This window comes from Psychrobacter urativorans (genome assembly GCF_904846695.1).
GTDB classification, from domain to species: Bacteria; Pseudomonadota; Gammaproteobacteria; order Pseudomonadales; family Moraxellaceae; genus Psychrobacter; species Psychrobacter urativorans.
In genome coordinates this window covers 57,672-111,893 of sequence record NZ_CAJHBR010000010.1, presented here as the reverse complement: position 1 = coordinate 111,893, position 54,222 = coordinate 57,672, and the positions used below count along the sequence as shown (strand labels likewise).

Genomic DNA, 54,222 nt, shown 5'->3' with positions numbered 1-54,222 from the left:
ATGCCTGTGTAACGTTTAAAACCAGCATCACTTTGTTTAAGTAGCTTGTCTATGTTTGGCATGGTCCTAACCAATTGTGATTGTATGAGTTATTATAAAATTCTCTGCTACTTTTGCAAGAGGTCTATTGTCGCTTGGCTATTTTGTTCAATGGTCGAAGGCTCATCGGGATTCGGTACTCCCTCTGCTATTGGGGCACCGCTACTGCTCGCCTTAGGGTTTCCGGCGATGGCCTGCGTTATGGCTGTGCTTATTATTCAATCGACGCCAGTATCATTTGGCGCGGTAGGTACTCCAGTATTACTTGGGGTATGGACAGGAATCAATGATAAAGAAGATATTACTCAAGCTATTGCTCCGCTATCTCCAGAAAACTATCTATTACAAATCACCGCTAATATCGGTCTTATTCATGCGGTAGTAGGCTTTTTAATTCCGCTAATCCTAGTGGCTTTCTTGACCCGATTCTTTGGTGAGAAACGCTCTTTTGTTGAAGGGTTGAAGGTCTGGCCTTTTGCTATTTTTGCCGGCCTTAGCTTTACTATTCCTTACTTCTTAGTAGCCAAATATCTAGGCCCAGAGTTTCCGTCACTCGTTGGTGGTTTTATCGGCTTAATGATCGTATTGCCTGCCGCAAAACGTGGATTTTTGATGCCTAAAGAGATTTTTCATTTTGCGCCACGTGCTAAATGGGACAAAGACTGGTTAGGCTCGTTGCCTGAAGAAAAGTACGATGACACTATTGCCCCGAAGTTTTCTTTGGTCAGAGCGTTTTCTCCTTATCTGGTGGTTATCGGTTTATTAATTATAACGAGAGTAGTAGCGCCGCTAAAAGCGTTCTTAACTGGTGATATGACTACCATCGAATTTAGCAATCTATTTGGTACCACCATATCTAGTAAAATACAGCTGGCCTACTCTCCGGGTACTATTTTAATTATCAGCTCATTACTATGTATTTTATTATTCAAGATGAATGCGCAAGCAGTAAAACGTAGTTGGAGCAATTCAGCCAGAACTATGGTTGACGCTGCACCAGCCCTACTGCTTTCTGTGCCTATGGTACAAGTATTTATTAACTCTGGTTCAGCAGCTGATGTGGTTAATGCCCTACCAGCTATGCCGATACTATTGGCTGAAAGTGCCGCTGGTGCTTTCCAAAATGCATGGCCATTAGTAGCGCCGTGGATTGGGGCAATGGGTGCCTTTATTGCAGGCTCGAATACGGTTAGTAATATGATGTTCTCTTACTTTCAATGGTCTACTGCCAGCCAAATTGGCTTCGATACTAATCTTGCCGCCCAAGTGGTCGCTCTACAAGCCGTAGGCGGAGCAGCTGGTAATATGATTGCCGTGCATAACGTGGTCGCCGCTTGCGCAGTAGTGGGACTCATGGATAAAGAAGGCTACGTTATTCGCAAAACCTTGCTGGCGATGACCTATTACGTCATTCAAGCAGGATTAATTGGCATGGGTATTATCTTTGGTAATATAATATGGTGGATCTTAGCAGTGATTTGGCCAATAGTATTCTTTGGACTAATGGCCATGACTGGTAAAAAAAAGGTGCAGTCCACAGTAGATAGTTAACCTATATCACCTACCTATTGGTCAATTATTAGTTAATTATTAATTATTGATTATTAATAACTGGCAGATCATAAATAGTTAGTAGACCCTTAGAAGTATTCGAGCTGACGCTACCATGATAGTTGTGGTAGCGTCAGCTTTATAGTTAAACAGCTATTAGCACTAGGCACTCATTAAGCTGTTTGTTTGGTAAATAAGGAAAAACCCATGAAAAACTTAAGCAAAATTACTGAGATTGAAGACTTACGCCGCGTAGCAGAGCGCAAGATTCCTCGGATGTTTTATGATTATGTCGATTCAGGCTCATGGACCGAAACTACTTATCGCAATAACGAAACCGACTTTGATCGTATCAAGCTGCGCCAGCGGGTATTAGTTAATATGGAAGGACGTTCGCTGGCCACTGAAATGCTAGGTACGCCAGTTAGTATGCCAGTAGCCATAGCACCGACTGGTTTTACCGGGATGATGTGGGCGGATGGTGAGATTCATGCAGCGCGTGCTGCCGAAAAGTTTGGTGTGCCATTTTCACTATCGACCATGAGTATTTGCTCTATTGAAGATGTAGCAGAAAACACTAGTGCGCCGTTTTGGTTTCAGCTCTATATGATGCGTGATCAGGATTTTATCGCTAACCTGATTCGACGGGCTAAAGCTGCCAACTGCTCTGCCCTGATCCTCACTGCTGACTTACAAGTGCTTGGTCAACGCCACAAAGACATCAAAAACGGTCTGTCTGCGCCACCAAAGCCAACCCTTGCTAACATCTTAAATCTAATGACTAAGCCTGAATGGTGTCTAAATATGCTGGGCACCAAAAGACGCACTTTTGGTAATATCGTTGGTCATGCAAAAAACGTCGAGGATATTTCATCGTTGTCGGCATGGACAGCGGAGCAATTTGATCCAGCACTGAGCTGGGACGATGTGGCGCGTATCAAAGATATGTGGGGTGGCAAGCTGATTATCAAAGGTATTATGGAGCCTGAAGATGCCGTATTAGCCGCTCGCAGTGGTGCCGATGCGCTAGTAGTTTCTAATCATGGTGGTCGTCAATTAGATGGGGCTCCCTCCTCTATCGCTGCGCTTAGTGATATTGTGCAAGCGGTACGTGCGGAGAGTAGTCAGATTGAGATTTGGCTCGATAGCGGTATTCGCTCTGGGCAAGATGTGCTCAAGGCTATGGCCTTAGGCGCTAACGGTACTATGATTGGGCGAGCGTTCTTATATGGCCTCGGCGCTTATGGTGAAGATGGGGTACGCCGAGCACTTGAGCTGATTTATAAGGAGTGTGATACTACGATGGCTTTTTGTGGTCATACTGATATCAATCAGGTCACCGACGACATCTTAGTCAGAGGCTCGTTTGAGCAGCTCAAAACATCGCTACCTTATGTCGCCCCTATGCGCTGGTAGCATCGATAACAGCAGTAATTTTGTTTATAATGCAGATATCTTTTATACTCTACCTATAACTTTTAACTGATATTTAGCACTATGACTATCAAGCAATTATTTAAAACGGCACCGTTAACGACTCTATTGCTAATCAGCTTTATCTGTCTGTATATCCTACAAGTGTTAACTGGTGTCGATGCCAATAGTCCAACGACTGAAGCTTTATTATACTGGGGCGCCAATGCGTTGCCTTTTAGCATGGGCGATCAGCCTTGGCGCTTAGTGAGTAGTGGATTTTTACACATTGGCTTGATGCATCTACTCTTCAATGGTTTTGCCATGTACTTCTTCGGACAGGTTGCGGAGCCGATGTTTGGTTCAAGCAAGTTTCTAGCGCTGTTTTTATTGGCAGTGATAGGGGGTAACTTGCTCAACAATCAGATGACTTGGTTGAGCATTTTAGACGGTACAGGGCAGCCCGGATTATCTGCTGGCGCTTCTGGTGGCATTATGGGTATTGGTGCAGCGCTGCTAATGGCAGCCTTGTTTAAGATATCAGTCAATAACATGGTGCTCAATTTAAAAAGCTTAGTGCTGGTCATGGGTATCAACCTAGTCTACGGCTTTGCAGTACCTGGTATCGATAATGCAGGTCATATTGGTGGCGCTATCACTGGTGCCATTATGGCTTTAGGCTTCGGTATCGCTTATCGTCAGCGTCTCAAAGCTCATCTAGCAGCTATACCAGTAGCGGTCTATCGCACTGAGCCGCCTTCCACTATGTACTCTACTGAGCCAGCTGTTAACAGTACTGATAGCAGTCATTTCAATAAAGACTCAGCACACCTCGATAATACCAATCAAAGTTATACAGTTGACCGGCGCATTTATACCAATAATAATGTCAATAACCCTGTAAACTTAGCTGATAATACTAATATAAACCAAGCCTTTGACCCAGCTGATTTGAATAGCAATATTGGTGCTGATGTTCATTCTGATGCCAGTGATGACCCTCAGATCACGAATAGCTATGCTGCAGTGCTAGCAGCAAAACCCGCTATGCTTTGGCAACTACTGCCTTGGATTATTATGATAATTATAGCTATAGGCTTTAGCTGGTGGTGGCTAGATATTCATAATCAAATATTAAAAGTATTAGCTGCTCAATAAAGTAGTGCTCAGCTTCACCTTATTCTTCATCGCTTATGAGATCCGACTATGTCTAAACTATCTATTATTAATACCCGCACTGTATTGGCATCAACCGCCGCCGTTACTTTGCTAGCTACAGCCGGTATGGCAAATGCTGCCTTGTTTAAAAACATACCTACTGATCCAGACGCTGAGTTAAGCGTTGGCATAAATGTTTTATATACCAACAGTGCTTATGATACTGATAAGAATCAAGTACGAGTATTGCCGGGGGTTTTTTATGATAATAATAGATTTTATGCGCGCGGTGCTCAAGCTGGTGCGTACTTAATCAATGATGGTACCAATCAGCTATCAGCTTATGCACAACTCGATGGTAATTCATTCGATCCTGATGATGCTAGTGGGGCGCTATCGGGTCTTGATGAGCGTAAATTATCAGCAGCGGCCGGCTTAAGCTATCAGCGTCTTACTCCTGTTGGTGGCTTCCGTGCCCAATATGCTGCTGATATCTTAGATCGTAGTGGTGGCAATACTGGTCGTTTATCTTATATTGGTAAAGTTAGCAAGAACAAGCTAACTGTCTATCCAAGCTTTGGTTTTGAATACCATGATGCGGATTATAATAATTATTACTACGGGGTTAGTAACGAAGAGTCAGCACGTACAGGCGTTGATGCTTACGAGTCTAATAGTAGTTTAAACCCTTATATCAACGTCAGCGCTAACTACGACTTTAGTGATAAATGGGCAGGATTTGCTAATCAAAGCGTAAGCTACTTAGCCAATGAGCAATACGACAGCCCGATGGTTGACTCGCGTGTAGACGCAACTTCTACCCTTGGGTTGCTTTATAAGTTTTAGCAATATCAGCTTAAAAGCTAAATTTTAGTATTTGGCGTAGGCTGGGCTTTTAGCCCAGCTTTTTTTTGGGTATGTTTCGATTAAATAAAACAGATTATTTCGATTATAGGGTTTGCCTTGCGCATCAAAAAGCTATTCGACTAAACTATAACTAAGCATACTCAATAGGTTCAATATCGTCTAAAAACTCTAAATTATCTGTTTCAATCAACCGCAACTCGTAAGTAGATTGCATGTTTAACCAAAACTGCGCGCTACCACCAAAATACTTAGCTAATCTGAGCGCGGTATCTGCTGAAACTCCTCTCTTCTCACGTATAATCTCACTAATGCGTGCAGGTGTTACGCCAAGCTTTATTGCCAATGCATTAGCGCTCATATCGAGCGGTACAAGAAAATCTTCTCGTAGTACTTCACCAGGGTGAATGGGACGCATACCATTGTTAATCATCGTATTCTCTCTTCAATCTTAGCGGTTTGTAAACCTAAAAAGTGATGTATGGTGTCGCCCTGCGCAACGATGAGATAAGTATCTCATAGTAATTAGGCATTCAATAAGTTTTAATCATGCTGTAGGTTATGTTAACAATAGTGTAATTTACTCTATATATTGCTCTACTATGTGTATTTCCTAATTAATCTAGTTATAAGGCTTCATAAGTCATTTAATAATTGTGATAATATCGTAATTAATTTGGATAGAAGTAAATACATAAAGCTTACAATCAGTTGTTCGCTAATTATAATTATTTGTAACCAAAGTATTCCAAGTTAACATATAAGTTAATATACTATGTCACTACACTATAAACATTTTGAAGTAACTGGTCACCCTAAATCTACATATACTTTTGTAGTCACCGAGAATTCGTGGCATGTTTACTTATTGTGCTCATCTTCAGATTTGCGAACTTGCTATATCTATAATGATGCAATTAGTCTTGAAAAAACTTACAAAAGTAAATATAAAAATATGATGAGAGTTCTTGGTCAAAATTGTGAGTCAGGCAAACCACTAAATATATTTTATAATGATAAAGAATGCCACCCTATTTTAACAATTAAAATAGATGGTAATGAAGAAAAAATTTGGCGTATTAGACAAGGTGAACTACGGCTATGCTTCGTTTACTTACCACCTAAAAAACGTTTAATACTCTTAAGGCTATTCGTAAAAAACGATGATACGCTAAAGAAAAAAGAAAAGAGTTCTTTGAAGTTGTTAGCAGAACAAGTGATAACTGATAACACTCAAACATTTGCACTAAGGATAATCCCATGAACGAAATAATTAGCATACAAGATCCAGAAGATTTTTTTTGTGACCTTTTTGATTTTAGTGAAGAAGATCCAGTTGATATCAAAAAAACATCCATTGCTTCTAATTTTTGCGCATTGATTCATCATTCTGGTGTAAGTCGTGTTGAATTAGCAGAAAAATTAGCTTGGAAACCTAGTAGAATATCAAAAGTATTGAACGGCTCTCAAAACCTTACTATCAAAACAATGGTTGAGCTCGCAGTAGCACTAGATTATGATTTTGACATTCACTTTCATAAGATTAATGAACACCGCAGCTTACAGCCATGGGAAGATAATCTGTTAATACATTTCTTAAATGAAATAGAAGTGAAAATGATAGACATACCTATGGATATACATAGATTTAAGAGTATACACAGTGACTCTAAAAGTTATCAGGTTCAAACTTTAATTAGTGAAGATTTTAATAAATTTGAGACTAAATCATTGTTAATCGAAGTTTATTGATACAAAGGATAAAAGTTATGAAGAAAAATGAAGGCTCTCAAAGTGTAGCTTATTCAGTAAGCCACCAAAATCTTTTCTGTGAACACTTAGTCCGATTTGCACTAGGTCCTACTATATCTAGATTAGAATTTGGTAGTGTTAATGGACTTGATACTAAAGACATAGCTATTGAATTAAGCCTTAGAATTCCAACTCCTAGTTTACTAAATGCTATACCAGCTTTATATCGTGATTTGGAAGAAGATAGTTTTAAAGAACAGCTAGTTAATGATTTAAAAGGAATTATCGAGCAGCTGGAAAAAGATTAAGTCAGCTATTATATTGGGTGTCGCAAGTCACGTCTAATTTACAATTTATTGATAGTCTAGAGTGCAGTTTAGCCCTGATTGCAGCGGTTATCCTTGTCTGATCACTGGGTTGCGGGGGCTTGGCTAGTGGTGGTCGCTCGAATGTTGGAACGCCTCTCGCCTTAGCCACCGCCCCAGTGGACAGGCAAGATATAAGCGAAAAGCAGGATTAGCTCCAAAATTTAAGACCAAAAAAAAGACCTTGCCATATAACATGACAGGGTCTTTTTATTAAGTAGGTTTATAAATTCGTGGGTTACCACCCAAGCTACAGACTCAATAAAATCTAAGCATTACTTTTCAAATACGCTAACATAGTGTCTGCATCTGATACTTCAAACGGGTCTATTGGGCAGTTGTCGCCAAAATCATCTTCCTTAAACACTTTTTTAATTGCTTTATTGTCGACAAGCATCGAATAGCGCCATGAGCGCATACCAAAGCCAAGATTACTCTTATCAACCAGCATACCCATTTTACGAGTGAACTCACCATTGCCATCAGGCAGTAAGAAAACATTTTCGCGGTTTTGCTTGAGGCCCCATTGGTACATGACAAAGGCATCATTGACAGAAATACAAACTATTTCATCTATGCCTAACGCCTTAAACTCATTATAAAGTTCTTCATAACGAGGGAGATGGCTGGTTGAACACGTTGGCGTAAAGGCCCCTGGTAGCGAAAATACAACCACTTTTTTATTGGCAAATAACTCATCTGTGGTTAGATCATACCAAGTGAATGGGTTGTCTCCTCCAATAGAGTCATCACGAACACGAGTTTTGAAGGTCATATTAGGTACATGGGTAATCATTATTTACTCCGATTTAGGTTATTGTCTTTTTTTTCAAAATTTTGCATGTGTATGATAATAGCTATAGTAATCCATAAGCAATCTTTGAGCTTATATCCACTATATAATATATAAAACTCGCTTTAAAAATATCAACCAAAAAAAGACCTTGCCACATCCTGATATAAAGGGCGACAAGGTCTCTTTATTAAGCCAAAAAAACTTTAGATTAAGAAGGATGCACCATATCCGCAGGCGTCACCCACTCATCGAACTGAGCTTCAGTTAGCAGCTCTAGCTCAACGGCTACTTGCTTAAGAGTTTTGTTTTCTTTATAAGCTGTCTTAGCGATTTTAGCAGCGTTTTCATAGCCGACATGACGGTTAAGCGCCGTAACTAGCATCAATGAGTTATGCAAGAAATCATCGATTTTGTCTTTTACTGGCTCAATACCAACTGCACAATTATCGTTAAAGCTGTTGCAAGCATCGCCTAATAGCTGGATAGACTGCAATAAGTTATAAGCGATTACTGGTTTAAAAACGTTCAACTCAAAGTTGCCCGATGCGCCGGCCATATTGATAACGGTATCATTACCCATCACTTGCGCCACCACCATAGTCATAGCTTCTGACTGAGTTGGGTTGACTTTGCCTGGCATGATAGAAGAGCCTGGCTCGTTTTCAGGGATAGTTAACTCGCCAAGACCACAACGAGGACCAGAGGCTAACCAACGTACATCATTAGCAATTTTATTGAGACTAGCGGCTAAAGTCTTCAGCGCACCAGAAGCGAATACTTCTGCATCACGAGCAGCTAAAGCTTCAAACTTATTCGGTGAGGTAACAAAAGGCAAGTTAGTCAATGTGGCTAATTGCTCAGCGGCTTTTACCGCATAGTCAGGATGCGCGTTAAGACCAGTACCGACCGCTGTACCGCCTAATGGCAATTCATATAAGCCTTGTAAAGCATTATCAACACGAATTAGCGAGTGATCCAACTGGCTGACATAGCCGCTAAACTCTTGGCCTAAAGTTAAAGGCGTAGCATCTTGTAAATGGGTACGACCAATCTTCACAATGCTATCGAATTCTTTGGCTTTATGATCTAAAGTATCGCGTAATGACTTAATAGCTGGAATCAATAAGCTATTGATTTGACGAGCTGCAGCGACACGAATAGCCGTTGGGAAACTGTCATTGGTTGATTGTGCATGGTTGACGTGATCGTTAGGGTGGATAGGCTGATAGCTACCACGCTCAGAACCAGCGATTTCGTTAGCACGGTTAGCCAATACTTCGTTCATGTTCATGTTTGACTGCGTACCAGAGCCGGTCTGCCAAACAACTAACGGGAACTGATCTTGCAGGCCACCGTTAATGACTTCGTCAGCAGCTTGGATAATCAAATCACGCTTATCAGTATCAATACGCTCAAGGCTAGCATTAGTAATCGCCGCAGCTTTCTTAACTAGCGCCATCGCTTCTATCATCGCACGTGGCAAAGTCTCGCCACCGATTTTAAAGTTCTCACGGCTACGTTGGGTTTGCGCGCCCCAATAGGCATCAACGGGCACTTCTACGTTGCCCATAGTATCTTTTTCAGTACGCGTTGCCTGATTCTGTGTCGACATAACTGCCCTCTTCGATAATTCGTTAGTGGATGGTTTGACGGTATAAAGTGCAACACCCGCTGCACAAAAAGGAAAATAGGATGTAAAGCGTCATTATGATAGCATGACTTATCATAAATTTCCTCAAGACCACTAGTTAATGAGTATAAGGGGCTTGGATGTCTAATAAGCAAATATCGATAACCAGAAAGTCCAGCCAAAGCGCTGAAATTAAAGGGGTAGCTGATAACCCAGCAAGCCCTAGACTTGACCTTAATTCAAATGTGGCTGAAAATATGATAATCGCTATCACTGATAATGATAGTGGCTCTATCAATAGCGTCCAGCAGAATGATTGCGCAAATACCTTAACCCACCCACCTCGAAGACATTTCACTCGCCAGCGTCGGCTATTAACCACCAATCAACGACAGCATTTCGCGCGTGATGCCAGCCTGCATTTAATCAAACTACAGCAGCGCTTGCCTGCCAATGCGCAAATCGGCTTATACTATGATGGCTTTGGTGAGCTGCCAACTCAGCCGCTATTGGACTGGTGTTTACGTTTAAACTATCAGCCTTATTTGCCTGTGGTCGGCTCGCTTGGTCACAATGATAAGCGACTGCGTTTTGTACCGATTTATCATAACAAGTTAATAAACGTCCCAACTCGTATCCATAGTTTAGGTATGAAACAAAACCATCATCGTCGTCTGCTATGGGCCAGTGAACTGGACTTGATAGTCTGTCCATTGACTGCGGTCGATACTCAAGGTAATCGAATGGGGATGGGCGGTGGCTTTTATGATACGACGCTGAGCAAAAGCTATCAGTCCGGTTATAAGAAACCATTAAAAATAGGCTGGTGCTATGACTTTCAAGTAGTCGAGCAGCTAGTCAGGCAATCTTGGGACGTGCCGTTAGATGGCCTAATAACGCCAAGTGGTATAAGGTGGTTTCGATGACAAATGACTCAAAAAGTGATGATAAGAAGGATGTTAATTTAAGCTCTAGCGCTGATAACGTGACCCAGTATTTGCAAGCACTACAAGGCCATGATAGTGCTCGTGAGCAGTTGTACTACAGTCAAGAACAGTCATTTAGTTCTGCTGAGTTAGCGGGCGTTATTAATGAGCAGCGCTTGGCTAAGTTACTGGCGCAGAGTGATGATTTTTTGCATAGCTTAACTGTTGAGATTGAGGATTTTGATCAGGACTCTGACAAGGATAACCATTAACAAATTGAACACTTTGTAGGGTGCGTTCCATGCACCGATAGTTAATCGTAACTCTATTTTTGCTTCACACCGCCCACCCTATGCAACGGCTTCAACCTATTTTGTAGTCTACTTATCAACATTTCAAATAACGATTTTGCATAATGATGTGCTGGGTTAAAACCCAGCCTACGCAAAACGGTACTGAACCTTGCACCGCAAAACTTATAACACCTACAACACCATCGCTGCGATCCAACCAAACGCTAATAATGGAATATTATAATGTAGGAAGGTTGGCACTACGCTGTCTCTAATATGGTCATGCTGACCATCGACGTTAAGACCAGAGGTCGGTCCAAGAGTTGAGTCTGACGCTGGCGAACCGGCATCACCCAATGCTCCTGCGGTACCAACGATGGCCACCGTAGCTAGCGGTGAAAAGCCCAGCGAGATACATAGCGGCACATAAATAGCGGCTAATATAGGAATAGTCGAGAACGAGGAGCCAATACCCATAGTCACAATAAGACCAAGCGCTAACATAACAAAAGCGGCTACCGCTTTGTTACCAGCAAATAATGAAGTAGCACCATCGACTAACGGCTGAATCTGCTCAGTAGCTTTCATGACTTCAGCGAAGCCTTGCGCGGTGATCATAATAAAGCCAATCATCGCCATCAGCTTGATACCATCATTAAACACCGTATCCGCATCTCGCCATTTAACCACCCCAGTGGCCATGAATACCCCGAAGCCAAACATCGAACCGAGTAGCAACGAATCGGTATACAGCTGCACCACAAAGGCTGTGACAATCGCTGCTAGCGCTACTAACGTTTTTAACTTGCTTTGTGCTTGTGCCGCAGCGGCTGTTGTACTTAGGGCATCGCCCTCTACTACTGCGTTGTTTATCGCATCATGAGCTTGTTTATCAACTGCTAGCTGCTGATACTCGCGGGGTTTACGGTAGCTTATAAATACGGCAACCAGCAGACCAGTAAACATACCTAGCGCTGGAATAGCCATCGCTTTGGTCACTGAAATATTACTAACGTCAATCCCAGCTTCACCAACGTTTTTGAGCATAATCTGGTTAAGATAGATATCGCCAAACCCATAAGGGATAAACATATAAGTAGTGACTAAGCCAAAGGTGATTAGACAAGCAATCAGTCGTCTATCAATATGCATGCGGTTAAAAGCTAGTAATAGCGGTGGTACTAATAAGGGGATAAAGGCAATATGAATAGGGATTAAGTTTTGGCTAAAGCAGCTCATCATCACTAGACCGGCGAATAGCATATACTTAATCATGCCACTAGTACCGCCAGCATCAATACGCTTGATAACTGAGCCTGCCAGCGACTGTGGCAGCCCTGAATGAGCAATCGCTACCGCAAAGGCCCCCAGTAGCGCATAAGATAACGCAATTTGGGCTCCATTACGGATACCTTCTTGAAAGGCATTTAGGGTATCAGTCACCCCAAGACCTGCTATCAAGCCGCCAGCCATCGCGCCGATGATCAAACTCAATACCACGTGTACTCGCGCTAATGATAGCCCTAGCATAATAACGACTGCTAGTAGTACCGCATTGATGGTCATGTTCTTGCCCCTTGCTTTTTGACGGCTATAATCGATTCAATCGAAAAAAAATAGTGAAATTGTCCTGTGAAGATGATTTTTCAAGCTCTTTGAGGCCAGCGCCGTGGCTGTAATACAACCACAGTCGCTAGAACAATTCATGGTCATAGTTATGAATGACACTTTTTTGTTTTCAATAGACTATAGCTTATTGGATTATCTACTTTTTTGTTTAGTCACTGATTTATGACGGGCGTTATTTTACCTTATTTTTCTCTCAAAGCCCATTTATAGAACCAGCTAGGCAGCACACAGTAATGACCTGCACTATTTTGAGGTTAGTAGTTTAACAAGCCTTGCAATTTTTTATGGGGACACCATTTATCTAAACATGAACCCAACTTGACTGAACAAGTCTGGTTAACAAGGAAATAAAACAAATGACTGACTATACTATTGATAAAGACAACATTGATATCGATGTGTCGACTACTGTAGAAGATGATAAGCAAGAGGCTGTGCAAGAAGACCAGCTAGATGATCCTACAACGGCGCCAGTAGAAAATTATTTGCCTTTGCTGGCCCTGCGTGATGTAGTGGTTTATCCACATATGCAGATTGCGCTGTTCGTTGGTCGCGCACCATCGGTCAAAGCAGTTGAGTTAGCACAAGCAGAATATGGTAATAAAGTATTAGTAGTCGCCCAAAAAGATTCGCTTACTGAAGATATTGATCAAGATAATCTCTATCAATATGGTACGGTTTGCCGCATCGTCAGCACTATGCCACATGACAGCGATGAAGACTGCATTAAGGTATTGATCGAAGGTCAGTATCGTGCGCGCGTCGATAGTATAGAAGAGCACGATGATATTTTGATGGCTACTTTTGAGCAGGCTGATGTCGATATAGAAATGGATGACAGCCAACAGAAAAACACCATCAAAGCTTTGACTAGCCTGTTTGAGAGTTATGCGGATGCGCGTTTGCGTAATGCTCGCGAGCTGACTCGCGTGGCTAAGCGTATCGATGACTTGCTTGAGCTAGTGTATTTCATCTCTACCCGCGTATCGATGGACTTAGACGTCAAACAGTCTTTCTTAGAGAACAACGATATCAAGACTCATATCAATACTTTAACTGAGTACTTAGTCAAACAAAGCGCTGAACAAAATATCGAACAAGATATCCAAGATGCTGTACGTCAGCAAATGGAAGACAATCAGCGCGAGTACTTTTTAAATGAGAAAATGAAAGCTATTAAAAATGAGCTTTCAGATATGAATGACGGAGCGTTTGATAGCGAAGATGACGTTAGTGATCTAGAAAAACGTTTAGAAGATGCGGACTTACCAGAAGATGTACGCAAAAAAGCCGATCAAGAGCTGAAAAAGCTGAAGATGATGCCGCCAGCATCGAGTGAATCCTCAGTAGTACGTAACTATATCGAATGGATTTTAGACACGCCGTGGAATGCCACTAGTAAAGTCTCTATCAATTTAGAAAAAGCTAAAACGGTGCTAGATGAAGATCATTATGGTCTAAAAGATGTCAAAGATCGTATCTTAGAGTATTTAGCCGTACAGTCACGAGTGAAAAAGCTCCGTGGTCCGATTCTTTGTCTTGTCGGCCCTCCAGGGGTTGGTAAAACTTCATTAGGCGAGTCAATCGCTCGTGCTACTGGTCGCAAGTTTGTGCGTATGGCTTTGGGCGGCGTGCGTGATGAAGCTGAAATCCGTGGTCATCGTCGTACTTATATCGGTGCTATGCCGGGTAAAATCGTGCAATCGCTAGCTAAGGTAGAAGTCAAAAACCCGCTATTCTTATTAGATGAAGTCGATAAGATGGCACAAGACTTCCGTGGTGATCCAGCATCAGCATTGCTAGAAGTATTAGATCCTTCACAGAACGACAAGTTTAATGACCATTATTTAGATATGGACTTAGACTTATCACAAGTGATGTTTATTTGTACGGCCAACAGTATGGATATTCCAGCAGCACTTCTTGACCGTATGGAAGTCATCCGTCTGCCAGGTTATACCGAAGAAGAAAAAGTCAATATCGCTCAAAAGTATCTAGTGCCTAAAGCTATTAAGCAAAACGGTCTCAAAGAAGGCGAGATTGAGATTGTAGAAGCAGCATTGCATAGCATCGTTCAGCGCTATACACGTGAAGCCGGCGTACGTAACCTTGAGCGTGAAGTTAATAAAATCTGTCGTAAAGTAGTGCGTAGCTCGGTTGAGAGTCATGGCGCCCGTGCACCGAAAAAAGATGAGCGTAAGCTGATCGTCGTTGATGATAACAACATTGATGATTACCTTGGTGTGCATCAGTATGACTTTGGTCTTGCTGAAGAAGAGCCTGAAGTTGGCCGTGTTACTGGACTGGCTTGGACGAGTGTCGGTGGTGAGTTGCTGACCATTGAAGCCGCTGCGATGAAAGGTAAAGGCGAGCTTATATTTACCGGCTCTTTAGGGGATGTGATGAAAGAATCCATCCGTGCTGCTATGAGTGTGGTTCGTGCTCGCGGTGATAGCTTAGGTATCGATTATGAGACCTTTAAAACCACTGATATCCACGTTCATATGCCAGAGGGTGCGACGCCAAAAGATGGTCCATCTGCTGGTGGGGCTCTTACTACAGCTCTAGTATCGGCTATTACAGGCATTCCTATCCGTCCTGATATTGCTATGACAGGTGAGATTACTTTGCGTGGTAAGATCTTACGTATCGGTGGTCTTAAAGAGAAGCTATTAGCTGCGCATCGTGGTGGTATCAAGCACGTGTTGATTCCAGCAACTAACGAGCGCGACTTGGAAGATATTCCTGATAACGTCAAAGCAGGCCTGACCATTCAGCCTGTAGCAACGATTGATGAAGTATTAAAAGCGGCATTAGTTAGCATGCCCAAACCGCTTAAGCCAGCTAAAGTGACGGTAGATAAAGCTACCAGTAAAGCACTACATAGCTAATAGCAGTAGCTTTAAAAAATCATAAGCTAAAAAGCCGCTCACTATCATAGTGGGCGGCTTTTTTATGGGTGCTGATATTTTAAAGTCAGTTTTAAAGCAAACATAGCAATTTTAAAGTAAACATAGCGGTTTTAAAATAAACATAACCCTTTGATTAAGAGCAATTCTAAGTGCAATGCGTTATTTAATAGTTACCGTAATATAATAAGGCTTCGGCGTATTACTTTCACGTGCCTGGTTACGTGGCTGTAGCACTCGAATAGTATGTTCGCCTGTTTTATCAAGCTTTACTGGGTCTAGGCTCAAATCTGGAGAGTCAGTGCCGTACAGCACAGGATATAAGTCGCTGCTACCCACTATAGTCGCACTCACGCTTTGGCCTTTTTTGGCATAGAACTGGTACTCGCAGTATTGATCCCCTTTCACTACCCCTGCTCGGCTAACATCATAACTGCCTTTGGCTATACGTAATTCTTTTACCCCACAATCTGCAGTATAGTGTAAATCACCGCTTTGCACTGCAGCTGAAGCAGCCGTTATTCCCGTGCTCATAATGCCTAAAGCTAATGCTGCTGAACCGGCCAAACTAATTAGAGTACGCATATTACTTCCTTCTATTTATTAATATCTATTAGCCATTACTAATGCTAATTATCGCTGTCATAATTATTTTTTAGAGTAACAACATCTAAATCTGACTAGCTATTTTGCCGCATTGAATACCCACTAACCATTTTATTTCGTCACCTTATGTTAAGCATTTAGTAAGCTATTGCATCTAAACCATTATGGCACTTTACATATATTAACGCTTTGTTGCGCTTTTGATAAATATCTAACCCTATAGCTTGGTTATACTCCTTAGGATGAGAGTGCGAAATATTGAATGATTTATAATATATTTCTAATTTAATGTTCACTCAGTTATAAGTAAAAACCTTATAAAATAATTTCTATTTTCTATTCTATTATTGGAGCTAACGATGAATAAGTTAATGATGACAAGCGCTTTACTATGTGGTTCAGTATTAGCAATGACGGGCTGCCAAACGGTAAAAGATCAATTAAAAACCGGTAATCCTCTTAGCCAACCAGTACTTAAATCAGCCATTATGACTACTGATGGCAGTAACAAAGAGATTGGGCAAGTCTTCTTACGTCCTGTTGAGGGCGGTGTGCAAGTCTATGGTAAATTGATCGGTCTGCAGCCAGGCGCAACAGTTGCTCTGCATATTCATGAGACCGGTAGCTGTAGCACTATGGGTAAAGATGCAGGCGGTCACTTTAATCCTGACAAATTCTCGCACTCAAACCCGGACGATGTAGCAGGTCATGCAGGCGATTTACCGAATGTGACCGCTGATGAGAAAGGCGTTGCACCTATTAACTATGTCAATAAGAAAATCTCTGCAGCCCAAGCAGGTAAATATAGTGTTAATCGTCTAGCCTTTATTATTCATAGCGGTGCTGATGACTATACTAGCCAGCCTGCAGGCGCCTCAGGTGACCGTATTGGCTGTGGTATTATTGTGGCTAACTAATCGACAAGACTAAATATACTTAATCATAAAAAAACCTCTTAGATTATCTAAGAGGTTTTTTTATTGATAGCTTATTAAGTAAATGAGGGCTCTACTCCTCTACCCACTCACCCTTACGCCAGAATAATCCCCAACGTGAGGCTTTGCCATTTTTTTCTGAGCCAATATATTGCTCTTTTTTCTTGCGTGACCAGCGCAGAATAGTTGGGTTACCCTCAGGATCTTCGTCCGGCCCTTCGAACAGATATTGGAACTTATCTTCCATCTTATCTTTAATCTCACGCAGTTCCGCCAATTTTGGTGGTCGGGTTTCGCGTACTTTAGGGAACTTAGAAGCCGCTAGGAACATGCCTGCTGCTCCTTCACGCAAGATAAAGTGATCCTCATGCTTAATCGACTTGAGCTCTGGCATGTCGATAGGATCCATACGTGGCGGTGCCGGCTCACCGGTCTTAAGCACCTTACGCGTATTATCACAATTTTGACAAGCAAAGTAAGGTCCAAAGCGGCCAGTTTTAAGTTCCATTTGGCCATCGCACTTATTACAATCAATCGTTGGCGAGTCTGAGCCTGGAACTTCAAACTTACCTTCTTCTAGTACATAGCCGTCACAATCGGGATTATTACCACAAACATGAAGCTTTAGGCCACCATCAACGATATAGCCGTTCATAGCCGTGGCACATTTCGGGCAACGTTTTTTCTCCATTAAATCTCTGACTTCAGCCGCTTCATCGTTGCCTTCTGGATCATCCAAATTGGCAAAAGCTTCAACTGGCATCAAGTTTTTGGTGCCTTTACAACGCTCTTTAGGCGGTAAGTTATAGCCAGTACAGCCTAAAAATACGCCCGTGGAGCCAGTGCGCAGTTGCATCGGACGATCACATAAATCGCAATGGACATCGGGTACATCAGTGGGGTCATTGGGACGCATACCATCAGCATCTTTGGCATGTTCGACTTTCTTTTTAAAGTCGCCATAGAAGTTATCAAGTACATCTTTCCAATCACGCTCTCCATCTGCCACATGATCAAGCTTATCTTCGAGCGCTGCGGTAAAAGTATAATCCATCAAGTCTGGAAAACTGGCTATCAGTCTATCAGTGACAATATCGCCCATTTTTTCAGCGAATAGACGCTTATTCTCAAGTTTGACATAGCCTCGATCTTGAATAGTGGAGATGATAGAGGCGTAAGTAGAAGGTCGACCGATGCCTTTTTTCTCCAGCTCTTTAACCAGACTCGCTTCCGTAAAACGAGGTGCCGGCTTAGTGAAGTGTTGGCTTGGATCAAGCTGGTCTAAGATTAATATATCGCCTGTTTTGACATCAGGTAGTAATGTATCATCCGCTTTGGCTGGAGATAACACTCGCGTATAGCCATCGAAAACCATAGTACGACCACGAGCTTTTAGCTCAACATCTGCTGCTGCCACGAACAAGTTGACAGATAGATACTTCGCTGCTGTCATCTGACAAGCCACAAACTGTCGCCAAATTAGCTCATAGAGTCGAATAGCATCGCGCTCCACGCCTTTGAGCTGAGTGGATTTCATATTGACGTTAGAAGGACGAATCGCCTCATGCGCTTCTTGGGCGTTTTGCTTATTGCCATAAAAGTTAGGCTTTTCAGGCACATATTTAGCGCCATAGCTGTCTTCGATATAGCTACGTGCTGCAGCTAACGCATCACCCGATAAGAAGGTTGAGTCAGTACGCATATAAGTGATATGACCTGCTTCATAGAGACGCTGTGCCAAAATCATAGTCTTTTTGACGGAGAATCCTAAGCGAGTACTAGCGGCTTGCTGCAAAGTTGAAGTGATAAATGGGGCACTTGGTCGTGACTGAGTTGGTTTCTCTTCGCGCTCTTTGACTATGTAATCGGCCGTATTTAGCACGGCCAATACTTTATCGGTCTGTTCTTTATTAACCAGCTTTAGCGTCTTACCGGCTTGCTTAGTAGCTTCTAAACGTATAGCTACTTGCTCAGCGTTTTTCTTAGCATCGGCTATATGAGTGTCAGCGTGAATCTGCCAATATTCCTCAGGAATAAAAGCACGAATCTCGTGCTCACGCTCAACCACTAGACGCATAGCTACTGACTGTACTCGCCCTGCTGATAGACCACGAGCAACCTTTTGCCAAAGAATAGGCGAGACCATAAAGCCCACTACGCGATCTAGAAAACGTCGTGCTTGTTGCGCATTGACGCGATCGATATCGAGTTTTGAGGGTTGCTTAAAAGCATTTTGAATAGCATTTTTGGTAATTTCGTTGAATACTACACGCTCATACTTACTATCAGCGCCGCCGATGACTTCTTTGAGATGCCAAGCGATAGCCTCTCCTTCCCTATCCATATCCGTTGCTAGATAGATCTTGTCAGCGTCTTTGGCTAAGGCTTTTAGCTCTTTGATAACCTTGGTTTTATTCGGTAATACTTCATAGACTGCCGCCCAATCATGTTCAGGATCAACGCCCATCCGTCGCACTAGTGCTTGCTGGGTTTTTTCTTCTTTTGATAAGGTTTCATCTTTATTAGTAGCAGCTTTTTTTGCGCCTTTACTAGCCCCTACTGGTAAGTCACGGATGTGGCCAATACTTGAGCGGACAATAAAGTCATCGCCCAAATACTTATTAATCGTTTTTGCCTTAGCTGGTGATTCGACAATGACCAAAGACTTACTTTTATTAGGATTTTTGCTAGTTTTAGTCACAGTTTTAGCAGCCGCTTTAGTAGCAGTAGATGAGGTAGCGCTTTTTTTGGTTGCGGTTTTGGCCATATTTGACTACACCATAATATAGGGAATAAAAGGAGGTATAAGTTAGTAGCTAAGCATTTTTAATTAAGCATTTTTGACTGCACTTGGTATCAACTAAACGTTTGTACCGTTAAATATCTGATCAGGCAAGCACTACAGCTACTCACAAAAAGGTAATAAACCATAGAACAGTCCAGTAATCATTGCTAAATAATGAACCAATAGCTACGATATAATTACCAAACAGCAATAAACTTAGCAAGACGTTACACTTCTATACGTCAAGCTGTCAACTGTAAATAATACAACTTTAGCTAAAAACACTTAGCTGAGCATACTCTATCTGAATAAAATGGGAGTCAATAAATAATCTGATCTATGGTTAGAGCCTGTTCAACTTTCAAAACTAGAAACTACTGATAGCTAATAGCTTTTGTTTATAAACTAGTCAAGTTAGTTACTGCGTCATCATTATTTATAGCTGGGTTATTTGTAGCACTGCTTGACAGAATTTGCATCTGCAACGCCCACTTCTCAAGCTGAGCTTTTAGCGCTAACAAGTCAGGCTCAATAGCAGCTGCTTTATAGCTCGGGTTAGTCATAGGGCGCACATAGGCGATATCTTCCCAATAAATAACGACGCTATTAGCTTTAATCAGCAATGCTTTAACAAACGGCTCAATGGTATCTGGTAACGCCAGCGCCGTCTTATCTAAGTTAAAATTCGCTTCTGGCTTCGGCTTTTTTGACCTGTTGGACGGTTGAAAAATTGTATACGTATTCAACTCACTAGCGGGTTGATTACTCAGCGCATCAGTACTAGTATCTGGACGCCACTGACCATCGATAGCGTGATAGCGCGTTAGCGGCAGCTGTAAGTTATCTAGCACCACACCATACTGCCCTAACATACCTCGGCCATACTCATTGTCTTTGCCCCTGACCCAATCCGGACAAGCAACTAACTTAGGGTTGAGCTGCAAACGTCGCGCAGTCATACGCAGCTTATCCAAACGCTGATCAATAGCGCTGGGTTTGAGCGCCATCATACTCCCTAATACGAAGAGTACAATAGCAATGGCAATCCACATTCCCATGATAACTTAGCCTTTTGACGGATTAGGGTGAACTAAAACAACAACATATCGATACTAGCGACGGTTATAGAAACTTATTTATTTAGCTATTTTCTGATAGCACTATAGCTATTAGTACTCGTGATAACTATTAATACTCGCTATAGCTACAGAAACTTAGTCTATTACAAATACTAAGGTAGCTATTAATGTAAGCACTGACACAAGCACTGATTTGGCTATTAATGCCGCCACCAACCTCACTAGTTATATAAAAAACCCTTATCTATAGCTACCCATAATGAGTACGAACTAATAGAAATCAAGCTCTACTTGAAGTTCACTCAGCCACTAGAAGCTCTATAGTACTGATCTTTAAAATAATTAAGCTATTTTTTTGACTACTATATCAATAGCTTAACAACACAACTATCCAAGCTAATAACTACTATAATAACAATATACAAAAAGTTGCTTTGATAAAAAAATGCTATGATAAACGATAATTTCAAAGCTGCGGAGGTTTATTATGTCTTATTTTCTTACTATAGTAGCTACCCTAAAGCCCCTATTGACTCAATATGCAGCCTCTACTATCACCAAATCAAATGTGGCCTTAGTAATAGCGAGTGCTGGCCTGTTGTCTTTGTCAGGCTGCGCCACTACCCAAAGCTTAACTCCACAGCAATGTCAGGCCAGCAATTGGCAGCAAGTAGGCTATGCCGATGGGGTCAACGGTCGCTCGGGGGCTTACTTCGGTCACTATACTAATAGCTGCGCTAATGTGGCCGGCGCCACTCCTGATCGCATCTTATGGGAACAAGGTCGTCAGCGAGGGTTAAAGCAATACTGTACTGAGCTGAATGCCTATAAGATAGGCCGTGAAGGCTATAGCTGGCAACCTGTTTGTCCACTCGAGGGCATCGATAAGCTAGAAGAGGCTTATGCGCAAGGACGCTACTATTACATTCGTCAACGTGACCTAGATTATTTGCGTTCACCTTACCCTTTCGGTTACGGTAATCGTCTAGGTTATAGTCGCTATGGGTATGCGCCATTTGGTTATGGCTGGTAACACTTTATACAAATATCGGTAAATAAGATAAAGAAAGCCTCGCAAGGTGAACCCAGCGAGGTTGGAGAAGATTGCTATTATTTTATTTATTTTTCTTATTATCCTAGCTATATTTTTACTAATTGCGCTACTAATATATATCACTGGGCTGTTTTTCTGACTGCTGCTAACTGCTCATTTAGCTTAGTGTAGTGAGTATGCTGTAGTGGGCATGATGTAGTAAGCACACTAAGCTTAGTGCAATAAATATAAGACAAGTTTAGTTTGACTTAGGATCTCACTGCTCTAAAAGTTAGTTGCTGGCTTTCAATACCAATGCTGACTTAGTAGGTTTCAAACCTAATAATTAAAAACCAACCGCCATCATCTACTATTCATTCACAAAAGCTATCTTAGTCAGACCCGCCTGACTAGCGGCGGCCAATACTTGCGCGACGCTATCGTACTTACTTTGCTTGTCAGCGCGCAGTTGCAGCGAAGGGTCTTTACCGGTATTCGCCTCTTGCTGTAGCCGAACCTGTAACTCTGCCATACTAATCGGATCACTGTCCCAAAATATACCAGCATCTTTGTCTATGCTAATTTGAATAGCTTCTGCTGGTTGCTCATTCAATGCCGCATTAGTCTTAGGTAAGTCTAAAGGTACTGTTGGATTCAGTACGGTAGCAGTCAATAAGAAGATAATCATCAACACTAGCATAACGTCAATCAGCGGAATGAGGTTCATCTCATTCATACTCTGTACGTCATCATTACCTAGTTGAAAGGCCATAATTTTCTCGATATATTCTTAATGTAATCTCAATTAATTTTCAGTTATTACTTCTGCTGCTATGAGCTAGAAGCATTGCGATACTGATTATTGGTTTCTACTGTTTGTGCAGGAGCTGACTTTACTGCTGTTTCAGTACGTATAGAATGAGGCGTAGAAGGTATAGTGACTCCAACAACTGATTCAGAAAGTAAATCATGAGCTCTATCATTAGCATGATACATAATGCGGCGATTGACACGTACTGCAAGGTTATAAAACACTACTGCTGGGATAGCCACGGCAATACCTAAACCTGTCATAATGAGTGCTTCGCCAATCGGCCCTGCTACTTGTCCCAATCCTGCTTGACCCGTCGCACCGATATTGTGCAGCGCATGGAAGATACCCCATACTGTACCGAACAGACCGATGAATGGGGCAATCGCCACAGTAGTACCTAAGATAGGCAAGCCGCGCTCACTATTATAACGATAACGACCGATATATTTTAGCAGTGCTTGCTCAATCACCAATCGACGTGTTGCAGCATCAGCCCCAGCTAATTCAGGATGTTTTGCTTGGATCTTTTGAGTCAAATCATCAGCAACGCTTATCGACATCTTACGGCTTTGAATCACTCGCACGATACCTGTTACCCAAGAGATGACAGATAAAGCTAGTAATAAGAAAAATAGACTCTTAGTAACTATATCACTGTATTGCCAGTAGTTTGCAAAGTCCATTTCAGACCCCTTAGTTGTGTTTTATAGACGTTATTGATTATTGATTATTAAGGCATTTTATAAGTAACTGATAAAGTCACGTTACCAACTCTTGGCATACCATCTTTAGTAAAAGGTTTAAATTTCCCTTTGCCTGCTTGTTGTACTGCGGTTTTATCTAACAAAGCATTGCCCGAGGAACTCGCCACTTTTACGCTTTCGATGCCACCTTGTTTGTTGACACGGAATAATAGTCCTACGGTAAAGCTATCCCCTGATCTAGCGCCTCTTTCAGCACGAGAAGGAAAACTAAAGTTAGGCGGCGATCCTGCCCAATCGGCGTTACCAGCAGTAAAGCTCATAGGCTCGTTGTTAGCGGCCTCAATTTTAGCCTGAGCTTTTGCAGCTGCCTTAGCATCTGCTATATCTTTTGCTCTTTTACTATCAGCAGCTGCCTTAGCATCAGCTATATCTTGTGCTCGTTTACTATCAGCAACTGCTTTAGCATCAGCTATATCTTGTGCTCGTTTACTATCAGCAACTGCCTTGGCATCAGCTATATCTTGTGCTCTTTTACTATCAGCAACTGCCTTAGCATCTGCTATATCTTGTGCTCGTTTAGCATCGGCGCTTGCTGTAGATATCCTACTCTTAGTAACGATATCTAACGGTTGTTCATTGACTGGCTTTGCAGCAGCAGGCGCTTGTTTTGCCGTCTTAGCTATAGGCAGCTTAGGCTCATTGGGTTCAGTCTTTTCTTGGGTTACCGGTGCTATTATTACTTTTTTGCTAGCAGGTTTGATTTTCTCGATAGCTTTTTTAACAACTTGTGGCTTAGCAGCAGCGACAGGTTTGACTTTAGGCTGAGCTTTAACCTGTAATACGGGCTCTGGTTGCGCTATTTCTATGCTGTCAATCTTTAGTGGTTCAATTTCGACAGGTGGCGGTAGTAGCTGTATTTCGATAGGAGGCAAAGCTTTGGGTGGCACAGTAATAGGCGTAGGTGGATTTATCATCACCAATGCCATAGCGGTTAACAGGTGTAGTATTACTACTATGCCGATAGCAGCCACTATCAGCTTGAGCGATGATGTATTGGGATTTGTTGAGGCCATAACACCTTAACCATTAACTAAATTACAGTGAATTAAAAATAGCATAGTAATACAAACGATAACCATTATCAATAAATATAATAAGTTTATTGACTGCTGCTGTTAGCTGCTATTTACTACTACTCTCCTACTGTTTTAAGAGGCTATAGCGGTCTATAGCTAGTCTGTTAATAATAACCATTATCGTTTTTGTTGATAAGTATTCTTATTTGCTTTATCATTACTCCTTAATAAGTGATTATCTAGCTAAGGTTTTATAGTAAATAAACCGCCTCTATAATGAACTTTAACGCTATTAATTTTAGTGCTATTAACTTTAGCATTATTAACCTTAGTCCTATTAAACTTAGTACTATTAACTTTAGTATCATCGAGCATTGTTTTAGCGCCCTTCTCTATAGCGCTAAGCAGGCTCTTTTTTCTTTTTACTCTGACCAGTAGCTTGTTAGATGCTGATCATAAACCACGATATACCGAGTTCCTTATGTCTGTTATTACTGCCTACAATCCCAATACTACCGCCAAAAAACCTCTATCTAAACGCCCTCTATTAGCCGCTATGACCACGGCACTGATGCTTAGTATCAGTTTAGCGGGATGCTCATCAGCGGATACGACTCAGGACGACACTAAAAAAGAAAATAATAGTGCTGATGCGAGCTCGAATAGTACTACTAATGATGCGGTTGCCGTGACTACTATCGATGTTGATACCGTTAAAGGCAAAGTAAGCCTGCCAATTAATCCTTCGCCTATCGTGGTCTATGACATGACCTTGATGCAAGATTTGGCCGCGCTAGAAGTAGCAATCGATGGTAAGCCGAGTGGTCTACACTTGGATAATCTACAATCAAAAGTCCAGCCAGACCCCAAAGAGATGGGTACGGTCTTTGAGCCTGATTTAGAAGCGTTGAATGCCATGCAGCCGCAAGCTATCTTAATTGGCTCGCGTATGGCGGAAAAATATAATGAGCTATCGAGTATTGCGCCAACCTTAGATATGAGTATTGATACTGCCAACATCTATCAATCAAGCAAACAACGCTTACATGATTTGGGTGCTCTATTTGGTAAAAGCGATCAAGCCCTAAAACTACAGCAAAATATCGATGGCCTTATCAAGCAAACACAAACCTTAAGTAAAGATAAAGGTACTGGCTTAGTAGTTATGGTCAACGGTAATAAACTATCCGTTTATGGCGATAAGTCGCGCTTTGGCTTTATTCATAGTGTCCTTGGCGTGCCTATGGCTGACAATCAAATAGCTGATGCCCGTCATGGCCAGCCCGTATCTTTTGAATATTTACAAAAAGTGAATCCTGACTGGTTATTTGTAATAGATCGTAGCGCTGCTATTGGCGAGGATAGCGTAGGTGCCAAAGCCGTACTAGATAATCCTTTAGTCGCTCAAACAACGGCATGGAGCAAGAATCAAGTGGTCTATTTAAGCCCAGATTCTTACTTAGCATTCGGTGGTTATAACCAATGGATGCAAGATTTGACAGCTATTAAAACGGCTTTTACTAGTACTAAGTAGTGGTGAGTTGCGCGAAAAAATGTCTTTTCCAACGTAAATTAATAGCCATCCAAATCCATGCTGTGGGCCATAAATAGCTATGTCATTATTCTCTACTCGTCATAATAGTAAGCTTAACAATACTACTGGCTTGAGTGCCACCTCCTCGTGGCGTTCGGGTTACGATAATAGTAACGGTCAAAAACGTAAAGCGGCCTTGCCACCTTGGGCAATAAATAGCGCTAGTTTTTTGATAATGACCTTATTGATATTACTGAGTCTGTCTATCGGTGTCGCAGACTTTTCGTGGTCAGGCATACTAAAAAGCCTAATCAATCATAATGCTAATGCCGACAGCTCCCTGATGCTCGTTAGCCGTCTGCCACGTACTATCGCTATTATTCTAACTGGTATAGCAATGGCCGTGGCTGGCATGATTATTCAAGTGGTACTAAAAAACCGTTTTGTCGAGCCTTCTATGGTTGGCGCCACTCAAAGCGCTGCCCTCGGACTATTAATAGTCAGTTTACTGTTTCCCGCCAGCGCCCTTATTGTCAAGATGAGTGTAGCGACCATCGCTGCGGTCATTGGCATGATGATATTTATGCTGCTGATTCAACGCATTCCCCCTACTGACTTTTTGATGATTCCCCTTATTGGTATTGTATTTGGCGGCATCATCGATGCAGCCACCACTTTTATTGCTTATCAGACTGAGACTTTGCAGATGCTCAGCGTTTGGCAATTTGGTGATTTTTCTAGTGTGCTAGCTGGTCGTTACGAGCTGTTATGGCTGACGGGTGGTCTATGTGTCATTGCTTATATCATTGCCGATAAGCTCACTATCGTAGGCTTAGGTGATAATATCGCCTTGAACTTGGGGATCAGTAAGCGCCAAGTGACTTGGATCGGTGTGGCTATGGTAGCGATGATGAGCGCTGTAGTAGTAGTCACCGTTGGGGTAATTCCATTTATTGGTCTAGTGGTGCCTAATATCGTCAGCCGCATCATGGGTGATAAATTACGTCGTAGCTTGCCAGCCGTAGCTTTGCTTGGAGCATCAGCAGTATTGCTCTGCGATATCATCGGCCGATCTATCCGCTATCCATTCGAAGTACCAGTGGCGACTGTGTTTGGAGTAGTAGGTACCTTAGTGTTTTTATGGTTACTGTTACGTGCCCCTAGCGAATCGTAGCTTGCCTATAGACAACTAAAAACTCAGACTACTAATGCTAAAGAAAACCCTTATATTTATTATTTTTTATAACTAGGGTCTGTTTTAGCTTGTTGTATCAACGGTCAGTATAAAGGCGTCGAGATTTGGGCCAACTATACTGACTATATTTACCATCCCCATTTATAAGATTAGCGTATGCCTTCTCCTTCTAATGCTAGCGATATAGATACCGACAGTGATGCCGCTGCTGCTTATGTCGTTAATGCTGCTACCGATGCTAATATCAATACTAGTTTTTCTCGCCAGCTCTCCCTTTTATGGCAGAGGCTAAGGGCGCATCCTTGTTTGCTCGCAACTGTAGTATTAATGATTTCAGCACTATTATTCTTAACCGTTAATGTGCATGGCCATTGGGACTTTGCCTTACCCCTACGTAGCAAAAAACTACTAGCGTTGATGGTCGTCGGTTACGCTATTGGCGTTTCTACCTTACTTTTTCAGACCTTAACTCATAACCCTATTTTGACACCGTCATTATTAGGTTTTGACTCGCTATACGTATTGCTACAGAGCTTACTAGTGTTTTTCTTAGGAGCGATCAGCTTTACTAGTCTTAATCCAGTAGCGAAGTTCGGCCTTGAGATTGGCTTGATGTTTGGTGCTTCGCTATTATTATTCCGCTTGCTATTCTCTAACACTAATCAGGATTTAACCCGCTTAATCTTAGTAGGGGTTATTTTTGGGGTATTATTTCGCAGCTTGTCCTCATTGATAGCGCGATTGATTAATCCCGACGATTTTGTGGTGGTGCAATCAGCCAGCTATGCACAGTTTAATACCGTCAACCCGCAATTATTAACTATTAGCATTCTGCTCTGTGTGCTTACTGGAATAGCGATTTGGCGCTGGCGGTATCAGTGTGATGTGCTGATGTTAGGTAAGCCGCAAGCTATCAACTTAGGTATCAATTATCAGCGCTTAGCCTTTAGGCTATTGACTGTCATCTCGATACTAGTAGCAACTGCTACCGCATTAGTCGGTCCGGTGACCTTTTTTGGATTGTTAGTTTGCGCTTTGACCAATAGAATCGCCAGCAATATGTCTCATAGTCAGCGCCTGATATTGGTTAGTTTAGTGGCTATGATCTGCTTAGTGCTTGGTCAAACTATCTTTGAGCAACTGCTCGGTATGGCTGGGGTACTATCGGTAGTGATTGAGTTGGCTGGTGGCGTAGTGTTTTTATTATTGATATTTATCAACCATCGTCGCTAATTAGCGTCGTGTTAACACTAAGCTACTATTCTTGTGGTTGTCAGCATCGTTGACAGTGTTATTAACACTATTTAAGACCTCTAAAATTTATCTTTGAGCAAGAGCTATTATGATTAATATCACCGGCGTATCGCATCACATTGGTAAGCAGCAAATCCTACACGATATAAGCTTAGCACTGCCACCCTCGCAGGTTATTGCTTTGATTGGTCCTAATGGCGCGGGTAAATCAACGCTATTTTCGGTGATGGCACGCTTACAACCTTTGCAGTCTGGACGAGTGAGCTTTGCGCTGGCTGACGAAGTACGTGATATCGTCAGTTGTGATGCCCGTAAATTAGCCACTACGGTAGCGATGCTAGGTCAAGACAATCAAGTTCAAGGACGGTTGCGGGTGCATGAATTATTGATGTTCGGGCGCTATCCTTATCATCAAGGCCGACCAACAGCGCATGATCAACAAAAAGTCGATGAGATTATTGAGCGCTTCGAGCTTGAGCCGTTAGCTAGTAGGTTTTTGTCCACTCTATCAGGGGGTCAACGACAACGAGTACTGATTGCGATGATTGTCTGTCAAGATACCCCTTATCTACTGCTCGATGAGCCGCTTAATAATCTGGATATGTACCATGCTGGACGTCTAATGCGCGAGCTACGTGAGTTGAGTCATAGTCAGCAAAAAACTGTAGTTATCGTCCTGCATGATATCAATCAAGCCGCCCAGTTCGCTGACACTGTAGTGACAATGAAAGAGGGGCAAGTAATGGCGGTGGGTAGTCCTATAGACGTCATTACTCAAGCAACGATGAAACAGCTATATAATGTCGATGTTACGGTACTCAGTCATCAAGGGCGTCCTGTAATCATCGATACGGTTTAATTTTGATAGTTCCATATTTAAATTATCTCAGCTTTGCCAAAGATTTTAAGCGTTGTTGCCGCCCTTTCCACCATAAATACACGCCAGTACCAGACAGTACTGCTACCGCCAAACCAATCAATGCTAAGAATATTTGATAAAGCAAATGACCTATACCGTGACTAATATGTCCCATATGTAAGGTAGATAACCATTGGTCAGCCTTATTACCAAATGAGGCATTCTGATAAGCAAAGTTAACGCGCTCGATACTGCCATCTATTGTATTGACGGTAATTGAGGACGCGCCACTTTTTTTACCGATATCTTTATCAGTTTTAAAGCGCAGTTGCCATTGATTGTCTTCTTCTACCCAACGAATACCGAGTAATTGTGTGACCTTTAGACCATTTTTTTGTGCGGCGATATTCGCTTGCTGACTTAAATAATCAATGCTGTTGGCTTTATTAACCACCTCAGCACCCCTGTCATTAGCTGATAGCTGAAGCCCTGTCAAAGCTTGTTTGTCTAATTTACCAGCTCGATTGGGTTTATTATCCTTACCTTCTGCGCCTTTAGATTCTTTGCCTTCAAGTCCTACCACGACTTGCATTACAGGCTTATAAATCTGCTTTAAATTAAAACCCACACTTGACCAGGCAATCACAAACAACATCAGCCACAACCACAAGCCAAACGCATGATGCACATCATAGTTCAGCTTAAAGGTATTGGTTTTGGTACGGATTTTCCATGCCGGTAGCCAGCGCTTTAATGCAGGAGCACGTTTTTTAGCAGATCCTTGAGGTGATAGATGATTTTTTTTAATGGCGCGTGGAAAGGTTAAATAAAAGCCAATAAAGCAATTAATCGTCCAAACTAATGACACAATACCTAATATCAGCTTGCCAATATCACCAAGCAATAACTCACGGTGCAACCAAAACACTTTCCACATAGTATTGTGCCATGCCCATTGGTCTTTATCACGTGCCCCAATGATATCTGCAGTGTAAGGATTGATATAGACTTCTTGGAACAAGGGTTTAGGTACTCCCTTTATATCCCCCTTATCTCTATCAACCTCGAAGACCACGGCTCGGTTAGGCTCAACAGCTATAGGCATAGTTGAAAAGCTATATTCTGGATAGCGAGTAATCACCTTGTCATGAAGGCTAGCAATAGAAAATGGCGGTGTCTGAGTTTTGTCAACATGCGCCAAACGCTGATTAAAGATATCATCTAATTCATGGTGAAATGCTAGTAGCGAGCCTGTAATAGCGGCAATAATTAAAAAACCCGCTATAGCAAGTCCGGTATAACGGTGAATCCATAGACAAGTTTGGCGGGTGTTAAATGAAATCATTGGTTATTATTCTTTATTGGTTTTAGAAGTAAAGACGAGGCCTAGAACAGATCAAAAAGCATATCGCGATATAAAAAAAGCCAGCTCTCATTTATAAGTAGCTGGCCTTTTTATTTATCAACTCGTTGTTCTACAAGCCGTTATTTATCCGTCAGTAGTGATTTAGAACTGATAGCTTAAAGAGGCTTTAATGTTACGACCTTGTTCAAAGTCAGTAACAGTATCATCAGCGGTATTTAAGCGCGATGAGTGGCTAGCGTAAGCTTCATCAAAGAGGTTATATACCCCAACCGTTGCTTTTACATTCTCAAGTTGACGTGGTGTATAATTCATATATACATCGTGAACATCATAATTCGGCTTAGTATTTTGCTTATTGTCTGTGATTGATGCAACATAAGTACTGCGCCAGCCTAAACCAACCACATCATTTGGTTCATAGTTCAAGTTCACCATGAAACGATCGCCCGAGTTAGAATTACTGCCCGTTACGGATGGAATACTATCGCCTGTTTTGTCACCTTTACTACGCGCACGGGTATAGCCCAGACCCATACTAAAGTTATTCATTTTGTAATCAGCAGCAAGCTCGACCCCTTTAATTTTAAAGTCTTCATCTTTATTTACTGCACCTTGACAAGCACCACCAGATTGTCCAGTTGCACAGTTTAAGCCAACACGAGTACCGCCCGAACGTACAAACTCAATAAAGTTTTCAATATTGGTTTCAAAGTACTTACCACTAAGTTGCAGCGCATCGCCCGCTACGCTTAGGTCGCGCAACGTTTTGGCGATACCAATCTCAGCATTAGAGCCTTCTTCTGCCTTTAAGTTATTATTGACATAAGTATTGCCACCGTCCGAATTAAAAATGGCTTGGCTCAAATCAGGACCATTAAATAACTGCGTGTAGCTGGCAAATACTTGGGTCATTGGCGCAATTTCATAGCTGGCAGCTAATGCACCGACGACATTGTTATAAGTTTTGCCGGCAGATACAAACTCAGGAGATTCATAGCGGTCATAACGGACCCCAGGCGTTAAGGTTAGTTTGCCATTTTGCCATTGGTCTTCTAAATATACAGAGGTATTTTTTGCCGAATCACTGCCACTTTTAATAAAGTCCCGCGACATCTCTGATTCTTTTTTATAGTGCTCAACCCCCGCAATCAGCTTGTGCGTGCCGACATTAGTGTCGATAATACTAGTGTTTTGAACTTTCCCACCAATAGTTTTAACCTGCGCATCAAACTCAAATCCTGGATTGGTAACATAGTCAGAATCACGTAAAATACGAGTTTTGGTTTGATAAACGTTAGCATCAACATCAACTAACTGGCTTGCCGGATTATAAGTATAATCTAGCCCATAGGTATCACGTTTGACATTTTGCGGTATTGGAGCGTCATTGCGACTAGGAAAATCTGGGCGGAATGGGAAAGTCCCTTTCTTTTCAGTACTGCTAAAGCTTGCGCCTAAGCGATGATCCTCTGCAATCGAAACCCCTGCTTTTAATAAAATGTTTTCACCCTTACTATCTTCAAACAGCTCACGACCGTTACCATCCTCACCCGAATTGGCATCGCGCTTACCATAATAAGCGAGTAAATCAATATTATCGGTTGGTGCGCCATAGACAGTCGCTGACGTTAATAACTCATCATTATTACTGGCATATCCAGCGTGCAATTTGGCACCAATTTTTTGACCCGGTTTTAGCAGATCTACCGCATCGACAGTCTTAAAAGCAACAGCACCACCTAATGCATCGTTACCAAGCGTCACTGAATTATTACCCACCGCCACTTCAGACTGCTTTAATAAATCAGGGTCGATGGTCACATCGCCCATATGATAAAACAAAGTACCTTCTTGTCGAGCGCCATCAATCGTTACTTTCAAATTGGTATCGTCAAGCCCGCGCACACGGATACGCTGATTGACCGTTGAGGTGCCGCCCACAGTAACCCCTGGGATGACATTCAAAAAGTCACTTAAGTGATCGGCTTGCTGTGCTGGCGTATAGTCCTCGGTATAGACAGAATCTTCTTGTACCTTTCCTCGTACTGAGCTGTTTGCAGTCACAGTAATTGTCTGTAAAGAAGTGCTGGGCTCTACTTCTGCATTGGCCATTTGTGACCCTAATACTGCGGCTATACCTATAGATAATACGCTTAAACGACTGGAAAATAATACGGCACTCATAGTTGACTCACTCAATATAATTATTAATAAAATGGGCGCTATTTTTGATAGCGACTTTAGTCTTCGAGTAAAAATAAGGGCATTCGAGTACGAATAAGTGTTTTTGATGACACTTACTTCAAGCTCTAAAATGTCTTTAAGCAGATGATAAGGTTAAAAAGAAACTTAATGATAATTATTAACATTTACATAATGCGCAGTATAATAACCAATGATTAACCATTAAGCAATATACAGATAAAAAGTTTTTTACAGCTGATTGTAGGCTTAGAATCAGATTTACCAATTATTGTTTGTCAATAAGTTAAGGGTATTCATAAACTCTATTGTCAATCGCTCAGCAACAATGATCTTGGTGCATGTATCGTTAGTTATTGTTTTTAAAGCATAAAAATTTTCTATCTAATTATTTAGTAATTTTATTATTACTATAAACAACGATTTTTAGCTTTACTTTCAAAAAATACTTTATATTTAATAAAAAAAATCATTGCAAAGGCTTACCTTTTCCCTATACCCTAGAGAGGACTGACTAAATAGTCAGGTTTATTAATAACTCATTAGCAATATTAATAATCAATTGTCGACTAATTTATTAACTAGCACAAGGACGAGTGCGACTCTTTGCTGCTGTCATAAGGTCAAAAATTGTATATGACAGATTAGATATTCAAATAGAACTCAATATTTAGTAATACCCATTGTTTGTTTATTCAGAACTTTAGTGAAGATAGGACTGCGAACTTACTTTAAAAGGAAACTACTATGAGTGATGTTCAAGGAAATCCCGATCTACTGTATGGACTGCACGACCGTCCTGCACCATTAAAAGCATTTTTAGGCGCTGTGCAGCACGTATTAGCCGCATTTGTAGGTGTTATTACGCCCTCCCTAATCATTGGTGGCGCTCTAGGACTGGGTGAGCATATCCCCTATCTTATTAGTATGGCCCTAATGGTATCTGGGGTTGCAACCTTTATCCAAACTCGTAGAATTGGTCCTGTTGGGTCAGGATTAATGGCGTTACAAGGTACTAGCTTTGGCTTCTTAGCGGCAGTACTTGCGGCGGGTTTTGTGGTAAAAAATCGCGGTGGTAGTCCTGAGGAGATTCTATCCGTAATCTTTGGGGTTACCTTCTTAGGTGCCTTTGTCGAGATATTTTTAAGTCAGTTCATCACTAAGCTTAGATCTTTGATGAGCCCTATCGTCACGGGTTGCGTCATCGTTACTATTGGTCTGTCATTGACCAAAGTAGGACTAACCGATCTCGCAGGCGGTGTTGGTGCTGAAGACTTTGGTAGCATCGCAAACCTAATGTTAGGCGGCGGCGTATTGGTCAGCGTAGTACTGATCAGTATTGTTAATAACAAAGTGATTCGCTCAAGCGCCATCTTTATTGGTCTGATGTTAGGCTTAGTAGTAGCGGCATTTATGGGTCGTATTGACTTTTCCTTAGTCTCACAAGCACCGCTATTGACTGTACCAATCCCATTCAAATTTGGTTTTAGTTTTGATTGGCAAGCCTTTATTCCTATTGCCTTTATGTATATCATTACTAGTATTGAGACTTCAGGTGACTTGACTGCAACGTCGATGATCTCAGGAGAACCTATCAAAGGTCCTCTCTACGAAAAACGCATTAAAGGTGGGGTATTAGGTGATGGTGTCAACTCTGCCATTGCTGGCATCTTTAATAGTTTCCCAGTAACTACTTTTAGTCAGAACAACGGCGTAATCCAAATGACGGGTATTGCCAGCCGCTATGTTGGCTTCTATGTTGCCGGTATTCTATTCTTTATGGGTCTATTCCCTATTCTAGGCGCTATCTTTACTCAGTTGCCAAAACCTGTTGTAGGCGGTGTAACCCTATTGATGTTTGCAACTGTAGCGACTGCTGGTATTCGTATTTTATCAACAGTAAACTTTACTCATCGCAATATCTTGATTATCGCCACCTCACTAGGTCTTGGCTTAGGAGTTGCTTTTGTACCTGATGTATTTGCCCAAATGCCACAAATGTTCCGCAATATCTTTGGCTCAGCAGTTACTATGTCAGGGGTAATAGCTATTGTGCTCGATACGATTTTACCGAAGAACTTCGGTGTGGAATATGATGATAAAGAGCAGAGATTACAAGATGATATAGAGCCTCTTAGAAAGAATGTCTCTTAAGCTACTTCATTACAGTATATTAGTTAATCAATACAAGGCGTAGTAAAGTAACTTTGCTGCGCCTTAGTTCTCATTTAAGCCAACTGCGCTCTAGGCAAGTTGCAGCCCCTGTTCATTAGGCTGATTAATTATCCTGTTAGTAAGGCCCTTACCCTTAACTTAACAGCTAGCATCAGTACAAGCTTGCCAATTGATAGTTATAACAAAGCTGATAAGGCCCTTACCCTTAACTTAACAGCTAGCATCAGTACAAGCTTGCCAATTGATAGTTATAACAAAGCTGATTAGGATGAATTAATTTTATAGGTCGGTATATAGACAGATACCCTAGTTGGAACTGTTATAAAATAAAAATAACCAAAAATGTCCAGTAGTATTTAAAACCGTTAAGGAGATGATCAGTAATAGCTGCTGACAGCCACTTAGCTAAGCTAGTCACTACCTTATTATATTCTATTCATCTAACTTTATTCGATGCCACAACCGCGCAAAATAAACGGCACTAAGAAGTCGGCAGCACGCGCTTCATCTTCTTTATCATAGGCATCTTTTTGTAGTAGACCAATGATTTCTGTTTCAAATTCGGCATAACGTTGTGTAGTGGCCCAAATAAGTATCAGCAGTTGTAAGGGGTCAGCAATACCAATTTTGCCTTGTTCATGCCAAGTGGTCATAACTTGAGCTTTATCAAGCGCCCACTCTTTCATCGTCGTTGACATAAAGTCATGTAAGTGCGGTGCACCACCGATTACTTCGACTGCGAACAGTTTATGACGATTAGGATGAGCAAAGGCTTGATGCAATTTAGTACGTACAAACTTTTCTATTACTGTTTTAGGATCACTATCTACAGTCATAGTCACTAAGCCTGTGTTCCATTCTTCAATGATGGAGCGCAGTACTACTTTATATAGATTTCTTTTATTTTTGAAGTAATAGTGAATATTGGCTTTGGGTAGCCCAGCGCGATCAGCGATACCTTGCATAGTAGCACCACGGTAGCTTTGCAAGACGAACTCTTCTTCAGCAGCGCTTAATATAATGGCTTGATTATGCGCACGAATATCGTGTTGGCTGCGATGAGCAGTTGCTTCCGCTGCGACTATATTTTTGCTTTGATTAGTTTGAGTCATAACAGTCATAACTTAATTTATTTGAACAAATTGGATAGAAAATACATTATCTTCCGTCTCTAAGCTGTATTTATATAAGGAAATGCAAAAAATACAAGTTTTTATGGCAGATAAGGCGACAAATAGAAATTTTTTGTATAAAATAGTTGACCAAATGGTCAGGTTTTAGCACAATAGATAATGTTAAACCAAATACCAATTAATTAATATAACTTTAATAGCTGATTTGTTTGTTTAGATCTCCCTTGCTCGATACTATGAATGAGCTTTTATATCGCCCCAAATAAATTACAAGAAAAGGAAGTCACTATGAGCTTAACTCTAGCCCAATTCAATGAACTGCCAAATGAAGACGCCACGGCAACCCTTCTAACTTGCTGTACTAGTAGCGCTTGGGCACAACGCTTAGCTGCTGCGCGTCCCTTTGCAGACATCGACGCTATGCTTGAGGCCAACGATGCTGCTTGGAATGAAGCGCAAGCTAGCGAAGCCAATCTTATAGAAGCTTTTGATGGGCATCCACAAATCGGTAACGTCAACTCACTAAAAGAAAAATATCGCAATACTCAAGACAGTGCTGCTCACGAACAATCAGGTGCAACAGATGCTGAAGACCAAGTCCTAGAAGACTTAGCTCAAGGCAATCAAGACTACCTTGATAAGTTTGGCTTTATTTTCATCGTCTTCGCTACCGGCAAAAGCGCTCAGCAAATGCTAGATCTATTGTTAGCTCGTCTGCCTAATGATCGCGATGCTGAATTAGCTAATGCCGCTGCTGAACAAAATAAAATTACTCGTCTGCGCATCCAAAAACTATTTGGCATCGCTTAACTCATTAGATAATAGATATCATAACGGCAGTCGCTACTTGCACAATACCTGAGTGGTGACAACGTTTATACCAATCAACTTAAAGCAAAGGAAATATTATGTCTGCAACCTTATCATCACATATTCTAGATACTCACCTCGGTAAGCCTGCTGCTGATATCGCAGTAACTCTACATCGCATTCAAGATGGCGGCAAAGCAACATTACTAGCTAATGGCACTACTAACAATGATGGTCGTGTTACTCCAGACAGCTGGCAGTTTGATAGTGCAGTAGACAGCGCTGAGCAAAACTTGAGTAATGGTCGCTATACTTTGACTTTTGATACTCAGTCTTATTTCGATGCGCAAAAACTAACCGCTTTTTATCCCCAAGTTATTATTGATTTTGTAGTCAGTGATGCTAGCCATTATCATGTCCCACTATTACTTAGTGCCCATGGTTATGGTACTTATCGCGGTTCGTAATTTAGAAATTTAATTTAAAAACTAATCGTGTTATAGCACTCAGACACGGTTTTAGCCATCAAATAATATCATTATAGACAGCTAATACGGGTGACTTTTATTATTACTCTTTGTTATAAATAGCAAAGAGTAATAATAAAAAATTATTTATCTTATGACATTTATGCATCAATAGACATAGATTAGTAGATATCTAAAATGGCATGGAAACGCTTGTAATTTTATTCAAGTGAGAAAAGTCATTATAAGTTGCCAAGACCTAGCAATACAAAAGGACACTTGCCTCATGGGCGCATATCTTCTCGATTGGTTAGCTTTATTCTTCCGCTGGTTTCACGTCATCGCTGGTGTGGCATGGATTGGTGCGTCATTTTACTTCGTATGGCTAGATATGAGTTTGCAAAAGCCACCAGAATGGAAAGCCAAAAAAGGTATTTCAGGTGATTTATGGGCAGTACATGGCGGTGGTTTCTACGAAATCGCTAAGTACAAGCTTGACCCTGAAGAGATGCCAAAGACTCTACATTGGTTTAAATGGGAAGCCTACACCACTTGGTTGACCGGTGCGGCGATGTTGTCTATCGTTTATTATGCCAACGCAACAGCCTACTTAGTCGATCCAAGTAAAGTCGATTACGGCAGTAATATTGGTGCTATTGCTACTAGTATTTTATTCTTAATCGGTACCTACGCTATTTATGAAGTGATTGTACGTAGTCGTATCGGCAAAAATAAGATGACTTTTAGTATCACCATCTTTATCTTAATGATTATTGCAACTTGGGGTTCTTACCAGCTGTTCAGTGATCGTGCCTCGTTCATCCACGTTGGTGCCATTTTAGGTACTATCATGGCGGGTAACGTATTCTTTGGTATTATGCCGGCTCAGCGCGCACTAGTAGATTGTGTACGTCGTGGCGTAAAACCAGGTCCAGAAGTACAAGATTTAGCATTAATGGCTAGAAACCGCTCATTGATGAACAACTATTTTACCTTACCCCTAATCTTCACCATGATTAGTAATCACTATCCAATGATGTATTCATTTGGAGATGGCAAAGGGTGGTTGGTTTTAGTATTCGTTGGTGTTATCACGGCAACTGCTCGTCATTACTTTAACCAAAAGCATTTGGGTCATAGTGAGCCAAAATACTTAGTTATTCCTGCAATAGCTACGTTAGCCTTGATTTTCTGGATGCGCCCAGCACCTATTGAGCCTTTACCAGTTCCACCAGTAGCGGCAGCGCAGCCAGTAGCTGACGCAGCTCCTGCTGCTGGTACTGCAGTTGCTCCTGCTGCGGCGGCAGGTACAGCAGTTGCTCCTGATGCTGCAGCGGTACCAGTTGCTGCTTCGGCTGATGATGCCGTCATTGGGATTGTGCAAGCAAAATGTAGCGTTTGCCATATGGCACAACCAACGCAAGCCGGGTTCAATGCCCCACCAGCAGGTATTATCATTCAGACTCCTGCTGATATGAAGACTTATCAAGCTAAGATTGTCACTGCAGTGCAAACTGGTTATATGCCATTAGGTAATATCACTAAGTTAACTGATGAAGAGCGTGCACAAATCGTAGCTTATACTTCAGGACTTTAATTTTAAATTGTAAAGCTTGATGACCATTCTATGTAAAATAATAGCCAGTCCATGACTGGCTATTATTTTGTCCTGATATGAGTGGCTTGATTACAGCGGTTAGCGCTTTTTTTGTTCGCGCCTCGTGGCTGTCGTTCATCAGTAAGCTTGCGATTATCATTTTTATCAAGACTATTAGTACTATCTTGTCTATTAGTACTATTCTGTCTATTACCACTGTCTTAATGCCAATGCTGAGCAAACTTTAAAGGTATAGTTTCTTGCTAGGAGCAGCTCTAGAAGTTATTATTTATTGGCTAGTAATGCGTCAATAGGCCGTTACTCCTAACTCAGTACCAATGTAGCAGTGCTTGGAATTTAAACTGATAAATACCTACAAACTACCGTATAAAGGTACTGATAACTGCTTTTTACTAAATATTATCGATATTAATGGATAATTATCTTGACCAAATGATCAGATAGACATACAGTAAAGCAATGTTGTTATATAACCTCTGTCAAAATAAATATGACTGGTTAAGGTTAGCCTTTAAAAGCAAATAAACCATACCTATTGGTATTTAAAATGCTATTATTTTAGGCTACCTATTGTTGCAAGCCACTACTTATTTCTAGCAAATAACTAATGCGTCCAGTTTGATCCTGTTATAACGACTCACCTCGTTACTATCTGAAAAACTCAGTTTTACCGCAGCTCTCGAAGCTGACTCTAGATCTGTCAGATACTATCTACAGCCTAACCGAACGACATCTAAAACTTATTCAGTTATACCTACGCTTTTATTATTGAGTAAACATTTTTCAAGTCATAACCTTGAATATTAAGTGCCAACTCGTCAATTAAATCGCGCACCTAGAAATACCAATACCTACAATCAGCATGCTGATATCTTAAGTATAGTAAGCTTTACCCTAGTAGGTTAAATCTTCATAAGCAGAGTTCTACGCACTCCAGTGTTGTCGACTCATTATGATAAATAACCCTACGCATTAAATTGATTTAATAACTACTCTGTTTTTATAAAGGAATATTGATAATGACTCAGAAAATCACCAGCGACTTTGATCAAGCTGCTTATCCTCGTGACCTAAAAGGCTATGGTGATAATCCACCAAATGCTAATTGGCCGGGTGGGGCAAAAATAGCCGTGCAGTTTGTACTAAATATCGAAGAAGGCGCTGAAAACAGTGTACTTCATGGTGATGGTCAATCAGAGCGCTTTTTATCTGATGTACTAGGTACCCCAGAATTTAGCAATCGCCATCAGTCTATTGAGTCAGCATTTGAATATGGAAGTCGGGTTGGCGTTTGGCGTGTGCTAGATGTGTTTAAAGAGTTTGGCTTGCCTATTACTACCTTTACTTGTGCCGCTGCAGCTGAAAAGACTCCACATATCATCGAGCGTGTTCTAGAAGACGGACATGAAGTAGCTAGTCATGGTTTGCGCTGGATTACTTATCAATATATGTATCGTGAAACTGAGCGTGAACATGTACGCGCTGCCACTAAAATATTTGACCGGATGCTTGGCGGACAGCCATTAGGCTGGTACACTGGTCGTGATAGCCCTAACACTCGTGAGCTAGTCGCTGAACATGGCGGTTATATCTATGATTCTGACTCTTACGCTGATGAGCTCCCTTACTGGCTGAATGTCAAAGTACAAGACGGCACGAGCCTAATTCGCAAGCCGCATCTAGTTATCCCTTACACCCTTGAAACCAACGATATGCGTTTTGCTTCAAGTCCAGGATTCACTAACGCTGAACCTTTCTATCAGTACCTAAAAGATAGCTTTGATACCCTATATGAAGAAGGCGCTACTAAGCCTAAAATGCTGACGATCGGTCTACATTGCCGTATTATTGGTCGTGCTGGTCGTATCACTGCGCTCAAACAATTTTTGAAGTATATCACTAGCAAGCCTGACGTTTGGGTATGCCGCCGCGACGAAATCGCTAAGCATTGGTATGAAAATCATCCTGCAACTGCTGATAACACCGCTAACTGGATGTAAGCTCTGAAGCGTATCATCGCAGTAATAAGCACCTACGTAGTAGCTATCACGTAAGCCAACTGCTGATATGCTCAAGGTGGTTTATACCTCACTGATTCAACTGCTTAAATACTCTATCTTGTGTCCAATATTTGCTTAGTATGAATAAGCAAATATTGTTAACACTCTGCCTGATGGTTTAATAAAATGATCAGCAAACTGCGGATAAACTACCTAACTTAGCGATCGTTCAATACTGCAAAAAGCTTACAAATAAAAAAATAATATCGTTATTGACCACTGACGGTCTATAACCTAATAAACCATATCATTAGAAAAGGCTACGTTATGAAAACAACGATAATTGCTAAACCTCTAACCAAAGCGGCATTTGCACCTTATGGTTCAGTTATTGAACCTTACGATGACCAAGAAAAATGCCCTGAAAACAGTTGGGATATCAATCGCGGCTACGCTTGTCGTCATAACGCCATCTCAAAAGTTGGTCATGACGGTGGCGAAGTTGGTTTTAGTATTTTCCGTACCAAAAAACGTGACTGCCCTATTACCTTATCAGTGATGGAATACCATCCGTTTGGTACGCAAGCCTTCTTTTCTATGAATGGCACAGACTATCTAGTTGTGGTAGCCAAAGCTGGCGATGCGCCTAAATCAGCGGATGATTTAGAAGTATTTTATGCCCGTTCATATCAAGGTGTACAGTATGATGCCAATGTTTGGCATCATCCGCTACTGGCGCTAAAAGCGGATTGTGATTTCTTAGTAGTCGATCGTATCAATGGCGATGGTAATAATTGTCATGAATTTGAGATTGACGATTGGGAAGTTTGCGTTGATGTCTCTACTGAGGAAGCTAAGTCAAATAGAGCAAAGGCTAATGCTGTTTAGAAGTTATATAAATAGTATTTTGATTGTGCTTTAATTTGACTGTACTCTAATTTTATTGTGCTCTAATTTTACTGTGCTCTAATTTTACTGTGCTCTAAAAAGCTCACTAGTAGCAGACATAGCAACAATCGATATAAAAAAATATTAAATAAAATTCTCTAGAATAATTATTAAGATTTTTAGAGAAACAACACTCTGTTTTAACGAAGACAACAAGGAAATTCAATCATGTCAACTAAAAGTACTTATTACGCCCCTACAGGCGGCTTGCCTCCTCAAACACAGTTACTATCTGACCGTGCTATCTTCACTGAAAGCTATGCGATCATTCCAAAACGTGTACTAACTGACATCGTCATTAGCTATTTACCTTTTTGGACAGGTATGCGCATGTGGGTGCTTGCACGTCCACTTTCAGGTTTCTCTGAAACCTTTTCACAGTATATCGTCGAAGTAGCACCAAATGGCGGCTCAGAAAAGCCAGAGCTAGATGCCAATGCTGAAGGTGTAGTATTCATCGTTGAAGGCGAAATGGATATCACTATAGAAGGTGAAGCGCATCATCTTGAGTCTGGTGGTTATGCATTTTTACCACCTGGCTGCAAATGGACGCTAAAAAACAATAGCGACAAGCATGTTAAGTTTCATTGGATCCGCAAAGCTTATCAACATTGTGAAGGTATTGACGTTCCTGAAGCTTTTGTTACTAGCGATCATGATGTTGAAGCTATTGAAATGCCAGGTACTGATGGCGTATGGACCACCACTAGATTTACTGAGCAGTCGGACATGCGTCACGATATGCATGTAAACATTGTGACTTTCCAGCCAGGTGGCGTGATTCCATTTGATGAAACTCATGTTATGGAACATGGTTTGTATGTACTAGAAGGTAAAGCGGTATATCACTTAAACGGTGAATGGGTTGAAGTTGAAGCGGGCGACTTTATGTGGCTACGCGCATTCTGCCCACAATCTTGTTACGCTGGTGGACCTGGTCCATTCAGATACTTGCTATATAAAGACGTCAATAGACATATGCCGTTTATTCGTCCAGTAAAATAAGCAGGATAAAGGCATAATCGTTCATTCGAATAGGTCATTGATTACTTTTTAAAGTACAACCAAAACCTTTAATAATAAAGCCAGCTAATTGCAATTAGCTGGCTTTTTTGCGTTTAGTTGCCTCATAATGTTAATAAATATAGAACAACAGCGATGCTCATTAAAAATCAAATCTCTATACAAGCCAAACGTCTGAGTATGGCATTGTCCTTGCTAGTACTGTCTTCATTGAGTACCGCAGTTGCGCCTTTAGAAAGTAATTCTGTTATGGGGTTGGATATACAAGGTCAACGCTTAAACCTTTATGATGGCTGCCCAGAAGTTTATGTCAGTTGTGATAGTATGCTATTGGTTGCACCAGATTTGGCAAGTATGACTTTTGCGGCACCAGCAGAAAAAGGGCTTAATAGAGTGCCTTATAACATAAAGCTTTATCACGCCAAAACCATGTATAGCACCTGCAAAGATAGTGTGACGCCTTGTAGCTTTCAAGGTTATAGCTTTGATGGTGAAGATATTAATGGCTTTATAAATCCAACAAGCCACGAAATCACTACTCATAGTAATTGGACGGATGACAGTCGAACCCTTCTCAATTCAATAAGCGTCCAATTAGGGATTATTTAGAATATTAAAACTAACGGTCTATTATCAGTAGTTCCGCAAAGACAGTCTGTTTTAAGTGGTCTGTTAATTGGTTAATGAGTCTGATTAGGTAGTTCCATTGAGGTATACCGTAACTTCGCATTGAAGGTACTAGCTTAAAAGCGAAGGTATTAAGTTCAGTCATTATCTATAATTCACTCAAACTATAATAATTATCACATCCTATCTGCTTTCCATTGTCACAACTTTTTTTAAACCATTCTTTTGCGTTGATACTGTTACTCTTTACACCTTCCCCTTTAAGATACATAAGACCAAGATTATATTGTGCATTTGCATTATTTTGCTCAGCAGCCTTTGTAAACCAATCTACTGCCTTAACATAATTTTTTTCTAATCCCTCGCCTAAGTAGTATATAAGACCAATGCTATATTGTGCATCTGCATTATTTTGCTCGGCAGCTTTTATATACCATTTCATTGCCATATTAGGATTTTGCGGTACACCAATTCCCTCTACATAATGATAGCCAAGATTAAGTTGTGCTGGTCCATAATCCTGTTCAGCAGCTTTTGCGAACCACTCTATCGCTTTGGTGTAATCTTGCTCGACTCCCTTACCCTCATTGTACATAAGCGCCAGATCATATTGAGATAATGCAAAACCTTGTTCAGCCGCTTTTAGACGCCACTTCGCTGACTCATTATAATTTTGCTGCACACCTTTACCTTTGCTGTACATGTTTCCTAAGTTATGTTGAGATTCCATGAAACCTTGCTCAGCAGCCTTTGTAAACCACTCTACCGCTTTAGTATAATCTTGCTCGACTCCCTTACCTTGTTCATACATAACACCAAGATTGTGCTGTGCTAAAGCATTACCTATTTCAGCTAGTTCTTGTAAGTCTTCAGCGTCATGGCTTTCCTCTTCAGCCATTAATTGGGCTTGATAGACACTTTGTTCATCAACATGTGAATCCCTTTGACAACTCATCAATGATATAGATAAGAAGGTAATGATTATAGATAATGAGATTTTAAATAAGGTCATTTGATATATTCACTCAGGAGGTTTTATTTATTGAGATTATCATCTAAGTTAGAATTGTAGGGTCTATCTACCACAACATTCTTTATTGTAATACGTTCGATGCCTGTATAGCGCACCGATCACAGATAGAATATGTATGTTAAGTACACCATCAAGTACACTGTGGTTATCACAATAATTCAAAACCTCAATACCAGTAGCCTACAGCTTAGCGTTCAAGTCCTCACTAGGGAACCATGCTTATTGCCACAACAGGCGTTATAGTAAGATATTTTAGAACAAAAAAGCCACTGTATCAGTTGCGCTAAAATAGCGATACCTTGAGACAAATATGTTTAACAGATACTAGGGCGTATTGAACATAGATTCATATCCAACTCAAACGATGAAGACCTATATAAGAAGTCTTAGGCTGATAAAAATGAGAAATGAGCCAAAAAAAATCATCAGCTGATTCACTAATGACTTTTTATGACTGAACCCGTTAAATACTTTAGTACTATTACTGCTCAATACGCTGCAAAAACGCTTGAGTTCGTGGGTGCTTCGATAGCTCGAACATTTGCTCAGCGCTGCCCTCTTCTACCACATAGCCATCTTCAATCAATACCACATGATCGGCGACATCGCGAGCGAACTTGATCTCGTGAGTGACCACAACCATCGTCCAGCCCTCTGATGCTAATTGCTTCATAGTCTCTAGCACATCTTGCACTAGCTCTGGATCTAAAGCCGAGGTTGGCTCATCAAATAATAATAGCGAAGGCTCAATAGCGAGTGCCCGTGCAATACCAACACGCTGCTGTTGTCCCCCTGATAGCTGAAACGGATAGAGATCAGCTTTGTCTGATAGTCCCACTTTTTCTAGTAGCGCTAATGCTTGCGTATGAGCTTGTGCTTTACTCGTCCCTTGTACTACTGTCGGTCCTAAAGTTAGATTTTGGATTGCCGTCTTATGTGGGAATAAGTTATAAGACTGAAATACCATACCAGACTTACGTTGCAGCGCTAGCAAGGACTTCTTACTAGGCTTAGCGCCAAAATCTACTGTTAGGCTGCCATCATCAAAAGCTATTATTCCTTGATCAGGAGTCTCTAGCGCATTGATACAACGTAAAAAAGTAGTTTTACCAGAACCTGATGGTCCTAATATCACTACTACTTTACCTTTATGAATAGTCAAATCAATGCCTTTGAGCACTTGATTGCTGCCAAAGGCTTTGTGAATATTGGTGATTTGAATCATAAGGGTTCCTGTCAGCTTAGCAGATCTAAAAACATTGGCTCATTATTTAAAATCAATAGTGCTTAATTCTAAAGGTGGTAATAGTGACTTGCAAAATTGCAGTTATTTAGCAACATAGCGATCAAGACGAGTCTCAAGCTTACCTTGAATAAAGGTCAGTATCAGACAAATACCCCAATAAATGACTGCCGCTTCAGTATAAACCAACATAAACTCATAATTACGGGCAGTAATTATTTGTGCTTGTTTAAACAGCTCAGTGACTAATACTAATGAGGCCAAAGAAGTATCTTTTACTAAACTAATAAAAGTATTAGATAATGGTGGTACTGATACTCGTAATGCTTGCGGTAAAATAACGTGACGAAAAGTCTGTAAATAAGTCAGACCCACTGTCGAACCCGCTTCCCATTGACCTTTGGGGATGGATAAGATCGATGCCCGCACCGTCTCTGAGGCATAAGCGCCAATATTGAGTGAAAAGGCGATAATAGCAGAAGGGAAAGGATCGAGTTTGACCCCTACGCTCGGTAGCCCGTAAAAGATAATAAATAGCTGCACTAGCATCGGCGTGCCACGAATAGCAGAGACATAAATACGTGCTATGCGATAAGCAATGCGGTGCATCCAGCTAGTGCGCGGTACGATACGAATCAGCGCCACACTGAGTGCAATAGCCATACCTATTGCAAAAGATATCAACGCCAGCGGTATCGAATAATAGATACCGCCCTTAAGCATTGGCCAAAACGACGTGATGACAATTTGTGCCCGATCGGGAGTCATAAATGGCAGCAATGCCAGTAAATCAGCCAATACTGAAAGGATAGACGCTATCATTAGTCCTGCTTACTTATATCAGCACCAAAGAATTGCTGGCTTAATTTGGTCAAAGTACCATCCTTTTGTAAGGCACTCATTGCTTCATCGATTTTTGCCACTACTGCGTCATCACCCTTACGCAAGATTAGGCCTGAGCCACGTAACTCACTGGCAGGTGCCGTCAATTTAATCTCAAGACCACTGTCTGGAAAGTTTTTAAGATAGTCGAGTACTGCTAGATTATCGTTCATAGTAAAGTCAGCGCGGTCTTGTTTGACCAACTGCACGGCTTGTGCCATACCATCAACAGGCACAATTTCAGCCTGATAACGTTCTGCCAGCTCACCATAGTTACTAGATAGCGATTGCGCCGTGCGCAGACCTTTTAAACTCTCCCAAGAGCTATAGCGATTATCATCAGTAGGTGCTAGTACTACGGCACCTGACCAGCTATAAGCCATTGCTTTATCATACTTAGCTTTACGCTCAGGAGTGGTTAGACTGACTTGGTTGGCTACCATATCGAACCGCTTGGAATCTAGTCCTGCCAGCATCGCATCCCACTGAGTTTCTTTAAACTCAACGCTAACTCCTAGCTTATCAGCAACTGCTCGCGATACTTCAACATCATAACCGGTAAGCTTGCCACTGACATCGTGATAACTGAACGGCGGATAAGTGCCTTCCGTACCAATGTTAATCGTACCACCGCTATTGATGCGTTGTAGCAGCTCGGATTCACCATTGTTAGCAGCATCAGTGCTAGCTTCATTAGTAGTAGACTGACCACAAGCGCTTAATAATAGTGTACTGACCGCCAGGGTTAATAGGGCACGACGTTTCATAGGATGTCCTTTTATCATTATTGAGGCATTCGGTTGCCCGATTTGAGGGTCTAAAAAGTATTTTTCAATATCAGCGGCAAATATATTCAATTTTATTGCTAATAACTGTCCTCATAGTAACGTGATTAACACGACAATAACGTACAAAAACAGTGAACGTGGATGATTTATTAGTCTTTGCGCTTATAGCTATAATTAGCTGTGACTGGTAAATATAAGCAATAAAAAAGCACTTATTAACTGAATTAATAAGTGCTTTCATAGCTGATAACCAACTGTTGAGCTTAGTGCTGTTAACTGTCTTTGCAACTTAGTGTTGGTTACTACTAACGGTTATTAATACTTATTTTTTAGTTTTCTTAGCGAATACCGAACCTGTATTAGCATCTACGTTTAGCTCAATGATTTGATTGCCTTTAAGGATTTCAACTTCGTAATAAGAGGTATGATCTTTATAATCACTATCCTTCTTAAACTCGATTTCCATGACTCGACCTCTGGTGTTTTTCTCTGCAATATTCATAGCATCTATAATATGAACTTTTGCTTTGCGCTGAGTCTGGTAGTCTTCAATATCACCACTATCTGAACTTTCAGTTTCTGTTTTAATAATCTTGCTAGTGGTAGCATCGACCTTGATCTCGTACTTAGTACTATCGCTCTTGAACTCTATCTCGTACACCCCTGCTTGCGCATTATCGTCATCATCATCGAACTCTGCACTAACTAGAGTACCTGCGGCTTGGGCGCTGGCTATAGTGATGGCTTGTTTTAAGCTTATTTTAGTTGCTTGGGCAGCGCTTACTTCACTCGATAGACTGCTAGCATTAGCCGCAGTGCTCAAGGCACCAGCAGTTAGTGCCAATATTAAGCCCGTGGCTAATGCAGTGTCCTTAAGGTTTTTGCGTGTGCTTATCATCAATAATCTCCTTAACTTAGTTAGTAGTGGTACAACGCTTGGTCTATTTATTTATCATAATAAACTTATGTAATATCTCTTAATAAGCAAAACAGTAGCGTAATGTACTGGCATTGTTAATCGAGGCTTATATGACCATTTGGGCTAGCTATAAAACCACAACTTCACTCCATAAGCGTTACAATATCATCGTTATTATTTAAGTTCATAATGCAAAGTTCATACTGCAAAGCTCATAGCGCAAATCTCATACCCTAGGATTGCCTGCTAGTTTTTCCCTACTTTTCTATCAACTCTTATTAGGTTGCTGCTGTATTTATGCTCAATAATTCTTTACCTAGTTCAGCGAATGACTCATTAGATTATTCGCCAGACGCTTGTAGTGTTGCCAAACCTAACACGGCTAACCTTGACTCTATAAGCCTAGCACAAACCGCTTTTGACAGCTTACCGTCAGTGATACAACAAGCGCTATTTTATCAAAAACGTATAGTATGTATGGCTAATAACCCATCTATCACTAGCGATAGCCTTGATAAATTGCTGCAAACAACTGACATCCTAGTGCTGTTTAATGACTTCATTCATGCTGATTATCTTATTACTAATCCGTTAGCTCGCCAGCTGCCAAAATTACTATTCTTTCGTCAAAACGGCGATAGCCTTCTGCACTTTGGTATGCCACCTAGAAGTAATAATGTGCTTGCTATCGATGAAATGGCCAAACTCGCACCGTTAGGTCTATTGTTTAGTAATCAGTGCTATCAATTTCCAACGCCGAGCGACGACCCCAAGCCTGCTGACGATCCTATAACCGCAAGTCGAACTTTGATTATTCCTCCGTCATTGACCCAGTTGCTGCATAGCTCAAAACATTGCCGCGTATTATCAGAATGGCATCCAGTAGTCGCTGACTATCCGAACTTTACCGCTATCCACTCTTCTGCACCTTCGTCAGGGTTCTTATTGTATCGGCTGTTGTTGGCTGCCCGCCAGCATGTCCAGCAGCTGCAAACCTCAGTAGCACCCTTACAGATTATGATGCTTGGCTTCAATGATGAAGATAAGACCGGATATTTTTGGTCAGGACATAATTGGGCGTTCGAACGTCAAGAGATGGCTAATGCTCCGGCAGAGGTGCAGCTTAGTCGTCAGTATTAGAGCCAATGTTATTTATATCAGCACTAGCCAAGTAAAAATAGTAAATCGACTATACATACGGCGCATCAGGATAATGTGCGGCATTTATTTCCGATTTGCTGGGCTTACGGCTCACACTAATAGCGGTTTGCTGCTCAGTGTGCCAATTGATTAAATCCATCTCAGCAAATGCCGCTAACCAGCCCCCCATTGGCCACTGTTGCCATTTGTCATAAAAAATATTGGCATTGATAACAATACTGGATAAATGATTTAACGGTGGTCGATAAACACTGTGCTGCTGATGATAAATCACATCATTGGTCAAATAAAAATCAACACCTAAGGCGCGTGCGCTAAAAGAAAAATCGGTATCTTCAGCGCCGTAGCCCAAATAATCATTATCAAAACCACCGATAGCCTCAAACTGCTTATAGCTAATAGCTAAGCATAAACTCCAAAAGGCACCATAATCTTGGGTTTGCTCAATTGCTGTGGCGTCGCTATCAAGCTCAGGCGCAGCAAAGTTATAGCGATAAGGATTATAAACTGAGAGCTTATCTAAGCTAGTGCTAAGTAACTGACCCCGTTGTAGTTGTAAGCTCTCATCATTCGTTAACGGACGAGTCAAATATCTTGGCTGCCCCATTAGTAGTGCGTTAGGATAAATTCGCAGCTTATTATGTAACTGCTCTATAAAAGTAGACGCTACGATACAATCCACATCCAAGAATATCAACCCATCATGACTGGCTCTAGCAGCGCCTAAATTACGATTACGACCAATATCAAAACCAGTATCAGAGGTTTTATTTATGGTTGATGACTCAGGATTTTGGGCTAAAGCATCCCAATCAGTGGTAGCTATTTGCACAATATTTAGAGGGTATTGGGCAAGCCGTTCGGGGTCTGCATCATCATTGACGATAATCACTTCACTAGGTCTAACGCTACCTTGCGATAAACTACTAAGTAGATTGTACAAATGGCCGTTACGACCATAGCAAGTAGTAATAACGCTTATAGGAATAATAGTAGTGTGAATGCTAGTCATAGTAAGCTCGCTTATAGGTACAGCTATAGATTTAGGGGGCTGCCGTGCTTATTGCTATAGTAACTGATGCTTATCAGGTATCAGGGGTCAGGTATCAGGGGTCAGTTGCAGCTGCGGCAGTAGCCATTGTTGAAACCACTGTTTATTACCACTATAAGCCACTAAGCTGTCCATAAAGGCTTGGGCAGTTGTCTGATTATCAACTACCTTAGATATAGAGTGCTTGTTTAACGGTACCTCTACTGTTAACGGCGCCTGCAATGAAGCGGTACTTCGAACTCGCCCTGCTGCTAGCGGCGTTATAAATTGCTGCCAACTTAGCGCCCGTCCTGCTGCTATTAATGCCTCTGCCATCACTTCTTGCTCCCGATGCGGCCTAGGGTCTGGTAGGACTACTAACGGGGTATCATAGCGATAGACTTGAGCAATAGCATTCAGTCCACACGCCATCAACAGCCAATCACTGTGAGCAATAAAAGGCGTGACATCGTCGACCTCAGTAGCAATATCTACGTATTGACGCACCTCATCACTAATAGGTCCTAAAGATATGATTAATGCTCCTGGTAGAGCTTGTCGTAATGCAGGCAGTTTTGCATCGATAGCTTGATGGCCGCCATAGCCTTTTATGACCGTTACTATTAAAGGCTGATTCTGTTGCTTGCTGTCGCCTACACTAGCGCTGTCTATCAAGCTTTTAACTTCTGCTTGCTCAGTAGCTAAAGCTAAATCAGCTAGCCGTTGCAAAAAAGCTTTATACGTCAGCGGATCACTGTTAGTAGCCGATACAAAATCTAAGTATAAAGTTTTATTGGTTACCCAAGCTGGGGTCATAGCCGCCTCTAACGCTCTCGGGTAAGGAGCTAGTAACCCAATAGCACCCGTAAAAGCACTTATGTGTGCAGTATCGTCGCGCTCACCCGGTAATCTCACATATAGATACGGCACACTACAAGCACGGCATAGCATCGCTACTTCTGCGCTAACATCGATAATCATCAACTCAATCTGACGCTGTTGAATAGTCGCCAAAATCTGCCAGCTACGCTTTTGGATATCGCTATTACCTACTGGAGAATAATGCAAAGCTGCTGGTTGCCAGTACTGCCCTGCCCGTCCTGCCAGCACATCCTCTGCTAGCTCATCCTCTGGGTTTAAGCGAATGATTTGGGCCTCAGTTAAAGTAGTAAAGCGATAAGCATCAATGGGTAAACTAGTAAATACGGTTAGTTGCTGTTGCCATTCAATTGGCAATAATGCTGCCAGTTTATCCGCTTGCCGACAGTGCCCTGAACCATGATGATGAGCATAATAGCCAATACGCATAGCCTTACCCCTCAGCGCTGATTTTTTGCACAGTAGTGCTATTAGTATCGAGAGTCGAATCAGCTACTAGCACTGATCTATATAATTTCAAATATCCTGCAACCATAGCAGCTACCGAACAGAACTGTTCAGCGCGATGGCGACAGGCTTGCCTTGATATGGCTTTTATATCAGTAAAAGCTTGTATAAATGCCAGCTCGTCCATTTTATCAACGATAATTCCAGTCTCCGCAGTAATAATCTCTGCACTAGCGCCAGCATTGAAACCAATCACTGGCGTACCGCAAGCCAAGCTTTCAGCTAAGGTCAAGCCATAAGGTTCATCCCAAGTACTAGTAAACAATAAGGCGATGGCTTGGCATAAATAATCATTGATCTCAGCTTTGCTAAGATGTCCTACGTACTCAAATAATTTTGGCGTACCGTTAGCCTTGCTGTGTTTGTCATCTGCTGCAAACATCGGTGCCACTTGCTGCTCAAAATACTCTAGATTGCTTTTTGGCCCAGCGATCACTAAGCGCTTACCAGCCGCTTGACAGTATTGCATCGATAAATGAGTGCCTTTTTCAGGACAAATACGACCGAACCAAAAATATACCTCATCATTAATAGGCTGTAGATTCGCTGTAAAAGACTGCACATCGATGCCGTTATAGACCACATGCGAGGGCACAAACTCAGCGAATAATTGCTGCTGATGGCTACTAATAGCCGTGAACTGGGTAGAGGTGCCTTGTCTTAAGGTTAATAATGCTAAGCGTAGCTGAGGAAATATTGGGGTATGAAAAGTGGTAAAGCTGCGTGCACCAAAAGCCTGCCCTAGGGTCATTGGGATATGATGTAAGCTATGGTTATGAACAATATCAATCTCACCCCGCTCATCACGAACGATAATGTCATGCATGGCACGCTGATAAGCTAAGTACTGATAGAGCTCCTCACGGCTCATGCCCACTGAGTCATGCTCATTATCATAAACCAAAGCCTCAAACTCCTCACGAGTGAGGAACGGTATTAATGTCGCTTGAGTCTGGCTTTGGGCATGGGCGTAAAGCAATACCTCGTGACCTTGCGCTGTCAACTCATCGCATATTAACTGAGTAATCATCTCAAGACCGCCAGCATAGGGCTGGGCAATCGGATATAAACAATGGGCTATGATAGCTATTCGTAAGGTGGAGCGCCCATCGGAGTACTGCTGATCATTGAGGGCAGTAAAATGCTCATAAGCGCTAATAGCTGAGGTAATATCTGACATAAAACATCCAAAATAAATGAGGTGAAAACCGCTAGAATATAATCAATACTGTTAGGAATTTACGCTATGGTTATTACTTGTCTTGGCAGCATTTAACGGCTGCTTGATAACTAAACAATCAGCAGCTTGCTCATCTTCATCATTAATAGATATTAAACTAAGAGCTGAATGCTGCTGACTACCAGCTAACGAGTCATTAACCGTGCTTATACCAGACTTTATAATTGGGTTAATGATGAGTTGAGACACTGGCTTAGTAATGCATTTAACTTCAGGATTTTTGTAAGCGTAATTGGTTAGCATCACTTTTGCCGCCCAAATCTTTAGTAGACAAACACTAAGCGCACAAGCAAATAACAACGGCGAATATAATGCTGAGAATGGCGATACTATAAAAGCCGTTATCAGGTTTAGCACTAACAATAGTTTGGGAAGGGCGAAGATATTTTCTAACAAAAGCGCGCGCGGGTTACGCTCTATAGTTAGCTTAGGAGTACAAATAAAAGGCTTGTTACGTCCCCAAAGTACGGGCAACCAAGACAAAGCTCCCAGCTCCCAAAAATTAAGATGTAACACCCAAACTCTTAAGCGTTGACTAGCGCTAGTACTAGCCATAGCTGGGTTCAATTGCCTATTTAAAGGCGACTCGTCATGCCAATAAGCCCATAGACGTCTAGTTAAATAAATCCCATAGCTGGCATAGACTAAGTAAAGGGGCGCTAAAACTAAATTAGTATCAAACCGGCTTTGAGTCACTACTGCTACCAATAACAACAGCAAAGTAATAGCTTGTAGCAGTATAAAAATACCCGTAGCATTTATCCAAGCACTTAACTGCGAAAAATGCGCTCTTCTATAAGCTAGGCGTTGAGTAAAAGTGTCGCTATCAGTATTAGTGAGCACTGATAGAGTTGGCTTTGATGACCGCTGGGTTAATGCCTTTAGTACAGGCGCTGACGCTATATCAGCATAGCCTTTTAGCACTTGCGCATTACCATAGATCCAACGTCGTCGTTGATTCATCAAATCACT

Annotated in this window: 47 protein-coding genes (1 of these 47 cut by a window edge); 25 read left to right on the top strand and 22 right to left on the bottom strand. The window is 41.5% G+C overall.

The features are described from left to right. Positions 1-84: 84 nt before the first annotated feature. From JMY09_RS08510 to JMY09_RS08495, 4 genes are all read left to right on the top strand, one after another. Positions 85-1,590 carry an L-lactate permease gene (locus JMY09_RS08510; RefSeq protein WP_227677241.1) on the top strand — a complete coding sequence of 502 codons (1,506 nt, stop codon included), beginning with the start codon at positions 85-87 and terminating at the stop codon, positions 1,588-1,590. 207 nt (positions 1,591-1,797) lie between these two features. Next, on the top strand, positions 1,798-3,006 hold the full coding sequence (locus JMY09_RS08505) for an alpha-hydroxy acid oxidase (RefSeq protein WP_201623166.1): 1,209 nt from the start codon (positions 1,798-1,800) through the stop codon (positions 3,004-3,006). Positions 3,007-3,087: 81 nt separating this feature from the next. Next, the gene (locus JMY09_RS08500) at positions 3,088-4,161 is read left to right on the top strand and encodes a rhomboid family intramembrane serine protease (protein WP_201623165.1); all 1,074 of its coding nucleotides are present in this window, start codon (positions 3,088-3,090) and stop codon (positions 4,159-4,161) included. A 48-nt stretch (positions 4,162-4,209) separates the two neighbouring features. Beyond that, entirely contained in the window at positions 4,210-5,007 is a 798-nt protein-coding gene (locus JMY09_RS08495) for a MipA/OmpV family protein (RefSeq protein WP_201623164.1), read from the top strand. 151 nt (positions 5,008-5,158) lie between these two features. On the opposite strand, the gene JMY09_RS08490 is transcribed toward JMY09_RS08495, so the two are convergent. Next, entirely contained in the window at positions 5,159-5,458 is a 300-nt protein-coding gene (locus tag JMY09_RS08490) for a HigA family addiction module antitoxin (protein WP_201623163.1), read from the bottom strand. Between the two features lie 342 nt (positions 5,459-5,800). Between JMY09_RS08490 and JMY09_RS08485 the strand changes: the two genes are divergently transcribed. From JMY09_RS08485 to JMY09_RS08475, 3 genes are read left to right on the top strand one after another with little or no spacing between them, the layout of a single operon-like run. Then, positions 5,801-6,289 carry a hypothetical protein gene (locus JMY09_RS08485; RefSeq protein WP_201623162.1) on the top strand — a complete coding sequence of 163 codons (489 nt, stop codon included), beginning with the start codon at positions 5,801-5,803 and terminating at the stop codon, positions 6,287-6,289. After that, entirely contained in the window at positions 6,286-6,777 is a 492-nt protein-coding gene (locus tag JMY09_RS08480; RefSeq protein ID WP_201623161.1) for a helix-turn-helix domain-containing protein, read from the top strand. Before JMY09_RS08485 ends, JMY09_RS08480 begins: the two co-directional genes overlap by 4 nt. A 17-nt stretch (positions 6,778-6,794) precedes the next feature. After that, the gene (locus JMY09_RS08475) at positions 6,795-7,085 is read left to right on the top strand and encodes a hypothetical protein (RefSeq protein WP_201623160.1); all 291 of its coding nucleotides are present in this window, start codon (positions 6,795-6,797) and stop codon (positions 7,083-7,085) included. A gap of 325 nt (positions 7,086-7,410) precedes the next feature. Here JMY09_RS08475 and JMY09_RS08470 read toward each other — a convergent pair whose 3' ends face one another. Together JMY09_RS08470 and fumC are read right to left on the bottom strand one after the other, a co-directional pair. After that, complete coding sequence (locus JMY09_RS08470) at positions 7,411-7,938, bottom strand: peroxiredoxin (protein ID WP_201623159.1); 528 nt, start codon at positions 7,936-7,938, stop codon at positions 7,411-7,413. Between the two features lie 208 nt (positions 7,939-8,146). Continuing rightward, positions 8,147-9,550, bottom strand: a complete 1,404-nt coding sequence (gene fumC / locus JMY09_RS08465) for a class II fumarate hydratase (protein ID WP_201623158.1) — start codon at positions 9,548-9,550, stop codon at positions 8,147-8,149. A gap of 158 nt (positions 9,551-9,708) precedes the next feature. Between fumC and JMY09_RS08460 the strand changes: the two genes are divergently transcribed. Both JMY09_RS08460 and JMY09_RS08455 read left to right on the top strand, forming a co-directional pair. Then, positions 9,709-10,494, top strand: coding sequence for a 5-formyltetrahydrofolate cyclo-ligase (locus JMY09_RS08460; protein WP_227677240.1), 786 nt, complete (start codon positions 9,709-9,711; stop codon positions 10,492-10,494). Next, positions 10,491-10,766 carry a hypothetical protein gene (locus tag JMY09_RS08455; protein WP_201623157.1) on the top strand — a complete coding sequence of 92 codons (276 nt, stop codon included), beginning with the start codon at positions 10,491-10,493 and terminating at the stop codon, positions 10,764-10,766. The genes JMY09_RS08460 and JMY09_RS08455 overlap by 4 nt, the downstream gene beginning before the upstream one ends. A gap of 213 nt (positions 10,767-10,979) precedes the next feature. Here the strand turns inward: JMY09_RS08455 and JMY09_RS08450 are convergent, their stop codons facing one another. Further along, positions 10,980-12,353 (bottom strand): Na+/H+ antiporter family protein, encoded by a 1,374-nt coding sequence (locus JMY09_RS08450; protein WP_201623156.1) that lies wholly within the window; start codon positions 12,351-12,353, stop codon positions 10,980-10,982. A gap of 419 nt (positions 12,354-12,772) precedes the next feature. On the opposite strand from JMY09_RS08450, the gene lon reads away from it, so the two are divergent. Next, positions 12,773-15,307 (top strand): endopeptidase La, encoded by a 2,535-nt coding sequence (gene lon / locus JMY09_RS08445; RefSeq protein WP_227677239.1) that lies wholly within the window; start codon positions 12,773-12,775, stop codon positions 15,305-15,307. 180 nt (positions 15,308-15,487) lie between these two features. Here lon and JMY09_RS08440 read toward each other — a convergent pair whose 3' ends face one another. Then, complete coding sequence (locus JMY09_RS08440; protein WP_201623155.1) at positions 15,488-15,910, bottom strand: hypothetical protein; 423 nt, start codon at positions 15,908-15,910, stop codon at positions 15,488-15,490. 380 nt (positions 15,911-16,290) lie between these two features. On the opposite strand from JMY09_RS08440, the gene JMY09_RS08435 reads away from it, so the two are divergent. Then, entirely contained in the window at positions 16,291-16,848 is a 558-nt protein-coding gene (locus JMY09_RS08435) for a superoxide dismutase family protein (RefSeq protein WP_201623154.1), read from the top strand. Positions 16,849-16,939: 91 nt separating this feature from the next. Here JMY09_RS08435 and topA read toward each other — a convergent pair whose 3' ends face one another. Beyond that, the gene (topA, locus tag JMY09_RS08430) at positions 16,940-19,633 is read right to left on the bottom strand and encodes a type I DNA topoisomerase (RefSeq protein ID WP_201623153.1); all 2,694 of its coding nucleotides are present in this window, start codon (positions 19,631-19,633) and stop codon (positions 16,940-16,942) included. A 416-nt stretch (positions 19,634-20,049) separates the two neighbouring features. After that, the gene (locus JMY09_RS08425) at positions 20,050-20,709 is read right to left on the bottom strand and encodes a hypothetical protein (protein ID WP_201623152.1); all 660 of its coding nucleotides are present in this window, start codon (positions 20,707-20,709) and stop codon (positions 20,050-20,052) included. Positions 20,710-21,217: 508 nt separating this feature from the next. On the opposite strand from JMY09_RS08425, the gene JMY09_RS08420 reads away from it, so the two are divergent. Then, positions 21,218-21,763, top strand: coding sequence for a DUF2799 domain-containing protein (locus tag JMY09_RS08420; protein WP_201623151.1), 546 nt, complete (start codon positions 21,218-21,220; stop codon positions 21,761-21,763). A 370-nt stretch (positions 21,764-22,133) separates the two neighbouring features. On the opposite strand, the gene JMY09_RS08415 is transcribed toward JMY09_RS08420, so the two are convergent. Genes JMY09_RS08415 through JMY09_RS08405 form a run of 3 tightly spaced genes read right to left on the bottom strand, consistent with a single transcriptional unit; the run spans position 22,134 to position 24,354 of the window. Continuing rightward, entirely contained in the window at positions 22,134-22,535 is a 402-nt protein-coding gene (locus JMY09_RS08415) for an ExbD/TolR family protein (RefSeq protein ID WP_201623150.1), read from the bottom strand. 59 nt (positions 22,536-22,594) lie between these two features. Then, the gene (locus JMY09_RS08410; protein WP_201623149.1) at positions 22,595-23,260 is read right to left on the bottom strand and encodes a MotA/TolQ/ExbB proton channel family protein; all 666 of its coding nucleotides are present in this window, start codon (positions 23,258-23,260) and stop codon (positions 22,595-22,597) included. A gap of 47 nt (positions 23,261-23,307) precedes the next feature. Continuing rightward, entirely contained in the window at positions 23,308-24,354 is a 1,047-nt protein-coding gene (locus JMY09_RS08405; RefSeq protein ID WP_201623148.1) for an energy transducer TonB, read from the bottom strand. Between the two features lie 484 nt (positions 24,355-24,838). Between JMY09_RS08405 and JMY09_RS08400 the strand changes: the two genes are divergently transcribed. The 4 genes from JMY09_RS08400 to JMY09_RS08385 all read left to right on the top strand — a co-directional run bounded on the left by JMY09_RS08400 (position 24,839) and on the right by JMY09_RS08385 (position 29,199). Beyond that, positions 24,839-25,891, top strand: a complete 1,053-nt coding sequence (locus JMY09_RS08400) for a siderophore ABC transporter substrate-binding protein (protein WP_201623147.1) — start codon at positions 24,839-24,841, stop codon at positions 25,889-25,891. A 79-nt stretch (positions 25,892-25,970) separates the two neighbouring features. After that, a complete protein-coding gene (locus JMY09_RS08395) occupies positions 25,971-27,065 on the top strand; it encodes an ABC transporter permease (protein ID WP_201623146.1) in 1,095 nt (364 codons plus the stop codon). Positions 27,066-27,242: 177 nt separating this feature from the next. Further along, positions 27,243-28,319, top strand: a complete 1,077-nt coding sequence (locus JMY09_RS08390; RefSeq protein ID WP_201623145.1) for an iron chelate uptake ABC transporter family permease subunit — start codon at positions 27,243-27,245, stop codon at positions 28,317-28,319. A 109-nt stretch (positions 28,320-28,428) separates the two neighbouring features. Beyond that, positions 28,429-29,199, top strand: coding sequence for an iron ABC transporter ATP-binding protein (locus JMY09_RS08385; protein ID WP_201623144.1), 771 nt, complete (start codon positions 28,429-28,431; stop codon positions 29,197-29,199). A gap of 22 nt (positions 29,200-29,221) precedes the next feature. Here the strand turns inward: JMY09_RS08385 and JMY09_RS08380 are convergent, their stop codons facing one another. Beyond that, complete coding sequence (locus JMY09_RS08380) at positions 29,222-30,544, bottom strand: PepSY-associated TM helix domain-containing protein (RefSeq protein ID WP_201623143.1); 1,323 nt, start codon at positions 30,542-30,544, stop codon at positions 29,222-29,224. A gap of 162 nt (positions 30,545-30,706) precedes the next feature. After that, positions 30,707-32,749, bottom strand: coding sequence for a TonB-dependent receptor domain-containing protein (locus JMY09_RS08375; protein WP_201623142.1), 2,043 nt, complete (start codon positions 32,747-32,749; stop codon positions 30,707-30,709). A gap of 765 nt (positions 32,750-33,514) precedes the next feature. On the opposite strand from JMY09_RS08375, the gene JMY09_RS08370 reads away from it, so the two are divergent. After that, positions 33,515-34,921 carry a uracil-xanthine permease family protein gene (locus JMY09_RS08370; protein ID WP_201623141.1) on the top strand — a complete coding sequence of 469 codons (1,407 nt, stop codon included), beginning with the start codon at positions 33,515-33,517 and terminating at the stop codon, positions 34,919-34,921. A 467-nt stretch (positions 34,922-35,388) separates the two neighbouring features. On the opposite strand, the gene JMY09_RS08365 is transcribed toward JMY09_RS08370, so the two are convergent. Continuing rightward, positions 35,389-36,054 carry a TetR/AcrR family transcriptional regulator gene (locus JMY09_RS08365; protein ID WP_201623140.1) on the bottom strand — a complete coding sequence of 222 codons (666 nt, stop codon included), beginning with the start codon at positions 36,052-36,054 and terminating at the stop codon, positions 35,389-35,391. Between the two features lie 309 nt (positions 36,055-36,363). On the opposite strand from JMY09_RS08365, the gene uraD reads away from it, so the two are divergent. From uraD to JMY09_RS08330, 7 genes are all read left to right on the top strand, one after another. Then, the gene (gene uraD, locus JMY09_RS08360; RefSeq protein WP_201623139.1) at positions 36,364-36,885 is read left to right on the top strand and encodes a 2-oxo-4-hydroxy-4-carboxy-5-ureidoimidazoline decarboxylase; all 522 of its coding nucleotides are present in this window, start codon (positions 36,364-36,366) and stop codon (positions 36,883-36,885) included. 98 nt (positions 36,886-36,983) lie between these two features. Beyond that, positions 36,984-37,352 (top strand): hydroxyisourate hydrolase, encoded by a 369-nt coding sequence (uraH, locus tag JMY09_RS08355; RefSeq protein ID WP_201623138.1) that lies wholly within the window; start codon positions 36,984-36,986, stop codon positions 37,350-37,352. A 286-nt stretch (positions 37,353-37,638) separates the two neighbouring features. Further along, on the top strand, positions 37,639-38,949 hold the full coding sequence (locus JMY09_RS08350; RefSeq protein ID WP_201623137.1) for a urate hydroxylase PuuD: 1,311 nt from the start codon (positions 37,639-37,641) through the stop codon (positions 38,947-38,949). 1,040 nt (positions 38,950-39,989) lie between these two features. Beyond that, a complete protein-coding gene (gene puuE, locus JMY09_RS08345) occupies positions 39,990-40,970 on the top strand; it encodes an allantoinase PuuE (protein ID WP_201623136.1) in 981 nt (326 codons plus the stop codon). A 327-nt stretch (positions 40,971-41,297) separates the two neighbouring features. Then, the gene (locus tag JMY09_RS08340) at positions 41,298-41,858 is read left to right on the top strand and encodes an ureidoglycolate lyase (protein WP_201623135.1); all 561 of its coding nucleotides are present in this window, start codon (positions 41,298-41,300) and stop codon (positions 41,856-41,858) included. Between the two features lie 228 nt (positions 41,859-42,086). After that, positions 42,087-42,923 (top strand): bifunctional allantoicase/(S)-ureidoglycine aminohydrolase, encoded by an 837-nt coding sequence (locus tag JMY09_RS08335; protein ID WP_201623134.1) that lies wholly within the window; start codon positions 42,087-42,089, stop codon positions 42,921-42,923. 153 nt (positions 42,924-43,076) lie between these two features. Beyond that, positions 43,077-43,550, top strand: a complete 474-nt coding sequence (locus JMY09_RS08330; protein ID WP_201623133.1) for a hypothetical protein — start codon at positions 43,077-43,079, stop codon at positions 43,548-43,550. Positions 43,551-43,716: 166 nt separating this feature from the next. On the opposite strand, the gene JMY09_RS08325 is transcribed toward JMY09_RS08330, so the two are convergent. From JMY09_RS08325 to JMY09_RS08305, 5 genes are all read right to left on the bottom strand, one after another. After that, positions 43,717-44,580: a tetratricopeptide repeat protein gene (locus JMY09_RS08325; RefSeq protein WP_201623132.1), complete on the bottom strand. Its 864-nt coding sequence runs from the start codon at positions 44,578-44,580 to the stop codon at positions 43,717-43,719. A gap of 502 nt (positions 44,581-45,082) precedes the next feature. Then, positions 45,083-45,826, bottom strand: coding sequence for an amino acid ABC transporter ATP-binding protein (locus JMY09_RS08320; RefSeq protein ID WP_201623131.1), 744 nt, complete (start codon positions 45,824-45,826; stop codon positions 45,083-45,085). 102 nt (positions 45,827-45,928) lie between these two features. Then, positions 45,929-46,666: an amino acid ABC transporter permease gene (locus tag JMY09_RS08315; RefSeq protein ID WP_320157832.1), complete on the bottom strand. Its 738-nt coding sequence runs from the start codon at positions 46,664-46,666 to the stop codon at positions 45,929-45,931. Next, the gene (locus JMY09_RS08310; protein ID WP_201623130.1) at positions 46,666-47,493 is read right to left on the bottom strand and encodes an amino acid ABC transporter substrate-binding protein; all 828 of its coding nucleotides are present in this window, start codon (positions 47,491-47,493) and stop codon (positions 46,666-46,668) included. The genes JMY09_RS08315 and JMY09_RS08310 overlap by 1 nt, the downstream gene beginning before the upstream one ends. A 343-nt stretch (positions 47,494-47,836) precedes the next feature. Next, positions 47,837-48,412, bottom strand: coding sequence for a PepSY domain-containing protein (locus JMY09_RS08305; RefSeq protein ID WP_201623129.1), 576 nt, complete (start codon positions 48,410-48,412; stop codon positions 47,837-47,839). 318 nt (positions 48,413-48,730) lie between these two features. Here JMY09_RS08305 and JMY09_RS08300 point away from each other — a divergent pair, with 318 nt between their 5' ends. Beyond that, positions 48,731-49,573: a hypothetical protein gene (locus tag JMY09_RS08300; RefSeq protein ID WP_201623128.1), complete on the top strand. Its 843-nt coding sequence runs from the start codon at positions 48,731-48,733 to the stop codon at positions 49,571-49,573. Between the two features lie 49 nt (positions 49,574-49,622). Here JMY09_RS08300 and JMY09_RS08295 read toward each other — a convergent pair whose 3' ends face one another. From JMY09_RS08295 to JMY09_RS08280, 4 genes are all read right to left on the bottom strand, one after another. Beyond that, a complete protein-coding gene (locus JMY09_RS08295) occupies positions 49,623-50,606 on the bottom strand; it encodes a glycosyltransferase family 2 protein (RefSeq protein ID WP_201623127.1) in 984 nt (327 codons plus the stop codon). An 87-nt stretch (positions 50,607-50,693) separates the two neighbouring features. Further along, a complete protein-coding gene (locus JMY09_RS08290; protein ID WP_201623126.1) occupies positions 50,694-51,932 on the bottom strand; it encodes a hypothetical protein in 1,239 nt (412 codons plus the stop codon). A gap of 4 nt (positions 51,933-51,936) precedes the next feature. After that, positions 51,937-53,190, bottom strand: a complete 1,254-nt coding sequence (locus JMY09_RS08285) for a glycosyltransferase (RefSeq protein WP_201623125.1) — start codon at positions 53,188-53,190, stop codon at positions 51,937-51,939. Positions 53,191-53,241: 51 nt separating this feature from the next. Further along, on the bottom strand, positions 53,242-54,222 hold the 3' portion of the coding sequence (locus JMY09_RS08280; RefSeq protein WP_201623124.1) for a glycosyltransferase family 2 protein. The gene runs 819 nt beyond the window's last position; 981 of the gene's 1,800 nt are visible here — the last part of the coding sequence; the start codon falls outside the window, past its right edge — the gene reads right to left on this strand; its stop codon occupies positions 53,242-53,244.

What these genes read in the sequence shown, in the direction of transcription:
- JMY09_RS08510 (WP_227677241.1), top strand. Translation starts at nt 85, where the DNA reads ATGAGTTATTATAAAATTCTCTGCTACTTTTGCAAGAGGTCTATTGTC.
- JMY09_RS08505 (WP_201623166.1), top strand. Translation starts at nt 1,798, where the DNA reads ATGAAAAACTTAAGCAAAATTACTGAGATTGAAGACTTACGCCGCGTA.
- JMY09_RS08500 (WP_201623165.1), top strand. Translation starts at nt 3,088, where the DNA reads ATGACTATCAAGCAATTATTTAAAACGGCACCGTTAACGACTCTATTG.
- JMY09_RS08495 (WP_201623164.1), top strand. Translation starts at nt 4,210, where the DNA reads ATGTCTAAACTATCTATTATTAATACCCGCACTGTATTGGCATCAACC.
- JMY09_RS08490 (WP_201623163.1), bottom strand. Translation starts at nt 5,458, where the DNA reads ATGATTAACAATGGTATGCGTCCCATTCACCCTGGTGAAGTACTACGA.
- JMY09_RS08485 (WP_201623162.1), top strand. Translation starts at nt 5,801, where the DNA reads ATGTCACTACACTATAAACATTTTGAAGTAACTGGTCACCCTAAATCT.
- JMY09_RS08480 (WP_201623161.1), top strand. Translation starts at nt 6,286, where the DNA reads ATGAACGAAATAATTAGCATACAAGATCCAGAAGATTTTTTTTGTGAC.
- JMY09_RS08475 (WP_201623160.1), top strand. Translation starts at nt 6,795, where the DNA reads ATGAAGAAAAATGAAGGCTCTCAAAGTGTAGCTTATTCAGTAAGCCAC.
- JMY09_RS08470 (WP_201623159.1), bottom strand. Translation starts at nt 7,938, where the DNA reads ATGATTACCCATGTACCTAATATGACCTTCAAAACTCGTGTTCGTGAT.
- fumC (WP_201623158.1), bottom strand. Translation starts at nt 9,550, where the DNA reads ATGTCGACACAGAATCAGGCAACGCGTACTGAAAAAGATACTATGGGC.
- JMY09_RS08460 (WP_227677240.1), top strand. Translation starts at nt 9,709, where the DNA reads ATGTCTAATAAGCAAATATCGATAACCAGAAAGTCCAGCCAAAGCGCT.
- JMY09_RS08455 (WP_201623157.1), top strand. Translation starts at nt 10,491, where the DNA reads ATGACAAATGACTCAAAAAGTGATGATAAGAAGGATGTTAATTTAAGC.
- JMY09_RS08450 (WP_201623156.1), bottom strand. Translation starts at nt 12,353, where the DNA reads ATGACCATCAATGCGGTACTACTAGCAGTCGTTATTATGCTAGGGCTA.
- lon (WP_227677239.1), top strand. Translation starts at nt 12,773, where the DNA reads ATGACTGACTATACTATTGATAAAGACAACATTGATATCGATGTGTCG.
- JMY09_RS08440 (WP_201623155.1), bottom strand. Translation starts at nt 15,910, where the DNA reads ATGCGTACTCTAATTAGTTTGGCCGGTTCAGCAGCATTAGCTTTAGGC.
- JMY09_RS08435 (WP_201623154.1), top strand. Translation starts at nt 16,291, where the DNA reads ATGAATAAGTTAATGATGACAAGCGCTTTACTATGTGGTTCAGTATTA.
- topA (WP_201623153.1), bottom strand. Translation starts at nt 19,633, where the DNA reads ATGGCCAAAACCGCAACCAAAAAAAGCGCTACCTCATCTACTGCTACT.
- JMY09_RS08425 (WP_201623152.1), bottom strand. Translation starts at nt 20,709, where the DNA reads ATGGGAATGTGGATTGCCATTGCTATTGTACTCTTCGTATTAGGGAGT.
- JMY09_RS08420 (WP_201623151.1), top strand. Translation starts at nt 21,218, where the DNA reads ATGTCTTATTTTCTTACTATAGTAGCTACCCTAAAGCCCCTATTGACT.
- JMY09_RS08415 (WP_201623150.1), bottom strand. Translation starts at nt 22,535, where the DNA reads ATGGCCTTTCAACTAGGTAATGATGACGTACAGAGTATGAATGAGATG.
- JMY09_RS08410 (WP_201623149.1), bottom strand. Translation starts at nt 23,260, where the DNA reads ATGGACTTTGCAAACTACTGGCAATACAGTGATATAGTTACTAAGAGT.
- JMY09_RS08405 (WP_201623148.1), bottom strand. Translation starts at nt 24,354, where the DNA reads ATGGCCTCAACAAATCCCAATACATCATCGCTCAAGCTGATAGTGGCT.
- JMY09_RS08400 (WP_201623147.1), top strand. Translation starts at nt 24,839, where the DNA reads ATGTCTGTTATTACTGCCTACAATCCCAATACTACCGCCAAAAAACCT.
- JMY09_RS08395 (WP_201623146.1), top strand. Translation starts at nt 25,971, where the DNA reads ATGTCATTATTCTCTACTCGTCATAATAGTAAGCTTAACAATACTACT.
- JMY09_RS08390 (WP_201623145.1), top strand. Translation starts at nt 27,243, where the DNA reads ATGCCTTCTCCTTCTAATGCTAGCGATATAGATACCGACAGTGATGCC.
- JMY09_RS08385 (WP_201623144.1), top strand. Translation starts at nt 28,429, where the DNA reads ATGATTAATATCACCGGCGTATCGCATCACATTGGTAAGCAGCAAATC.
- JMY09_RS08380 (WP_201623143.1), bottom strand. Translation starts at nt 30,544, where the DNA reads ATGATTTCATTTAACACCCGCCAAACTTGTCTATGGATTCACCGTTAT.
- JMY09_RS08375 (WP_201623142.1), bottom strand. Translation starts at nt 32,749, where the DNA reads ATGAGTGCCGTATTATTTTCCAGTCGTTTAAGCGTATTATCTATAGGT.
- JMY09_RS08370 (WP_201623141.1), top strand. Translation starts at nt 33,515, where the DNA reads ATGAGTGATGTTCAAGGAAATCCCGATCTACTGTATGGACTGCACGAC.
- JMY09_RS08365 (WP_201623140.1), bottom strand. Translation starts at nt 36,054, where the DNA reads ATGACTCAAACTAATCAAAGCAAAAATATAGTCGCAGCGGAAGCAACT.
- uraD (WP_201623139.1), top strand. Translation starts at nt 36,364, where the DNA reads ATGAGCTTAACTCTAGCCCAATTCAATGAACTGCCAAATGAAGACGCC.
- uraH (WP_201623138.1), top strand. Translation starts at nt 36,984, where the DNA reads ATGTCTGCAACCTTATCATCACATATTCTAGATACTCACCTCGGTAAG.
- JMY09_RS08350 (WP_201623137.1), top strand. Translation starts at nt 37,639, where the DNA reads ATGGGCGCATATCTTCTCGATTGGTTAGCTTTATTCTTCCGCTGGTTT.
- puuE (WP_201623136.1), top strand. Translation starts at nt 39,990, where the DNA reads ATGACTCAGAAAATCACCAGCGACTTTGATCAAGCTGCTTATCCTCGT.
- JMY09_RS08340 (WP_201623135.1), top strand. Translation starts at nt 41,298, where the DNA reads ATGAAAACAACGATAATTGCTAAACCTCTAACCAAAGCGGCATTTGCA.
- JMY09_RS08335 (WP_201623134.1), top strand. Translation starts at nt 42,087, where the DNA reads ATGTCAACTAAAAGTACTTATTACGCCCCTACAGGCGGCTTGCCTCCT.
- JMY09_RS08330 (WP_201623133.1), top strand. Translation starts at nt 43,077, where the DNA reads ATGCTCATTAAAAATCAAATCTCTATACAAGCCAAACGTCTGAGTATG.
- JMY09_RS08325 (WP_201623132.1), bottom strand. Translation starts at nt 44,580, where the DNA reads ATGACCTTATTTAAAATCTCATTATCTATAATCATTACCTTCTTATCT.
- JMY09_RS08320 (WP_201623131.1), bottom strand. Translation starts at nt 45,826, where the DNA reads ATGATTCAAATCACCAATATTCACAAAGCCTTTGGCAGCAATCAAGTG.
- JMY09_RS08315 (WP_320157832.1), bottom strand. Translation starts at nt 46,666, where the DNA reads ATGATAGCGTCTATCCTTTCAGTATTGGCTGATTTACTGGCATTGCTG.
- JMY09_RS08310 (WP_201623130.1), bottom strand. Translation starts at nt 47,493, where the DNA reads ATGAAACGTCGTGCCCTATTAACCCTGGCGGTCAGTACACTATTATTA.
- JMY09_RS08305 (WP_201623129.1), bottom strand. Translation starts at nt 48,412, where the DNA reads ATGATAAGCACACGCAAAAACCTTAAGGACACTGCATTAGCCACGGGC.
- JMY09_RS08300 (WP_201623128.1), top strand. Translation starts at nt 48,731, where the DNA reads ATGCTCAATAATTCTTTACCTAGTTCAGCGAATGACTCATTAGATTAT.
- JMY09_RS08295 (WP_201623127.1), bottom strand. Translation starts at nt 50,606, where the DNA reads ATGACTAGCATTCACACTACTATTATTCCTATAAGCGTTATTACTACT.
- JMY09_RS08290 (WP_201623126.1), bottom strand. Translation starts at nt 51,932, where the DNA reads ATGCGTATTGGCTATTATGCTCATCATCATGGTTCAGGGCACTGTCGG.
- JMY09_RS08285 (WP_201623125.1), bottom strand. Translation starts at nt 53,190, where the DNA reads ATGTCAGATATTACCTCAGCTATTAGCGCTTATGAGCATTTTACTGCC.